The organism is Kitasatospora sp. NPDC004723 (genome assembly GCF_040609255.1).
Lineage (GTDB): Bacteria > Actinomycetota > Actinomycetes > Streptomycetales > Streptomycetaceae > Kitasatospora.
The window spans coordinates 1-57,263 of record NZ_JBEXJT010000032.1; the positions used below are offsets into that span (position 1 = coordinate 1).

The following is a 57,263-nucleotide window of genomic DNA, read 5'->3' on the forward strand; positions in this document are numbered from 1 at the left end:
GGGTACGGGCGGGCGCGTCCGGGGCGGGCGCCGTGCCGCCGCCGCGGTGGGGGGCGCGGCGGCGTGGCGTTCACGGTAGCGGGGCCGGGCCCTGCTGCCGAAGGGGTAATCGCTGCGGTTAGGGGCGTCTTAAGGAGCCCTTGAGGAGGGCATGCCGAGCGGCGCCGGCGTCCCGGGGCGTCCCGGCGGGCGGGACGTACTGCCGTCGGCCAGGTGTGCGGATTAGGCTGTGGCCCGGTTGGGGCAGCCAGCAGTACCCCCGGCGGTCCGGTGTCCCGAGGAGGGTCCGGCCGGTGGGAGGCGCAACGGTGACGGCGATGCGCCGCAATTTCGTACGACCATCGCCATCGCATGACATGGCAAGACTTCGGGAGACACGCACGTGGCAGACCGCAAGCCCATCGAGTCCTGGCTGACCGACATGGACGGTGTCCTCATCCACGAGGGCACCCCGATTCCGGGCGCGGAGGAGTTCCTGCGCCGGCTGCGGGAGTCGGGCAAGCCGTTCCTGGTCCTCACCAACAACTCCATCTACACCCCGCGCGACCTCAGCGCCCGTCTGGCCGGCATGGGTCTGGAGGTGCCGGAGGAGTGCATCTGGACCTCCGCCCTGGCCACCGCCAAGTTCCTGAAGGGCCAGCGCCCCGGCGGCACCGCGTACGTGATCGGCGAGGCGGGCCTGACCACCGCGCTCTACCAGGCCGGCTACGTGCTGACCGACAACAACCCGGACTACGTCGTCCTCGGCGAGACCCGGACCTACAGCTTCGAGGCGCTCACCAAGGCGATCCGCCTGATCAACCAGGGCGCCCGCTTCATCTGCACCAACCCGGACGAGACCGGCCCGTCCACCGAGGGCGTGCTGCCGGCCACCGGCTCGGTCGCGGCGCTGATCACCAAGGCGACCGGCGTCGAGCCGTACTTCGTCGGCAAGCCCAACCCGCTGATGATGCGCGAGGCGCTCAACACGGCCGGCGCCCACTCGGAGACCGCCGTCATGATCGGCGACCGGATGGACACCGACATCGTGGCCGGCATGGAGGCCGGCATGGAGACCATCCTGGTGCTCACCGGCCTCACCGCCGCCGCCGACGTGGAGCGCTTCCCGTACCGGCCGACCCGGGTGGTCAAGTCGATCGCGGACCTGGTCGAGCTGATCTAGCCCCGAGCCGCTGTCGCGGGCCCCGCTCCGGCCGATCGTGTTCCGACGGCCGGGAGCGGGGCCCGTTCGCTCGGCGCCTCGGGGCCGCCGGGGACGGGGCCGGTTCGGCGCTGGGGCGCCGGTTGTCGGTGGGCCTGTGTAGCGTTCGGGGTGAAAGAGGGCGTACGGCGCGAGGGGCGCGATATGCCCGCAGGTCGGGGCGGTGCGGCGGTGAGCGGCCGTCCGGTGGGAGGTAGAGGTCGTCGTGACGGACACGGTCGAGGCGGGGACGGTCGAGGCGAACGTGGGCGGGACGGAAGCGGGTGCCGGCCTGGAACTGCCGGGTTCCTGGCAGGCGGTGCTGGGCGCCGAGACGGAGAAGCCGTACTTCGCCGAGCTGGCGGCCTTCGTGGCGGCCCAGCGCGCGGAGCACCAGGTCTTCCCGCCGAGCGGGCAGGAGTTCTCCGCGCTGGAGGCCACGCCGTACGAGAAGGTCCGGGTGCTCGTCCTCGGGCAGGACCCGTACCACGACGACGGCCAGGCCCACGGCATGAGCTTCTCGGTGCTGCCGGGCACCAAGACGCCGCCGTCGCTGCGCAACATCTTCAAGGAGCTGGACGCCGACCTCGGCATCCCGGCGCCGGACAACGGCTACCTGATGCACTGGGCCGAGCAGGGCGTGCTGCTGCTCAACGCGGTGCTCACGGTGCGCGCGCACGAGGCCAACTCGCACAAGGCCAAGGGCTGGGAGAAGTTCACCGACGCGGTGATCAAGGCGGTGAGCGCGCGCGAGGAGCCGGTGGTCTTCGTGCTCTGGGGCAACTACGCGAAGAAGAAGCTGCCGCTGATCGACACCGACAAGCACGTCGTGGTCCAGGGCGCGCACCCGTCGCCGCTGTCCGCGAAGCTGTTCTTCGGCAGCCGGCCGTTCTCGCAGATCAACACCGCGCTGGAGGGCTTCGGGGTCGACGCGATCGACTGGCGGATCCCGGACCTCAAGCAGGCCTGAGCCGCCGCACCCCCCGGCCCGTCCTGACGGAGCGTCTCCCGGTCCGTGAGAGCCCGCCGTTCACCCGATAGTGGGCGGCGGGCGGGGCCCCGTGTGCGAAGCTTGGGGCCGGCCGGGGTGGCCCGGACCGGGTCGGGGGAGGGGCGGTACGTGCGCCGAGTTGGGCGAGGGGCGGGGTTCCGGCTGGCCGCGGGGGCGGCGCTGCTGGGGCTGCTGGCGGCTGCCACGGGATGCTCGGGGGGCGGCGGAAGCACCTCCGGCGTCAAGGGCGCTTCCGGCGACGGGAGTCCGACCGGGGCGACGGCCGCGCCGACCGTACCGGCCGCATCGCCCGCGTCACCCGGGGCGGGTGCGGCCGCGCTGCCGCAGCTGCCCGGCCAGACCTTCTACGTCTCCGACCGGACCGCCGTCGCCCGTCAGTCGGCCGCCCTGCGCGGCCGGGGCCGGACGGCGGAGGCCGACACCCTGCTGCGGATCGCCGGTCAGCCGTCCTCGCAGTGGCTCGGCGACCAGACGGCCCGGGACATCGCCGACCAGGTGAGCCGCCGCGCCGCCGAGGCCGACCGCACGCCGGTCTTCGTCGCCTACAACATCCCGCACCGGGACTGCGGCCTCTACTCGGCCGGCGGCGCGCCCGACGCCGCCGCCTACCGGGCCTGGATCACCGGCCTGGCGGAGGCCCTCGGCGACCGCCGGGCGTGGGTGGTGCTGGAGCCGGACGCCATCGCGCACACCCTGGACGGCTGCGGGGTCAAGGGCGATGCCGCCGCCGAGCGGTACGGCCTGCTGGCCTTCGCCGTCCAGGAGTTGAAGAAGCGCCCGCAGGTGCGGGTCTACCTGGACGCCGGAAACCCCGGGTGGACGTCGGACCAGCCCGCGCTGGCCGAGGCGCTGCGCAGGTCGGGCATCGCGGCGGCCGACGGCTTCGCGGTGAACGTCTCCAACTTCTTCACCACCGACCGCAACGCCGCGTTCGGCGCCCAGCTGTCCGCCCTGCTGGACGGCAAGCACTTCGTCGTCGACACCAGCCGCAACGGCAACGGCCCGCTGGACTCCGAGGCGTGGTGCAACCCGCCCGGCCGCGCGCTCGGCGCGCCGCCCACGAGCGAGACCGGGCGGCCCGGCGTCGACGCGTACCTCTGGATCAAGAACCCGGGGGAGTCGGACGGCGAGTGCGGTCGCGGCGAGCCCCCGGCGGGCGAGTTCTGGCTCCCGTACGCGCTGGGGCTGGCGTCGGCCGGCGGCGGCACCGGTACCGCGGGGTAGCGGCGGGCCGCGCCCGGCGGCTCAGGGCGTGACCTGGATCCAGCGGGCGGGCGAAGGGGTGCCGGCGGCGTCCGTGACGAAGAGCATGTACCAGCCGGGCGGCAGCAGGTTCGGGTTGGCGGGCAGACTGAGCGCGACGCCGTCCGCCGTGCGCGCGCCGATGTCCAGGGCCACCGAGCGCTGCTCGACGTCGGTGGCGTGGGTGACCGAACTCGGCCGGACCAGCTTGGCGGTGGCGATGCGGTCCGGCGCGGACGCGGTCACCCGGACGGTGCCGCCGAGCCGGGCGGCGGCCGGGGCACCGGTCAGCTCCGGCCGCTCGCCGTGGAACAGGTAGGCCGGACTGTAGATCTCGATCCGCTGCTCGAAGGTGCCCGGCTCGGTGCCCGCCTTGTCGTTGAAGAGCGGGTCGGAGCCGAGCACCGCCACCCGGCCGTCGGGCAGCAGCAGCGCCTCGGAGTGGTAGTTCCGGCCGACGGTGGGCTCGGCGGCGGTGGTGAAGGTGTTGGTGTCCGGGTGGTAGGTCTGCGCCTTGAGCAGGTCGCTGCGGTGCTTGCCCCGGTAGTCGCGCGAGCCGCCGGTGGTGAAGACGGTGTCGTCGGGCAGGATCACGCTGTTGAGGTAGCGGGTGCCGCCGGCCGGCAGGTCGGGGCCCGGGGTGAACGCGGGCTGTGCGGCGTCGAGGTCGGCGATGTCCGTGCGGGCGGTGGAGAGCGGGGACTCGCCGACGCCCCCGCCGCCGAGCACCATCACCTTCTGCGCCTGCGCGGGCGGCAGCAGCACGGAGGCGGAGGTCTCGGTGAGCTCCGGATCGCGCAGCCCGGGGACGGGGTGGAAGCTGTTGTCGGCGAGGTCCCAGAGCCCGGGCTCGCGGCCCTTGTCGGCGGGCCCGTAGCCGGCGTTCGAACCGGAGTAGAAGAGCCGGCCGGTCGCGGTGAGGAAGATCGACGGGTAGGTCGGGAAGTAGCGGTCGGGCGCCTTGGACCAGGTCTTGCGCGCCGGGTCGTAGATCTCGTTGTCGTTGCCGCTGAGGATCTGTCCGGTGTCGTCCAGCCCGGAGACGGTGACCACCCGGCCGTCGCCCAGCCCGGTCAGCGTCGGGTACCAGCGGGCGTAGGCCATGTCGGTGACCTGCTCGTACAGTTCGGTGTCCGGGTTGAACTCGAAGGCGGCGCGGATGCCCTGGTAGTCCTGCTTCTCCAGGGTCATCCGCTCGGCCGTGCCGTAGACGTTCCGGGCGTCGGCGCCGGCCAGGCCCTTGACCGTGAACTGGGCCGGGGCGTCCAGCACCGAGCCCCGGCCGGGGGCCACCGCCTCCGCGAACACCCGGGTCTCGGCGGCCTTGACGACGGTCGCGGTGCCCGCGCCGGTCTTGGTCGCGGCGGGCACGGTGACGTCGTCGGTGGAGACGTACTCGCGGCCGTCCGGCGCGCGGAAGACGGTGCCCCTGGGGAGGGTGTGGGAGGCGTCCGGATCCTCGTTGCGGACCCGCATGGTGCCGGCCGCCTTCTTCACCGCGCCGTCCAGCGCCTCGTAGCGGCGGGTGCCGCCGGCCACCAGCATCCGGCCGTCGGGCAGCGCGGTGTGGCCGCCGCAGAACATGTCGGCGGGGGTGGGGACGTTCTTGTAGGTGTTGGCGACCGGGTCCCAGAGCAGGCTCCTGAACGTGCCGGCGTCGAAGTTCTTCTGGTTGTTGCCGGAGCCGGCGATGATCAGGACCTTGCCGGTGCGCAGCAGCGCGGCGTGGATGGCGTTGATCCGGAACTCGGCGGGGAGCACCAGGGTCTGCCAGTGGCCGTACCCGGCCTTGTAGGCGGGGCGGTTGATCACGTAGTGGTGGTACTGGTCGTTGGCGAAGCCGAGGACGGCGGGCGCGTTCATCCCGGCCACGGTCAGGGCGACGGTGCTGCCGAGGGCGAAGCGCCGGGTGCGGCCGGTGTGGCGGATCTTCACGGTGGTTCGTCATCCCCTCGTGGCGGGTGCGGCTGCGGGTGCGGGTGTGGATTCGGACGCGGGGTCGGACCCGGGTTCGGGGGCCGGGCCGAGCGAGAGGGTGGAGACGGGCCGGGCCCGGCGGCGCTGCACGGCGTCCGCGGCGAGCAGCAGCATCGGCAGCAGGCTGAGGAGGAGGGCCAGGCAGGCCCAGGTCCGCATGGCGATGTGGTCGTGGCCGGTCAGGAAGGAGGCCGCGACGGCGCCGCCGAAGACCAGCGCCCAGAAGAGGTGGAGGCGGAAGGTGCGGATCCGGTCGGGGCTGGTCGACTCGCCCTTCGGCGTCACCACGAACCGGCTGCGGATCCGCAGGAGGGTCTGCAGCAGCGCCGCGGCGTAGATCGGCCCGCACAGCGCCGACATCACCATGCCCGCCACGCCCGACGATCCGGCCGGCTCGTGCGGGCTCACGTTGTGCTTGCGGTTCCAGGTGTAGAGCAGCATCTGCAGCGCGGCCGCGTCGCTGTAGAGGGCCATCCACAGCTCGGAGGACACATGGACGCCCGAGGCGCCGAAGCCCAGGTAGAGCACGCTGGACAGCCCGCCGAGCAGCCAGGTCAGCGCCGCCATCGGGTAGTAGGAGACCATCAGCGTGTAGTTCAGCAGCCGGCCCGGTGACAGCCCCCACGCCGCCCGCCAGTACTGGGTCAGCAGGGTCTCGTAGGTGCCCCGGCTCCAGCGCAGCTGCTGGGAGAAGAAGTCCGTCCAGGACGACGGCCCCTCGCCGACCGCCAGCACGTCCGGTGTGTAGACCGACTTCCAGCGCTCGCCGGTGGCCGGGTTGCGGTGCCGGTGGAACTCCAGGCCGGTGGCCATGTCCTCGGTGACCGAGTCGTACAGTCCGCCGATCGAGCGCAGCGCCCCGATCCGGACGGCGTTGTTGGTGCCGACGAACATCGGTGCGCCGTAGCGGTTCCCGGCCCGCTGGATCAGGGCGTGGAAGAGGTACTGCTGGCTCTCCGAGAACTTGGTGACCAGCGAACCCGAGCTGCGGTAGTTCCCGTACACCTGCGGGCCGACGACGAACGCGACGTCGGGGTCGCGGAAGTAGCCGAGCATGCGTTCGCAGAACTCGGGCAGCGGCACGTGGTCGGTGTCCACCGAGACCCAGAAGTCGTAGTCGGCGCCGTACGCCTGGAGCCAGCTGTTGTAGTTGCCGTGCTTGGTCCGGGCGCGGAACCGGCCCTTGGGCGTGTTCCACTGCGGGATGTCGTCCCGGCTGAAGTGGCGCACGCCCAGCCCGTCGCAGAGATCGCGCATGGCAGGATCGTTTCCCTCGTCCAGCAGCCAGACCTGGAAGGGGCCGTCGTGTCGGACGGCCAGCGCGGCGGTGAGCGTGGCACGCACCATCTCGGGCGGCTCCTTGCCCGGGACGAAGGTGGTGAGGAAGGCGACCCGGGTGCCGCGTTCGGGCGTCACCGGGACCGGGTCGCGGGCGGCGAGCGTCGCATGGGCGTTGGAGACGACGTTGACCAGCCGGAACACCTCGACCAGCGCGATGATCGCGATCATCACCTTGTCGCCGACGAGCAGCCAGGTGTCGGTCTCGCCGGGGCGGACCGGCCAGTGGCCCGGCTGGAGCAGCCAGACCAGCAGCACGCCCTCGACCAGGGGCGCGGCCAGCAGGAGCAGCGTGGCCCGGACGCGGTGCGGTTCGCGGCTCAGCAGGCTGCGGTACCGCACCCGGTACGGCTCCTCGGCGGCCGTGACCTCGTCCGCGTGGCCGGCGAGGCGGCTGAAGTAGGCGTAGTCGTAGGGGGCTTCGGGAACGGCGACCGGTTCGGGAGCGGGGGGCGGCTCCGCAGCGGGGGGCGGCACGGGTGCCGGAACGGGGGGTTCCGCGCCCTTCGCCCGACGCGAGAACGGCCCGGTCATGTGCGCTCCCCCCGTGGCCGGCCGCGCGGACCCGCCTCTTCGTGCGTGCTCCGACCAGGGGTGTGCGATCCGGTGCTTCGCACGGTCGCCCGGCGGTTCCGGTGATTCCGGACCGTCAATCGCTAAAACGTGTACGATCGATCGAGATGTGTGACGGTGCGACAGCGTCGAAAGCGGGATCCCCGCGGCACCCCCGGACTCCCTTCCGGGGAAACCGGATCCCCTGGCTTCCCCAACTGTCGCGGAGGGTGCGCCCGATTGCAACCGGTCCGGGGAATGACCGGCGCAGGGACCGGTGAATATGGCGATTCCCGGCCAATTGCCGGTATGTCGGTGTTATAGGGGCGAATCGTGGACCGCCCTTTTCCGGACTGTTCGATTCCGCGGATGGCTCGGCGAGCGGGTGGTATGGGGCCGGCCGCCATAGCAGGATGGGCTGATGCATCGTCCGGGCACATGTCGCAGCCCGCACGTCCGGCCTACCGTTCCGGCATCCGCCCTCGCGGCAGCCTCGGGTCGCCGACCGGATCGCCGTGCCGCCCGGCGCCGGCCCACAGGAGGTAGTCCAGCATGAGCCAGCCTGAGAGCACGACCGACCACTTCGCCGAGACCGGGGCCGGGACCGGGACCGGGGCCGCTCCGGAGCGGATCGGCGTCCCGGTCCCCGGCGGGCAGCTGTCCGTGCTCCGCTGGCCGGCCGCCGTGCCCGGCGCGCCGACCGTCGTGGCGGTGCACGGCATCACCGCCAACGGCCTCGCATGGTTCGAGGTGGCCCGCAGGATCGCCGGCCGGGCCACCCTGCTCGCGCCGGACCTGCGCGGGCGCGGCGCCAGCCGCGACCTCGGCGGGCCGTACGGACTGGCCCGCCACGCCGACGACGTGGCGGCCCTGATCGGCGGGCTCGACCTGGGGCCGACCGTGGTCGTCGGGCACTCCATGGGTGCCTGGGTGGCGGCCCTGGCGGCCGTCCGCCATCCGGAGCTGGTCGGCCGGGTGGTGCTGGTCGACGGCGCGGTCAGCTTCCCGCCGCCCGAGGGCGTGAGCGAGGGCGACGCCCTGGCCGCCGTGCTCGGACCGGCGCTGGCCCGGCTCTCGATGACCTTCCCCGACCGGCAGGCGTACCGCGAGTTCTGGCAGCGGCACCCGGCCTTCGCCGCCGGCTGGTCCGCCGGGATCGACGCCTACACCCAGGGCGACCTCGTCGGCGCGGAGCCCGAGCTGCGCTCCTCCTGCGTGCTGGCGGCGGTCGAGACCGACGGGGCGCAGGTCCTGCTGGACCGGGACGCGGCCGCCGCCGTGCACCGGCTGCCCTGCCCGGGCGAGCTCATCTGGGCGGAGCGCGGTCTGCTGGACCAGCCGCAGGGCCTCTACGACGAGAAGCGGCTCGCCGCCGTCGGGCTGGACCGCACCCACCCGGTCCCGGCGTCGGGGGTGCCGGACACCAACCACTACTCGATCCTCTGGGGCGGCGCCGGGGCCGAGGCGGTGGCCCGTGCCGTGCTCGGAACGCCCTCCGGCGCCGAGTCCTAGGGTCTAGCCGGCCGCGCCGAGGAAGGACTCCCAGCCGCCGGCCGGTGCCTGTCCGACGTTGAGGGTGCGCAGCTTGCGCAGGGTGGACTGGTCCTGGACCTCCAGCCACTCGACGAGCTGCTTGAAGGAGACCAGCCGGACCTCGGGCCTGCTCGCGACGGTCTTCAGCACCTCCTCGACGGCGTCCATGTAGATGCCGCCGTTCCACTGCTCGAAGTGGTTGCCGATGAAGAAGGGCGCGCGGTTGCCGTTGTAGGCGCGGTCGAACCCGGCCAGGTAGGCGTCCCGGGCCTGGGTGCGCCACTCGTCGTACTTGGCCGGGTCCCCCTTGGTGGTGCCGGACGACTGGTTGGCCAGGATGTTGTAGTCCATGGAGAGCACCTGGAAGGAGTGCCCCGGGAAGGGGATGCTCTGCAGCTGGAGGTCCCAGATCTTGCCGTCCTGCACCTTCTGCGGCCAGATCTGCTGGCCGCCCGAGGAGCTGGCGTCGTACTTCCACCCCAGGTTGGCGATGGTCGGCAGCAGGGCCTTCTGCCCCTCCAGGCAGGGGGTGCGGCCGCCGATCAGCTCCTTCTTGTAGTCGAAGGGGAGCGGGTCGACGTCGGTGAAACCGGTGTTGGTCCGCCACTGGGTCACGAAGCCGACGGCCTGGTCTATCTCGCTCTGCCAGTCCTCGGGGGTCCACTTGTTGACGCCGTTGCCGTCCGAGCGGGTCGAGCAGAAGTGGCCGTTGAAGTGGGTGCCTATCTCGTGGCCGGCCAGCCAGGCCTGGCTGATGAGCTTGAGGGTGGTCTTCACCGCGCCGTCCGACAGGTAGGGGATGTCGGAGGCGCCGACCGCGTGCTTCGGCGGGTGGTAGAGGTCGGCCTTGCCCTTGGGCAGGGCGTAGATGCCGGAGAGGAAGAAGGTCATCGAGGCCTTGTGCTCCTCGGCGAGCTTGAGGAACCGGGGGAACTGGCCGTCCTCGGTGCCGCCGGCGCCGTCCCAGGAGAAGACCACGAACTGCGGCGGGCGCTCGCCCGGCTTGAGCTTCTCGGGCTTGGGCTGGTTCGGCTGCGGTCCGGTGTCGGAGGTGGAGCCGTCACCGATCGGCGTGCCCTTGGCCGGGGTCCCGGTGGGGCTGCCGGTGGTGGTCGGCCCGGAGCTGCCGGTGCCGGTCGTGGGGGCCGGGGCGGAGCCCGGCGCCGATCCGGTGGGACCGGCCGACCCCGAGCCGCCCCCGGAACAGGCCGTCACCGCTCCGAGAGCCGCCGTCGCGGCGGTGGCTGTGAGCACGGTCCTGCGCGAGATGCTGCCCATCGTCTCCCCTGGATCGTCCGGACCGGGTGGTGATCACGGCCGGAGCCGCATCGGTCATATCAGACAATTGATTGATTATCCGTCGTTAGCATGTCACGCGGCCGCGGGGGTCACCAAAGCCCGGAGGGTCCGCCGGGACTGAACACGCGGGGCACACCCGTGCGGTATGCGAAGAGATGTCTTCTGTTGCCGTCCTGTGACGCTTCGCCCGTTCGTTGCAGGGCGTTCTCGCGGGCGCCGGGGGCGTCGGGGGGTGCCTGGGGGGCGTCGGGGCCGCCGGGGGGGGCGGGCGCGCGCGTCAGCCGAGGGCGAGCCGGCGGTTGCGGCGGACGACCCGCGCGATGGCCGTGCTCACCACGGTGGCGGCCGTGCAGGAGACCGCGAGGCTCAGCCAGGCCGTCTCGAACCAGTGGCTGTTGAGCCAGCCCAGCGTCACGATGTAGGCCGCCCAGATCATCGCGGCCAGCGCCGACCACCGCAGGAAGCGGTGGGGATGGCCGGGGGAGTGGCCGATGGCCAGGTCGAGCACGGTCCGACCGGCGGGCACGAAGCGGGCGACCACCACCATGGCGGCCGCCGCCCGGGTGGTGCGACCGTCCAGGGTCTGCTGGACCCGTGCCACGCTGGCCGCCAGCTTCGGACGGTGTTCGAGGCGCCGGCTGACCATCGGGGCACCGCGCCGCGCCAGCCGCAGCAGCAGCAGATCGCCGAGGAAGGAGGCGGTGGCCACCCCGAGCCCGAGCAGCACCGGGGCGCCGTCTATCTGGGCCGTATTGAGCACCGCGAGGATGACCAGGCTCCCGCTGGGGAGGAAGGGGAGGAAGGCGTCACCGAGGACGGCGCAGAGCGCCAGGGCGCAGATCCACGAGGATCCGACCAGCGCCGCGATGTCCATGTTCCCTACTCCCTCCAGGCTGCCCGGGGGAGCAGTGGTTGCAAGGGACAACGCTAGCGCCTCGACTTTTCATGCCATGAAGCACCCCGGGCGTTGTGGCGGGAGTCACGTCCGCAGCGGCCATGGCACGAGCCCCCGGGGCGGGGTGCCGCTCCGGGGGCTCGCGGGGATCGGTCGGCGCTGGTCCAGCCCGACGACCTTGCTGGTGAGTGCGGATCCGGTTGGGTGATCCGCCTGGGACCCAGCCTGCCGGAAGCCGGCCGCCGACCGCGAGCCCCCGGGCTGGCGACTTCCCGCGCTGGCGTGAAGTCGCCACGGGTGTTCGTCCGCTGGCTCTGAGTCAGCCCGCCCGCCGCCGGCCGGGCCCCCGGCCCGGGGAACAAGCGAGCCCCGCATCGGGGTTGACCACTGTCGGCACCCGCGGCGGCACCGACCGTCCCCGGGGCGACACCCGGTGGACCGCACCGGCGGACGGGACCGACCACGGCCAGGAGGACGGACGGCATGACGACCGAGGACAGCCAGGAGAGCCGGCGGGAGAACGGGGCCGGACCGCACCCCGCGGACGCGATCCGGGGCACCGTCCGGGGAACGGCGCCCGCTCCGCTGTCGATCCTGGACCTGGCCACCGTGGGGGCGGGCGACACCCCCGCGCAGGCGCTCGCCGCGACCACCACCCTCGCCCGCAGCGCCGAACAGTGGGGCTACCACCGCTTCTGGGTGGCCGAGCACCACGGCATGCCCGGCGTCGCCAGCTCCACGCCCGCCGTCCTGCTGGCCCACCTCGGGGCCCACACCAGCACGCTGCGCCTCGGCTCCGGCGGCGTGATGCTGCCCAACCACGCCCCGCTGGCGATCGCCGAGCAGTTCGGCCTGCTGGAGGCGCTCCACCCCGGCCGGATCGACCTCGGCCTCGGCCGGGCCCCCGGCACCGACCAGGCCACCGCCCGGGCCCTGCGCCGGGGCCTCGCCGAGGGCGCCGACGACTTCCCCCGCCAGCTCGCCGAGCTGACCCACTTCCTGGACGGCAGCTTCCCAGCCGGGCACCCGTACGAGCGGCTCACCGCCGTGCCGAAGGGGGAGGGGCGCCCGCCGGTCTGGCTGCTCGGCTCCTCCGGCTTCAGCGCCCAGCTGGCCGGCCGGCTCGGCCTGCCGTTCGCCTTCGCGCATCACTTCAGCAGCGTGAACACCCTCCCGGCGCTCGACCTCTACCGCTCGGAGTTCCGCCCCTCGGCCGTCCTGGACGAGCCGTACTCGGTGATCGGGGTGAGCGCGGTCGCGGCCGACGACGAGACCTCCGCCCGCCGCCTCGCCCGCTCCGCGGCGCTCGGCATGCTGCGTCTGCGCCGCGGCAACCCGGGCCCGATCCCCACCCCCGAGGAGGCCGAGGCCTACCCGTACAGCCCGGTGGAGTCGGACTTCATCGACGACTGGCTGGGCAATGTGGTCCTCGGCGCGCCGGGCGCGGTGGCCGACGGGCTGGAGGCGCTGCGCAAGCGGACCGGGGTGGACGAGCTGATGGTGACCTCGCACGTCCACGGCCGCGAGGCGCGGCTGCGCTCCTACGGTCTGATCGCCGAGGCGTACGGCCTGACCGGGGGTCGGACCGCGACCACCTGAGACGTGCTCTAACGCCCGCCCCGGTCCTCCCGGCCGTCGCGGAGTATCGCGGCGACCAGTTCGGCCTCGCCGGGGCGGGCGAAGTACCAGCCCTGGGCGGTGTCGCAGCCGGTGAGCCGCAGCCGTTCGGCCTGGGCGGCGCTCTCGATGCCCTCGGCGGTGACGGTCAGGCCGAGGGTGTGGGCGAGCTGCACCATCGCACCGACGATCTGCTCGTCCGCGTCGCTGCGCCGCGAGCGGAGCTCGGGGAGCTCCGGGCGGCCGCCGCTCGGGGCCGGGTCGCGGAACCCCTCGATGAAGGTGCCGTCCAGCTTCAGCACGTGCACCGGGAGCCGGGAGAGATAGGCCAGGTTGGAGTAGCCCGTCCCGAAGTCGTCGATCGCGATCCGCACGCCCATGTCGGCGAGCGCCTGGAGCGCCTGGAGCGGGCGTCCGCCGGGGCCGAGCAGCGCGCTCTCGGTGATCTCCAGCTGCAGCAGCCGGGCCGGCAGACCGGTGCGCTCGAGGGCCTGGGCGACGTCGGCGACCACGTCGGAGTCCCAGATCTGGCGGGCGGCCAGGTTGACGCTCACGAAGGTCTCGGTCTCGGGGAACTCGGTGAGCCAGCGCCGTGCCTGGCGGCAGGACTCCTCCAGCACCCACTTGCCGAGCGGCACGATCGCCCCGGACTCCTCGGCGAGCGGGATGAAGCGGTCCGGCGAGAGCGTCCCGTAGCGGGGGTGGCGCCACCGGACCAGGGCCTCGGCGCCGTGCACCGCGCCGTCGGCGAGGCCGACCAGCGGCTGGTACTCGACGGTGAACTCGCCGCGTTCCAGCGCGGGGCGCAGCGCGGTGGCGAGCAGCTGGCGGGTCAGCTGGTGGGCGCCCCGGTCGGGGTCGTAGAGGGTCCACCGGGCGCGGCCGTCGGCCTTGGACCAGTACAGGGTGGCGTCGGCGTCCTTGACCAGGTCGGTGGGCGTGGTCTCGTGCACGGAGCGTTCGACGACGCCGACGCTGGCGGTGACCACCAGCCGGTGGCCGGCCACGTCGAAGGGGCGCTCCAGGGCGGCGAGGATCCGGGCGGCCAGGTCGGTGAGCTGGTCGCTGCCGCGGCTGTCGGTCACCAGGACGGCGAACTCGTCGCCGCCCATCCGGGCGACCAGCCGGGCGCCGTGCGCGGAGAAGCCGCGCCGCAGCCGGGTCGCGACGGCGATCAGCAGTTGGTCGCCGATGTGGTGGCCGAGGGCCTCGTTGATCGCGGCGAACCCGTCCAGGTCCAGGTAGCAGACGCCGATCCGGGGCCCGTCGGTCCCCGTTCCCGCGCCCCCGCCGACTCCGAGCGGCTCGGTCGCCCGGTCGGGGGTCAGGCAGGCGGCGTCGAGCCGTTCGAAGAAGTAGGTCCGGTTGGGCAGCCGGGTCAGCGGGTCGTGCAGGGCCTGGTACTCCAGGCGGTCGCCGAGCCGGCGCTGCTCGGTGATGTCCTCGACCAGGGCGAGCGTGTAGAGCGGGCCGCCCTCGGCGTCCCGGATCAGCGAGACGGTCACCTTGCTCCAGACCGTCCGCCCCGCGCGGTGCTTGAGCTGCTTCTCGACCCGGAGCCGGTCGTGCTCGCCGTGGACGAGCGCGCGGAACAGCCGGCGCGGCATGCCCTCGGGGTCGACGATCTCGTGGATGTGGGTCCGCACCAGTTCGTCGACGGTGCGGCCGGTCAGCGCGGCGAAGGCCGGGTTGACCTCGATGATCCGGTCCTCGGGGTCGATGAGGGCCATGCCGATGCCGGCGTCGCTGAAGGCGGCCCGCAGCCGGGACTCGCTGGCCCGCAGGGTGGCCAGCTCCCGCTCGTCGGCCTCGGGGACGGGCCGGCCGTTCACGCCGGGGCCGTCCGCCACGTGGTGGGTGGCGCCGGGGGAGAGCGGGGCCGAGCAGGCGGGGCAGCGGGTGGCACCGTCGTCGGCCAGGGCGGCCCGGGCCGTGCCGTTGACCGTGCCCCCGGCCGGGGCGGTGTGCGCGTCGGCCCCCTCGTTCTGGCCCGGCACGGCATGCTCCCGTCCGCTGCTGACGCTTGACGCTGGTCCGGCCGGTCACCCGACTTCGGCGGCCGGCTCCGCACTCTGCCGCGCTCGCGGACGTCGGACTCCGGTGCGGACGCTCGGGACGGAGCGGCCGGGCGGGAGCCCCCCTGAGGAACCGTGAGGAACAGGGCGCTGCGGCCGATCATAGGACGCGATGGCAACGCGCGGTGACCGCCGCCAGGGTGATTCGTCTGGTTTGGGCGTGAGTGTGGTGATACACGCGGACGCCCCTGGTGCACATCACATGATGTGCACCAGGGGCGTGTGCTCCGGGAACGCGCCCTGCGGACCCCGGCGGAGCACCGGACGCGCGCCGGGCCGGGGTCGTCGGGCGGGACGCCCGGGGGAGGTCAGCCGGCCAGCGAGGCCGTGAGGGTGATGGTGGTTCCGGTCAGGGCCTGGCTCACCGGGCAGTTCGCCTTGGCGTCCTCGGCGGCCTTCACGAAGCCGGCCTCGTCCAGCCCGGGCACCTCGCCGGTGACCGTGAGGTGGATGCCGGTGATGCCGGTGCCCGGCTGGAAGGTGACGTCGGCCTGGGTGTCGAGCTTGGTGGGCGGGGTGCCCGCGCCGGTCAGGCCGTGCGAGAGGGCCATCGAGAAGCAGGCCGAGTGCGCGGCCGCGATGAGCTCCTCCGGGCTGGTCTTGCCGTTCGGGGCCTCGGCGCGGGCCGGCCAGGAGACCGGGTACTCGCCGATGCCGGACGACGCGAACGTCACCTGGCCCTTGCCGTCGACCAGGTTGCCTTCCCAGGCGGTGCGGGCGGTGCGGGTGGTTGCCACGATCGGTACCTCCGTTACTGAGGAACTGCTGATTCGTCACGTCCGGTCATGCCGCGGACCAGCCTACGGGCAGGCCGGGGGCGTGCCACAAGTAGCGCACCGGTCCGTCGCGTCCGAAAATGCCCCGGCCGTCCCGGCGGCCCGGGTCGTCCGTGGACGGACCCCGGCAGCTCGGGGCGCCGTCCGACGGTCGGTCGGTGTGCCGTCCGGATCGTGGACGATTGGGCCGAATGGTGCGGGCCCGCGCCGGGCGCCCTGTTAGATTGGCCCGGGCCCGGGCCCGGCCGCCGCACGGTCGGGCGCAAGACCGAGAGAGCCGCGGAGCCGCCCCGATGACGGACCACCCCACGACCCCCGACGCCGGACTGCCCGAGGGGGTCGACGATGCCGTGCGGGCCGAGCTGACCAGCCTGCGCGAGAGCATCGACAACATCGACGCCGCAGTGGTCCACATGCTGGCCGAGCGCTTCAAGGCGACCCAGCGCGTCGGTCGGCTCAAGGCCGAGCACAAGCTCCCGCCGGCCGACCCGGCCCGCGAGCGCACCCAGATCAAGCGCCTGCGCGAGCTGGCCGCCGGTGCGCACCTGGACCCGGTGTTCGCGGAGAAGTTCCTGAACTTCATCATCGCCGAGGTGATCCGCCACCACGAGGCCATCGCGAGCGACACCGTGACCGGTGGGAACGTCCCGGCCTGAGCGCGTGACCGGCCGGGCCGGGAGCACCCGGGGGCGCCCCGCCCGGGCCGGTGGCATGTCTGACGAGGGTAAAAGTCCGATTTCGCCTGGATCCCCGGTTGGCGTAGCGTGCAGGTTCCCCCGCAGCCTGAGAGTGGAGCAGCGACGATGGCGGTGAACCTGCCCGATACCCACGGCGGCGAAGCAGAGGCAGGACCCGCCGCCCCGAGCGGGGGCCGGGCCGAGGCCCGGCGGGCGCGCCGTGCCGCCGAGGGGCGCCGGGTCAGGCCGCCGAAGGCCCGCCGCCCGGCCCGCCGGGCGCGCCCGTGGTGGATCGAGATCCCGGCCATGGCGGCGGTCGGCCTGGTGGTCGCGCTGCTGATCAAGACCTGTCTGTTCCAGGTGTTCACCATCCCCTCCGGGTCGATGGAGAACACCCTGCGGGTCGGCGACCGGGTCGGCGTGAACAAGTTCGCCCCGCTGACCGGCTGGGAGCCGGAGCGGGGCCAGCCGGTGGTCTTCAAGGACCCGGGCGACTGGCTGCCGCCGCAGCCGACCGGCGGGAACCCGGTCACCAACGCGCTGGGCTCGGCGCTCTCCTTTGTCGGCCTGGTGCCGCCGAAGGACGACAACTACCTGGTCAAGCGGGTCATCGCGACGGGCGGGCAGACCGTGCAGTGCTCCGGCACCACGCTGACCGTCGACGGCGCCGCGGTCGACGAGCCCTATCTGCACCCCGGGGACGACTCCTGCGCCGGGCTGGACTTCGGTCCGGTGACGGTGCCGCAGGGCCACGTCTGGGTGGAGGGCGACCACCGCAGCGACTCCGCGGACTCGCGCTACCACCAGCGCGGCCCCGGTGGCGGGGCCGTGCCGGTGGACAACGTGGTCGGCCCGGTGTCGGCCGTCGTCTGGCCGCTCGGCCACCTCGACTGGTTCGGCTGGGTCGGCCGCTGATCCCGGAGCGGGCGGCGGCGCACCCTGCCGGACACCCTTCCGGGCACCCGTCCGGCTAGCGCCGGTCCTGCTCCCGGCCGAGCTGGGCCCCGGTGTCGGCCTCGGCGGCCCGGGCGAGCCGCTCGCCGAGGGCCGTCGCCCCGGCCGGTGTCGCGTCCGGCGCGGCAGCCTCCGAAGGCGGCGGCCCGGACCGCTCCGGCCCGGCCGGGCCGGCGGACTTTCCGCTCTGGGCGGCGAACGCCCCGGCCAGTACCAGCAGGCCGCCGGCCATCTGCGGCAGGCCGAGGTGCTCGCCGAGCAGGACCCAGGCCAGCACGGTGGCCACGACGGCCTCCAGGTTGGCCACCACCCCGGCGACCGGCGGTGACAGGTGCTGGACGGCGACGACGCCGGTCAGATAGGCGAGCACGGTCGCGACCAGGACCATCCAGGCCGCCGGGATCAGGGCGGGCAGGGTGTGCCCGTTCATCACCACGTCCCCGCCGAGCTTGTCCCAGTCGGCCTCCCAGGGGCGGGTCACGGCGGTGAGCACGACCGAGCCGATCAGCAGGCCGTAGGCGCTGACGGCGATCGGGTCGACCGGGCGCTCGCCCCGGCTGCCCGCGTCGGCGAGCACGAAGTAGCCGACCTGGCAGCAGGCCGCGCCCAGGGCGAACAGGACGCCGAGGGCGTCGAAGCTCAGGCCGTTCCAGACCTCGACCACGCAGGCGAGCCCGGCGACCGCGACGCCCGCGCCGATCGCCGAGCCGCGGCTGATCGGCCGGCGCTGGACGAACCGTACGTAGCCGAGGAGCAGCGGCGGGCCCAGGTACTCGATCAGCAGGGCGACGCCGACCGGTATCCGGGAGATCGCCGCGAAGTAGCAGGCCTGGACGCCGGCCACGGCGAGCAGGCCGAAGCCGATCAGCAGGCCGGGCCGGCGCCGGACGGCGTCGCGGTGGCGGTAGGCCAGCGGCAGCAGCACGACGGCGGCCCCGGTGACCCGGAGCCAGACCACGTGGAGGGGGGAGAGCCCGGCCTCGATCAGTGGTTTGGCCGCGGTGCCGGAGCCGCCGAAGGCGAACGCGGAGACGAGGGCGAGGGTGAGACCGAGGGTCCGGCCGGGGGAGCGGCCGAGCAGGGGGTTGGAGCTGTGCACCGACGAATTCTGACAGTCGTACCGTCATTCGGTAAGGGGCCATTCCATCATTCGGTCCTGCCCGGCACGGAGCGCGAGCGTCCGCCGCCCAGCGGACCACCCGCGCCCCGACCCCGTCGGCTACCCCCCGGTCCCGGCCCCGGCGCCGACACCCGCGTCCGTCCCGGTGCCGCCGCCGGACCCCGAGCCGGAGCCGGAGCCGGAGCCGGAGCCCGAGCCGCCGGTGCCCCCGGTCGGCTGCGGCGGGGTGGTCGGCCCGGTGGTGGGGCCGGTGCTCGGCACCGGCGGCTTGGTCGGCTTGGTGCTCGGCTGCGGCGTCGTCGGCTGGGTCGGCGTGGTGCCCGTCCCACCGGACCCGGACCCGGACCCGCCCGAGCCCGAACCGGAGCCGGAGCCGGAGCCGGAGCCGGAGCCGGAGCCGGAGCCGGAGCCGGAGCCGCCGGTGCCCCCGGTCGGCTGCGGCGGGGTGGTCGGCCCGGTCGACGGCGCGGTGGCCGGTGCCGAGCCCTGGTCGCCGGAGGAGCCGGAGCCGCCCTGCCCGGTCGGGGACGACGGCCCGCCGGACGGCGTCGCCGACCCGTCGGGGGTGCTCGACGGAGCGCTCGAAGGACCGGACGAGGAGCCGGAGCCGGAGCCCGAGGAGCCCGAGCCGCTGCGCGCGGAGTCGTCCGCACCCGAGGGCGCCGGGAAGTCGGCGACCGGCTGCCCCTTCAGGGCGGTCTTCATGTAGCTGGTCCAGATCTGCGCGGGGTACTGGCCGCCCGCCGCGCCGTCGATCCCGCCGGTGCCGCTCAGGCTGACCTGCGCGCCGGTGTCCGGGTCCTGGCCGAACAGCGCGACCGAGGTGACCAGCTCGGGGGTGTACCCGACGAACCAGACCGACTTCTGGTCGTCGGTCGTACCGGTCTTGCCCGCCGCCGGCCGGCCCAGCGCCTTCGCGCGCCAGCCGGTGCCGCCCTGGTCGCTCACCACGCCCTGGAGCATCGAGGTGACCTGGCGCGCGGTCTGCTCGCTGACCGCCTGGGTGGCCTTGTGCGCGGGCAGCCCGACCGGCTCGCCCTCGCGGTCCACCGACTGGACCAGCCACGGGGTGATCTGCTTGCCGCCGTTGTCCAGCGTGGCGTACACGCCCGCCAGGTCGAGCACGCTCGGGGTGGCGGTGCCCAGCGGGATCGAGGGCACCGGGTCCAGCCCGGGGGTGTTGCTGGGCAGGCCGAGCGCGATCGAGGTGTCCCGCACCTTGCTCAGCCCGGTGTCCTGGGCGAGCTGGGCGAACGCCGAGTTCACCGACCAGTCGGTGGCCTGCTGCAGGGTGATCTGGCCGTAGCTCTTGTCGCCCTCGTTCGGCGGCGCGTACGGGGTGCCCTTGCCGCCGCGGACCTTGCGGCCGCTGGTGCCGTCGTAGACGGTGCGCGGGGTGATGGTCTGGCCGGACTGGGTCTTGGCGTTGTTCTCCAGTGCCGCCGCCAGCGCGATCGCCTTGAACGTCGAACCCGCCTGGTAGTCCCGCCGGGTGGCGTTGTCGACGTAGTGCTTGGTGTAGTCGACGCCGCCGTACAGGGCGACCACGGCACCGGTCTTCGGGTCCACGGAGACGGCGCCGGGCTGGGCCGCGGCGTCCTTCTTCCGCTTCTCCGGGTTCAGGGTGTCGTGCAGCTGGCCCTGGACGGCGTCCTCCAGGGCCCGCTGGCGGCCCGGGTCGACGGTCAGCTTGATCGTGTAGCCGCCCTTGGCCAGCTCCGACTCGCTGATGATCTGGTTGGTGGTGAGGTACTCGGTCGCGGCGTTGACCAGGTAGCCGGCCTGACCGGACAGCCCGAGCTGCGCCTGCGGGTCCTTGACCTCGGGGAAGGCGGTGGCGGCCCGCTCCTCGGCGGAGAGCCAGCCCTCCTTCACCATGCCGTCGAGCACGTAGTTCCAGCGGTTGACGGCGTTCTGCTTGCCCGCCGGGGTGGCGGTGGCCACGTCGTAGGCGCTCGGGGCGTTCAGCAGCGTGGCCAGGTAGGCGCCCTGGGCGGCGTTGAGCTCGGAGGCGTCGATGCCGAAGTACTGCTGCGCGGCGGCCTGGATGCCGTAGGCGCCGCGCCCGTAGTACGAGGTGTTGAGGTAGCTGGAGAGGATCTCGTCCTTGCTCTCGGTGGCATCCACCTTGATCGCGATGAAGAGTTCCTTCACCTTGCGCGATATCGACTGCTTCTGGCTCAGGTACGTGTTCTTCACGTACTGCTGGGTGATCGTCGAGCCGCCCTGGGTGCCCTCGCCCTTGGCGGTGTTGACGGCGGCGCGGACCAGGCCGGGCACGTTGACCGCGCCCTCGTGGTAGAAGTTGCGGTCCTCGGCGGCCAGCGTGGCGTGCTGCGCGGCGGGGGAGACCTTGTCCAGTCCGACGTTCTGCCGGTTGGTCTGGCCGGTCCTGGCGATCACCGAGCCGTCCGCGTAGAGCCAGTTGTTGCTCTGCAGGGTCGCGGCGGCGTGCGCGTCCGGCACCTTCACCAGCGTGATGCCCAGGGCGAACAGGCCGATCCCGAGCAGCAGCGCGGACACGAAGCCGATCAGGGTCATCCGCCAGGTCGGGATCAGCCTGCGCCAGCCGGTGCGCCGCTTGCGGGGCCGACGGGCCTTGGGTTTGCGGACGCGCGGCGCGCCGCGCAGGGCGATTCGGGACAAAGCGGCGGCCTTTCCAGCGGGCGGGCGGCTGAGCGGGCGGCAGGCGCACGGGTGCCGTGCCGGCTCGCGCAGACGGGATCGTCGGCGGTCGGGGGACCTTTGTCCCTTATCCGATATACAGCCCAGAACGCGCCGAAGGTACCGGTTGGCTCCACCGCGACGGGAAGCGAGACCGACATCACACACAAATCGGACGTCGAAGGGCAGCGAAAAGCCGGAGAGCCCCTCGTGTGAACGAGAGGCTCCCCGGTGTCGGTGCGCCGCCAGGGACTCGAACCCCGGACCCGCTGATTAAGAGTCAGCTGCTCTAACCAACTGAGCTAGCGGCGCCTGCTGACGGGGAAAACAATACACGCTTCCGAGGGGCGCCTCGAACCGTCTGCGGCGCCGCCGGGGCCGGCCCGCCCGTTTCCTCCCGGTTGGGGAGGGGTTTACCGCCGGTTAGGGTGGAATCGTGCCCAGCTCCCACCCCGGTCGCCGGAAGGCTCGGCTCACTTCCGCCCCCACCCCGGCCCCCGCCCCCGCCCTCGTCCGCGCCGTCGCCGCCCTGCTGCTGCTCAGCGCGCTCGCGTACACCGCGTGGGTCCTGGAGGTGGTGCTCAGCACCGGGCTCGACCCGGTCCAGGCGTACCTCAGCGAGCTGGCCGCCGAGGACCAGCCGCTGGGCGGTCTCTTCCGGGCCACCGACCTGGTCGCCGGACTCGCGGTGCTGGCCGCCGCCGTCCTCGCCCTCGCCGCCTTCCACGCTCCGGCCCGGGCTCGTGCGGCGGCCAGGGGCTGGGCGGTGGCCGGATGGGCCGGGCTCGCCCTGTTCGGCGCGGCCACCGCCGCCGACTCCCGGCTGCCGCTGAGCTGCGCGCCCACCAGCGACGAGATGTGCGCCGCCCGGGAGACCGCCGGGCTCGTCCCCGCCACCCACACCGCGCACGCCGTGACCAGCAGCCTGGCCGTGCTCGGCGCGCTCGGCGGGCTGACCGCGCTCACCGTCGCCGCCCGCCGCCACGGCTGGTGGCCGCCGGTGCGGCGGTACGGGCCGTGGCTGCTGGGCGCCGAACTGGTCGCCACCGGGTGGAGCCTCGGCGCGATCGCCGCCTTCGAGGCCGGCCACGGCACCTGGGCGCTGGGCGCCGGCCAGCGCCTCCAAGTGCTGCTCGTCGCCCTCTGGCTGGCCCTGCTCGCGGCGGCCCTGCACTCCGGGGCGGCCCCCGCCGCCGTCGCCCGCGCCCGGCGGTCCGAAGAACGGGATCCGGTATGACCGGTGCACACCCCTCCGGCCCGTACGGCACCGCCGCGACCTTCCTGCGGATCGACGGCACGCCCCTGCACGTCCGCGCCGAGGGGCGGGGCCCGGTCTGTCTGCTCGCCGGAGGCCTCGGCAGCAGCTGGTTCGACTGGGACCTCGTCGTCCCCTTCCTCACCCCGTACCGCACCGTGGTCCGCTTCGACCGGCCCGGCTACGGCCTGAGCGCGCCCGAGCCGGCCGACCGGCCGCTGTCCACCGCCGCCGGGGAGGCGGACCGGATCCGGGCCGTGCTGGACGCGCTGGCCCTGACCGGGCCGTGCACGGTGGCCGGGCACTCGCTCGCCGCGTTCCACGTCGAGGCCTTCGCCCGGCTGTACCCGGAGCGGACGGCCGGGCTGGTCCTGCTGGACGGCAGCGTCGAACCCGATCCGCACCCGCTCCCGGCCCCCGGACTGCGCGATCTCGCGGCCCGCACCGCCGCGGGCGCGGCCACCGCCGTCGCCGTGCCGTACCTGTTCGGGCCCGCCGTGCGCCGGCTGACCGCCCGGGCCACCACCGTGCGGCGCGAGGACCTCGCCCCCGCGTCGCTGGTCCGGCGCTGCTACCGCACCGGGCGCTCGCTGCGGGCACTGCTCCGGGAGAACGCCCGCTACCTGGACATGGCCGCCGAACTGGCCGGACTGCGCCGCACCGCCCCGCTGCCGGCGGACCTGCCGGTCACCGTGCTCGCCGCGGACGACGGTCTGCGCGGTCGCCGGACCGAGGAGTGGCTGGCCGCCCAGCGGGAGCTGGCCGCGCAACTCGGCGCCGAGTTCCGCAGCACCGTCCCGGCCGGGCACCTGCTGATGTTCGACCGTCCGGACGCGGTCGCCTCGGCGATCCTGGACACGGCTCGCTGAGCGCACGGCCGGCCGGGTGTCGGGGCGGTCTCAGCCCCCGCCGCTCGCCTCGGTGCGGTCCGCCGTGACCACTCGACGGACGGCCTGGGCGACCGGCAGGTCCCGGGCCGTGCGGCGCACGGTGTCCCGGAGAGCGGCGTGCTGCCGTCCGGGGTAGATCCGGCGGTCCATCCGCCCGGCCCAGAGCAGCCCCGCCAGCAGCCGGTCCCGTTCGTCGGCTCCCGCCCCCGTCGTTCCCGCGCCCTCCTCCGCCGCGGTGCGGGCCAGGGTCGCGGCGACCCGGTCGGCGATCTCCTGTCCGGCCTCGGACCGGACCGGCAGCAGCACCCGGTAGGGCACCAGGAGCTTCCGGCGACGTTCGACGGTCATCGCTCCCTGGGCGACCAGCCGGTCCCGGTAGTGGCGGACCGCATCCCGGGGCACCCGCCGCACGGCGGCCTCCAGCCCCGGCCGGCGCCCCTTGCGGGTCCGCTCCAGCCGGGCGAGCACGGCCGCGCCGATCTCGTCGTGCGCACCGAGCGGTTGGAACCCGGTGATCCGGCGGCCCTCGACGGTGATCCCGCCGGTCAGCAGCAGTTCCGCGAGCACGGCGCCGGCGATCACCCGCCGGAAGGCGGACGAGGAGACCCGCAGCAGCCCGCGGCCCGGGTCGGTGCAGAGCAGGACCAGTTCCTCCGGGAGCGGGCGCGCACCAGCCGGATCGGGCGGGCCGGGGGAGGCGGGTGGATCGAGCGGAGCCAAGGCGACTGCACCTCCGGCGCGATACGGGAACGGGAGCCCACGCTATCCATTTCCGCTGCCGGGAAACGCCGAAGGGCCCCCTCGCTGCTGCGAGGGGACCCTTCGACCGTCGGTGCGCCGCCAGGGACTCGAACCCCGGACCCGCTGATTAAGAGTCAGCTGCTCTAACCAACTGAGCTAGCGGCGCCTGCTGACCTGGAAGACATTACACGCCGTCCGGCCGATCCGCCGAATCGGCACGGTCCGGTGACTCGGGGTGACCGTCGGGCGGGTCCGGTCACCCCTCCGGGAAGTGGCAGGCGGCCTGGTGGTCGGCGTCCCCGGGCCCGGCGGCGGCCGTGAGCGCCGGCGCCTCGCTCGCGCAGCGGGCGCGCGCCGCCTCGTCGAGCGCCGGGTGGACGGGACAGCGGGCCCGGAACGGGCAGCCGGTGTGCCGGACGGTGGGGGAGGGCGGGTCGCCGGCCAGCAGGACACGGGTGCGGGCGCGTTCGGCGGCCGGGTCCGGCAGCGGGACGGCGGAGAGCAGGGCGCGGGTGTAGGGGTGCCGGGGCCGGTCGAAGACGGCGGACACCTCGCCCTGCTCGACCGTCCGCCCCAGGTACATCACGCTGACCCGGTCGGCGAGGTGCCGGATCACCGAGAGGTCGTGCGAGACGAAGAGGTAGGAGAGGCCGAGTTCCGCCTTGAGCGACTGGAGCAGGTTGAGCACCCCGGCCTGGATCGAGACGTCCAGCGCCGAGACCGGCTCGTCGAGCACCAGCAGCCGGGGCCGGACGGCCAGCGCCCGGGCGATCGAGATCCGCTGCCGCTGCCCGCCGGAGAACTGGTGCGGGTAGCGGACGGCGTGCGCCGGGTCGAGGCCCACCTGGCGCAGCAGCCCGGGCACCCGGCGGGCGATCTCCTCCTTGGCGGCCCGCTGGGCGCGCAGCGGCTCGGCGACGATGTCGCCGACCGGCATCCGCGGGTCGAGGCTCGCCATCGGGTCCTGGAAGACGATCTGCAGCCGGGCCCGCATCCGGTGGGCCTCGGCGCGGGAGAGCCCGGCGGTGTCCCGGCCGAGCAGTTCGATCCGGCCGGACTCGGGGGCGGCCAGGCGCAGCAGTTCGAACAGGGTGGTGGACTTGCCGGAGCCGGACTCGCCGACCAGGCCGAGCGTCTCGCCCTCCCGGATCGACAGCTCGACGCCGTCCACCGCGTACACCGAGCCGACCCGCCGCTTGAAGACGGTGCCCTTGAGCAGCGGGAAGGTCCTGGTGAGCCCGCCGACCTCCAGGACCGGCGGGCGCTGCGCGCGGGGGAGCGGCGGGCCGGGCGCCGCCGGGAGCTCCGGCACGGGGTACACCTCGCCGGGCGCGGGCCGTCGTTCGGCGAGTTCGCCGGACCGGACGCAGGCGGTCAGGTGGCCGTCGCCGGTGAGCGGCGGCTCGGCCGTGCGGCAGCGGTCCTCGGCCAGCGGGCAGCGGGCGGCGAACGGGCAGCCGTCCGGCAGTTCGGCCATCGGCGCGGGCGTGCCGGGGATCGGGACCAGCGGTCCGCGCCGCCCGTCCAGCCGGGGGACGGCGCCGATCAGGCCGAGGGTGTAGGGGTGGCGCGGCGCGGCGAACAGCTCGTCCACGCCCGCCGTCTCGACGACCCGCCCGGCGTACATCACGGCGACCCGGTCGGCCATCCCGGCGATCACCCCGAGGTCGTGGCTGACCAGGACGAGCGCGGCGCCGGTCTCCCGGCGGGCGGTGCGCAGCACGTCGAGCACCTGCGCCTGGATGGTGACGTCGAGGGCGGTGGTGGGTTCGTCGGCGAGCAGCACGTCGGGGTCGTTGGCGACGGCCATGGCGATCATGGCGCGCTGGCGCATGCCGCCGGAGAACTCGTGCGGGAAGCCGTCCAGGGCGCGGTCGGGGGCCGGGATGCCGACCAGGTCGAGCAGTTCGGCGGCCCGCTTGCGGGCGGCGGTCCGGTCCAGGCCGGGCCGGTGGACGCGCAGCGCCTCGATCAGCTGGTCGCCGATCCGGTAGACGGGGGTGAAGGCGGAGAGCGGGTCCTGGAAGACCATGGCGATCCGCCGGCCGCGGACGGCGGCCAGCTCGCGGCCGGGCAGGCCGAGCAGTTCGCGGTCGTCCAGCCGCACCGAGCCGCGGACCCGGGCGGTGCCGGGCAGCAGTCCGAGGACGGCCAGCGCGGTGACCGACTTGCCGGAGCCGGACTCGCCGACGATGCCGAGGGTCTCGCCGCGGTGCAGGGTGAGGTCGACGCCGCGCACCGCGGGGACGGGGGCGGCGCCGCGCGGGCCGGTGAAGTCGACCCGCAGGTCCCGCACCCGCAGCAGCGGGGTGCCGGTGGCGGTGGTCGCGGTGGTGTTCGCGGCGGTGCCGGTCACGCGCGGGTCCCCTTCCTCGGAGCACGGTCACGCTCGCGCGTGCGGCGGGGCCTGCGGGCGGCCTCGGCGGTGGGGTCGAGGGCGTCGCGCAGCCCGTCGCCGATCAGGTTGACGGCCAGGACGAAGAGCACCAGCAGCCCGGCGGCGAAGTAGAACAGCCAGGGGAAGACCGGTGCCTCACTGGTGCCGGCGGCGAGCAGGGTGCCGAGCGAGACGTCGGGCGCCCTGACGCCGAAGCCGAAGTAGGAGAGCGCGGTCTCGCTCATCACGGCGCCGCCGACCGCGATGGTGGCGTCGATGATGAGGAAGGAGGCGACGTTCGGCAGCACGTGCCGGGTGATGATCCGCAGCGGGTGGACGCCCATGAACTGCGCGGCGCGGACGAACTCCCGCTCGCGCAGCGAGATCGTCATCGAGCGGACCACCCGGGCGGTGATCATCCAGTTGAACAGGGCGAGCAGCAGGACGAAGGCGAGCCAGCCGGCGCCCTTCAGCCGGGGCGAGACGATGGTGACGACCAGGAAGGCGGGGAAGACCAGCATGAGGTCGACCAGGAACATCAGCGACCGGTCGGTCCAGCCGCCGAAGTAGCCGGCGCAGGCGCCCACCAGGGAGGCCAGCACGGTCGAGAACAGCGCCACCAGCAGGCCGATGACCAGGGACTTCTGCAGGCCGCGGAGGGTCTGCGCGAAGACGTCCTGGCCGATCCCGTTGGTGCCGAACCAGTGGGTGGCGGAGGGCGGCCGGCGCAGCGCGCCGTAGTCGGGCGCGGCGTAGTCCCAGGGGGTGAGGTACGGGCCGCCGAAGGCCAGCAGGAACAGCAGCAGGACGACGACGGCACCGGCCACCGCGCCGCGGGCGGCGAGCAGCCGGGCGAGGACGATCCGGCCCCGGCCGGCCGTCGCGGGTACCGGGGCGGGTTCGGGTCCGGGTGCGGTCCCGGGCGCCCCGGCGGGCTCGGCGGGTCCGGCGGGTCCGGTGATCGCGGCGGTCACGGCGCTCCTCCTCGGGTCAGGCCCGCACGCGCGGATCGAGCGCGGCGTGCAGGGTGTCGGCGAGGAAACCGGAGGCGAGCACCACGACCGCCGCGAACAGGTTGACCGCGACGACCGCGTTGACGTCCTGCTCGTTGACGGACTGGATGAACCACTCGCCCATGCCGTGCCAGCCGAAGATGGTCTCGGTGAAGGCGGCACCGGTGAAGATGCCGAGGAAGCTGTAGGCGAACATCGTCGACATCGGGATGACCGCCGTCCGCAGTCCGTGCCTGACCAGCGCCCGGCCCCGGGTGAGGCCCTTGGCCTCGGCGGTGCGCAGGTAGTCGGAGCCGAGCACGTCGAGCATGGTGCCGCGCTGGTAGCGGCTGTAGGTGGCGAGGCCGCCGAGCGCCAGCGAGAGGGTGGGCAGCAGCAGGTGCAGCGCCCAGTCGGCGAGGTGCGCGCCGAGGCCGCCGCTCAGGCCGGGCGTCTCGTACCCGGTGAAGGGGACGACCTCGTGCCCGACGGCGTCCTTGGCGGCGATGGCGCCGTTCTTGAGGAAGAGCGCGACCAGGAAGACCGGGGTGGAGAGCAGGACGAAGGACAGCACGGTCAGCAGCCGGTCGGAGAGCCGGTACTGGCGCACCGCGCTCCACGCCCCGGCGGCGACGCCGAGCACCATGCCGAGCAGGCTGCCGACCAGCAGCAGCCGCAGCGAGACCCAGACCCGGCGGCGGAAGTCGTCCATCACGGGGGTGTCGTGGATGGTGCGGCCGAGGTCGCCGTGCAGCAGCAGCCCGCCGGCCCAGCGGCCGAACCGCTCGACCACGGGGGTGCGGTCGTTCAGGTTGAGGTCGGTGAGCTGGCGCTCGACCGAGGCGGCGGCCGGGCGCGGGACCTTGGCCTCGAAGTAGGCGCGCGGCTGCAGGGCGGCGCCGGCCAGCGCGTACGCCAGGAAGACGGCGGCGACCAGCAGGACGGCGTAGTAGGCGAGCCGCTTGGTCAGGTAGCGGAGCATCAGCGGCCGCCCGGGGTGGGGGCGGGGCCGACGCGTCTGGTGGGCATCGGAGGGTGGCCTTCGGGTCGGGGGCGGACGCGCGGGAGGGACGGCCGGTCGCCGTTCTTGACCGTGGTCAGGAAAGCGCAGCTCAGAGTGTGGCACCGGTGCGCGGCCGCGGTGTTGCGGCCGTGTTGCGCCCCGTTTCGGTCGGATCAGGTGTCAACTCGGCCCCCTGGTACTCGTTCTGATCGGCTGTTACGTTCGGTCCCCGGCACCGACTTGGCTGCCCACGCTCAAGCCTCGCCACACCTCGCGACGCTCAACTCTCACCACTCGCCGGACATCACGGGGGGACCCTCATGGACGCTTCCGCCACGCCCGCGCGCCGACTCGGCCGCGCCGCCGCCCTCGCCCTCGCCGTCGCGCTGGCGACCGCCGCGTGCACCTCCGGCGGCGGCGGTTCGGCGGACACGGCGGTCAGGAGCGAAGCGCCCGGGCAGGGGGCCATCGACATCAACGCCAAGCCGCTGGAGCAGATCCGCGACGGCGGCGAGGTCCGCTTCCCGCTCTACCAGTGGATCACCCAGTGGAACCCGTTCCAGGTGGACGGCCGCTACGGCGACGCGGTCGAGATCATGCGCACGCTGGAGCCGAGCCTGTTCAGCACCGACGAGAGCGGCACCTTCAAGCCGGTCGCCGACTACCTGGTGGACGCCAAGGTCACCTCCGCCTCGCCGCAGGTGATCACCTACACGCTCAACCCCAAGGCCAAGTGGTCGGACGGCAAGCCGCTGAGCTACCTCGACTTCAAGGCCGACTGGGAGGCCACCAACGGCAAGAAGGACGGCTACAACATCGCCGACTCGGCCGGCTACGAGCTGATCTCCGCGGTCGAGCAGGGCGCCGGCCCGGCCGAGGTCAAGGTGACCTTCTCCGAGCCGTACGCCGACTGGCAGAACCTGTTCCGTCCGCTGATCCCGGCGGCCGGGATCGCCACCGCCGACGACTTCAACAAGGGCTGGGTGGAGAAGATCCCGATCACCGCCGGTCCGCTGAAGATCGGCACCGCCGACAAGACCGCGCAGACCCTCACCCTCGTCCCGGACCCCGACTGGTGGGGCGTCAAGCCGAAGGCGGAGCGGATCACCTTCCGGGTGATGTCCCAGTCGGCGACCACCCAGGCCTTCCTCAACAACGAGATCGACTACGCCACGGCCGGCACCGCCACCGCGTACGGGCAGCTCAAGGACGCCAAGGACACGGTGATCCGGTCCGCCAGCCCGTGGGACGAGGTGCACATCTCCTTCGGCGGCGGCGGTCCGCTGGCGGACGTCAAGGTCCGTCAGGCGCTCGGCAGGGCGCTGGACCGGGGGGCGCTCATCAAGATCGCGAACAACGGCGTGCCGGTGGAGTTCAAGCCGCTCGGCAACCACATCTTCATGCCCAACCAGACCGGCTACCGGGACAACTCCGGCGAGTGGGCGACGTTCGACCCGGCCGCCGCGAAGAAGCTGCTGGACGAGGCCGGCTGGAAGGAGGCCGGCAGCGGCCAGCCCCGTACCAAGGACGGCCGGACGCTGACCCTGCACTGGGTGCTCAACGAGTCCACCCCGCAGGCCCAGGTCGACCTCGCCACCGCCGCCCAGGCGATGTGGCTGGCGGCCGGCGTCAAGGTGGAGATCGACAAGGTCGCGGCCAACGACTTCTTCACCAAGTACGTCAACCCCGGCAAGTGGGACATCGCCAGCTGGCGCAACACCGACTCGTTCCCGCTCTCCAGCAGCCTGACCAACTTCCGCCTGCCGCAGGGCGACAACGTCTTCGGCAACTACTCCAAGCTGGGCAGCGAGGAGATCGACGCGCTGCTGAAGAAGGCGGCCGGCACGATCGACCCGGTGGAGGCCGCGAAGCTCTACAACCAGGCGGACGCCCGGATCTGGGAGCTCGGCCACACCTACGAGCTGTACCAGCGGCCGACCGTGGTGGCGGCCCGCAAGGGACTCGCCAACTACGGGGCGTTCGGCCTGGCGAGCACCGACTACGCCAAGGTCGGCTGGGAGAAGTAGCCGGGACCGGGGACGGGGCGGCGGTGCGGTCCCCGGCCCGGGCGGGCGCACGACGGGCACTGGCGAGCAGCGCGGTGATCACGAGGCCGGTGGTGCGGACACGGGAAGGCCGGTGATGCCGCCCCCGCTGTCCTGCCACCCGCCTTGACCTTCCGCGATGCCCGCAGGCCGCCCGTGCCGCGGGGCTCGTCCCCGGGCCCCGTTCGCTTCGAACCGGGGACGAATCTAGCGGGGCGTCCGGGCGGTCGCACCGTACGGCGCGGCGCGTCCGCAAACCCGCCGTGCTGTCACCCGGTTCGCGCACCGGGGCGTCAACTCTCGCTGACGCCAGGGCATATCGGTCCATAACGGGACAATCTCCCGATCCGGCGGCGCTCGCCGCGATCCGTGCGCTCCCGGGCAAGGTCCGGTGCGCCCTGGTGCCCTCGGATACGTGCGCGGCGCCCGGCGCGCTGTCAGGATGCGGCGGGTACAGCCCACCCGTCCGGATCCCGGAGACCCGTCCATGAGCAGCGATTCCACCGCGGTCCCGCGCCCGCACCCCGTCGATCCCCGCCCGGTGCGCCGGATGGTCCCGCGCAGCCGGGACGAGCCGCACCGGGTCGCCACCCCGCTGGAACTCTTCTTCGACCTCTGCTTCGTGGTCGCCGTCGGCCAGGCCGGCCGGGAGCTGGCCCACGACCTCGCGGGCGGCCACTGGGGCGACGGCCTGACCGGCTACCTCTTCGCGTTCTTCGTGATCTGGTGGGCGTGGATGAACTTCACCTGGTTCGCCTCCGCCTACGACTGCGACGACGTCCCGTACCGGCTCACCACCCTGGTCCAGATCGCCGGTGTGCTGATCCTCGCGGCCGGGGTGCCGCGGCTCTTCGCCGACCAGGACCTCGTACTGGTGGTGATCGGCTACGTGGTGATGCGGCTGGCGATGGTCACCCAGTGGCTGCGCGCGGCGGCGGCCGAGGAGGGCCTGGCCCGCGCGGTCGCGCTGCGCTACGCCGCCGGGATCACGCTCTGCCAGATCGGCTGGGGCGCGGTGCTGCTGCTGCCGCACGACGTCCGCTCGGTGCTGATCCCGATCGGGATCCTGGCCGAGCTGGCCGTGCCGGTGGTCGCCGAACTGCGGCTGCAGACCCCGTGGCACCCGCACCACATCGCCGAGCGGTACGGCCTGTTCACGCTGATCGTGCTCGGCGAGACGGTGGCGGCGGCGACCGTCGCGGTGCAGTCGGCGGTGGACGAGCAGGAGGGACTGGCCCGCTTGCTGCCGGTCGCGGTCGGCGGTCTGCTGATCTGCTTCTCGGCCTGGTGGATCTACTACGCCCGGCCGGTCCACGAGCACCTGCGGTCCAGCCGTCAGGCCTTCCTCTGGGGCTACGGCCACTACCTGGTGTTCGGCTCGGCGGCGGCGATCGGCGCCGGACTGGAGGTGGCGGTCGCATCGGCCGTGCACAAGGCGCACGTCTCCGAGACGGCCGCCACCGCGACGGTGACCGTGCCGACCGCGCTCTACCTGTTCACCGTCTGGGCGCTGCACGCCCGGCACGCCAAGACCGGCGCGCTTCAGCTGTCGCTGCTGCCGGTGGCCTCGGTCGCGGTGCTCGCCTGTACGGCGGCGGGCGGCTCCGGCGTCCTCGCGGCGGGCCTGGTGACGGCGGTCGCGGTGGCGGCCGGGGTGGCGCTGCACGCGAGGGAGCGCTGAACGAGGGCGGGCGGGCGGCGCTGCGGCGAGCCCTCCCGCGGCTGCCCGTCGCGGGGGCGCTCCTCGGCCCGGCCGTTCGTCCCGTTCGGTGGGGCCGACCCGTTCGGCGGGCCCGTTCCGTCGGGCCCGCCGGCGTCGTTCGGTGCTGAGCCGTGCAGCGCTGAGCCGTTCAGTGCCGCACCCTTGAGCGCCGCACCGCCGAGCGCCGTTCCGTTCGCGCGGAGCGGGTCCAGCGGGGGCGGCCCCAGCAGGGCGCGCTGCACCTCGTCGTGCCCGGCGAGCCAGGCCCGGTACGCGGGGCTGGCCTCGGCGAGGTCCAGGTAGGCCGCCCGCAGCTCCTCGTACAGCGCCTCGCGGGCCGGCGGGCCGAGCGCGCGCGGCCGCCAGACCAGCAGCAGCCGCACGGCCAGCGGGTCGCCGTGCAGCCGCCGCACGACGGTGCCCGGCCCGGGCAGCGAGGTCGGCTGACAGGGGCGGACCGCCTCCCCGGAGGCGACCAGTTCGGCGGCGGTCGCGTTGTCCCGCACCTGCACCACCCGGGGATTGAGCCCGGCGGCGCGGAACACCCGGCGCATCGCGGCGTACTCGTGGTCGGCGGTCGGGTCCACCATCCAGGTGTCCTCGGCGAGCTCGGCCAGCCGGACCACCGGCCGGGCCGCCGCCCGATGGCCGGCCGTGAGCGCGACGAACTGCGGCTCGCGGGTGAGCAGCACCCGGTGCTCGGCGTCCGGGGGCAGCCGCAGCGGGAAGCCCTCGCTCTCGTGCACGAAGGCCACGTCCAACTGGTCGGCGGCGACCATCCGGAGCAGGGCGTTGGCCGAGATGTCGATCTGGATCGTGGTGTCGGTCTCCGGCAGCCGCTCGTGCAGCCGGCGCAGCCAGGCGGCCACCGCCCGGCTGCCGACGCTGCCGATCCGCAGCCGCCGGGCGCGCTCGCCACCGGCCGCCTCCCTGGCCTCCTGGCGGGCGGCGGCCACCAGCGCCGCCATCTCGGCGATCACCGGCCTGGCCCGGGACAGCACGGAGTGGCCGAGCGCGGTGGGCCGGCTGCCGGTCTGCTCCCGGGTGAACAACGTGCCGCCGACGGCCCGTTCGATGCGGTGCAGCTGGGTGGTCAGCGACGGCTGGGTCATGCCGAGCTGCAGCGCTGCCTTGCGGAGGCTTCCGGTGTCGGCGATCGCGCACAGCACCCGTAGGTGTCTCACGTCGAGCTCCACATCCGGGAGCGTAACGGTGGAAACGGGATGACGCCAGGGACATGACAGGCTGTTGGCCCGAGCATCGGACCGGCCGTCCGGGCGGCGCGGTGATTGGTCCGGGCTATCGCCGGTTGACATCATCCGCCGGGCCGCCGGCCTGGCCGAAGCTCTGGGGGCAGCAAGCATTCATCCGATGCCCGCGGCCCGGCCCCCCACCGTCCGCGGCGCACTCGCGAATCGGAGCCCCCACATGAACCGTGTCCCGCGCATGCTCTCCGTCGCACTCGGACTGGCCCTGGCCGTGGGAACGGCCGCCCTGCCAGCCACCGCCACCGCCGCCCCGGCGAGCGCTCCCGCCGCCGGGCACTACACCCCGGGCACCGCCGCGAAGGGTGCGGGCAAGGCGGACGACCGGGCGTTCTTCGAGGCCGTCATGAAGTCCGCGCGGGCCAAGCAGGCCGCCAACCCGTACCTGCTGGCCGTCACGGTGACCTACGACGCCAGCAACGCGCCGTCCTTCGCCGGGGTCATATCGCAGAGCGCGCAGATCTGGAACAGCTCGGTCACCAACGTCCGGCTCCAGCAGGGCTCCAACGCCGACTTCGTCTACTACGAGGGCGACGACCCGTCCAACGGCTCCTACGCCAGCACCGACGGGCACGGCAACGGCTACATCTTCCTCGACTACACCCAGAACCAGCAGTACGCCTCGCTGCGGGTGACCGCGCACGAGACCGGTCACGTGCTGGGCCTGCCCGACCACTACTCGGGCCCGTGCAGCGAGCTGATGTCCGGCGGCGGCCCCGGCCCGTCCTGCACCAACCCGTACCCGAACAGCACCGAGCGCAGCCGCGTCAACTCGCTGTGGCGGTACGGCCTGGCCGGCTGATCCGGCCCCTCGACGGCCCGCCCCCGCGGCGGCCACCCCGGCGCGCGCCGGCCGGACGACCCCCTCCGGCCGGTCGGGCGCATGCCCACCCGCACCACCGCACCACCCGCGGTACCTCCCGTACCGCCGCACCGGCGTACCCCACCCCTCGACCCGTGAACGGGAGCCCCCCCTATGAACCGTGTCTCGCGCACCTTCTCCGCCGCGCTCGGCCTGGCGCTCGCCGCCGGCCTGGCCGCCCTGCCGACCAGCGCCGTCGCCGCGCCGGCCCAGGGCTACACGCCGTCCGCCACCGCCACCGCCTACGCCGGCTCGGCCGCCGAGGAGGCCGACAACCAGGCGTTCTTCGAGGCCGTCATGAAGTCCGCGCGGGCCAAGCAGGCCGCCAACCCGTACCTGCTGGCCGTCACTGTCACCTATGACGCCAGCAGCGCGCCGTCCTTCGCCGGGGTCATAGCCCAGAGCGCGCAGATCTGGAACAGCTCGGTCACCAACGTGCAGCTCCGGTCCGGTTCGGCCGCCGACTTCCGCTACTACGAGGGCAACGACTCGCGCGGCTCCTACGCCAGCACCGACGGCCACGGCCGCGGCTACATCTTCCTCGACTACGCGCAGAACCGGCAGTACAACTCGACGCGGGTGACCGCGCACGAGACCGGTCACGTGCTGGGCCTGCCCGACCACTACTCGGGCCCGTGCAGCGAGCTGATGTCCGGCGGCGGCCCCGGCACCTCCTGCACCAACCCGTACCCGAACAGCACCGAGCGCAGCCGCGTCAACTCCCTCTGGCGGTAGTCCCTCCCAGGGACTGCCCCGCGCACCGCAGTGACGGCCCGGTCGCCGCAACCCCGGCGACCGGGCCGCCCCGTGTGCGTTTCCGTCCTGAGCGGCGCATCCGAGCAGGGCCGGCGGTGCGCGCCCCACCGTGTCACCGCCGCGCCCGCTCGCGCCGGACTTGTCGGTGCCCCGTGCGAGCATGCGGACCAGGACCCGTCCGCCGCCGACCGCGAGGTGCCCCCGCATGCCCCAGCACGTCCCCGACCACCTGGAAGACCTGCCCTACGCCGCCCACCTGACCCCGCACACCGGCCCGCTGCGCAGCGACGACCGCTACGACACCGTCCACTTCGACGGCGGCGAGTACACCGATCAGTCGGCGGGCGGCGCGACCTTCCTGGAGTGCGCCCTCACCGGCGTGGCCCTGAGCGGCGTCAGGCTCCGCCAGGCCCGGTTCAACGAGGTCTGGGTGCAGGCCGGCCGCTGGGTGGCCTGCGACCTCGCCGACAGCGACTGGCAGGACACCGCCGTCTCCGGCGGGGTGCTGGCCGGCATCGCCGCGCACGGCTCGGCGCTGCGCCGGGTGGTGTTCCGCGGCTGCAAACTGGAGGCCGTCAACCTGCGCGCCGCCGTGCTGCGCGACGTCGTCTTCGAGGACTGCCTGCTGCGCGACGTCGACTTCGGCGACGCGAAGCTCACCGGCGTCACCTTCCCCGGCTCCACCCTGGAGGAGGTCCGGCTGCGCGGCGCCACCCTGAGCAAGGTGGACCTGCGCGGCGCCGTCGGCCTCGGCCTGCCCGACGGTCACCAGGGTCTGCGCGGCGCCCTCATCAGCTCCACCCAGCTCCTCGAACTGGCTCCCCAGTTCGCCCACGCCCTGGGGATCACGGTGAAGGACTGACGGTGGCCCACGGGTCGTCCACCTCGGCCGGCGCCGGTACGGGCATGGCCGGGGCGGTGCCCGGCTCGCTGTACTCGGCCGTGGCCCGCGCCCGCTCCTGACCGGCGCTCAGGGCGAGGGTGAGCTTGACCAGCTCGTACCGGTCGTTGACCCAGTAGTCGGCGGTGCAGACCGAGTCGGCCGGCGGTGTGTAGTCGGGGCCGTCGACGAGGCGCTGCTCGGCCTTGCCGCTCCTCGCCGGGACGGGTGACACGCTGCGGTAGTGCGTGACGGGGACCCCGCCCAGATCCTCCCGCCCCTCGGCGGTGACCGTGCCGTGCCCGGCGGCCCGCCGAAGTTCGGCGGCGGGCGAGGACGCCAGCTCCATGCTCATCGTGGCGAGGTCGATCGGTACGGGCGGCTCGTCGGGCCGCGAGGTGAGGTGGTCGAGCCGCTGCCAGCGGTCGAGCCCGAGGCCGCGGACGTACATGGCCCCCTGGACGAGGCGCATCGTGGAGTCGCCCTCGGTGCTCTCGAAGGACGGCCGGCCCTGCCAGCGCACGTACCCGTTGAGGGTGGTCGGCGCCTTGTCGCCCTCGGCCGCGGTGAACCGGAGCCGGCCGTTGCCGATGCGGTCCATGGCGTCGGCGGCCTTGACGAGCTCACCGGGCGGGCCGCCGACGGCCGGGGCGGGCGACCCGCCGCCGCAGGCGCTCAGGGCGCCGGCCGCCAGGACGACGGCGGCGGTGGACAGGACGAAGCGTGACATCTGCATGGAAATCCCCCCACGTGACGGTGTCCGGCCTCAGTGTGGCAAAAATTTTGAACCCGTTCAAATGGGGAGGTCCGAAGGTTTCGGCCCGGCCGTCCGTTCAGCCGCAGGTCGTTCGGCGACCCAGGGGGGAACAGTCCGCCAACCCTGCCGCCCGCCCCTGGTGGGACCGTCCGGAGCGGGTGGAGGATGCTGCGCGATCGTGTGGGCGCCGACTTGTGTGCACAACATCGCCGATGAAGGGACGGGCTGGGCTGATGGCCGAGCTGAGTCGTAGGAAGTTCGTGACCCTGTCCGGTGCCGCCGCCGCGGGCCTCGCCGTGGCCGGTGCCGGGACCACCGGCGCGGGGGCGGCCCCCGCCGCCGACGCCCCGGCCGGTACGCCGGCCGCCGACCCGGCCGCTCCGGACGCCGCGGTGGCCACCGCGCCGTCGGCGGCCCTGTCGCAGAGCGGCAGCCTGGCCGACGCGCGGCACATCGTGATCCTCATGCAGGAGAACCGCAGCTTCGACCACTACTTCGGCATGCTGCGCGGCGTGCGCGGCTTCGCCGACCGCTCCGCCATCCAGATCGCCGGCGGCTACTCCGTCTTCAACCAGCCCAACGGCCTGCTGGCCCGCCAGTACCCGTGGCAGTTCAGCCTCACCAAGCCGGCCGGCGGCGCCGACGCGGAGCGCCTCGCCCAGTGCAACGGCGACCTCAGCCACGGGTGGAGCGACCAGCACAAGGCCTGGAACGGCGGCAAGCTGGACTCCTGGGTGGCGGCCAAGGGCAATGTCCGCACCCTGGGCTTCCTCACCCGCCAGGACATCCCGTTCCACTACGCGCTCGCCGAGAACTGGACCATCTGCGACGCCTACTTCTGCTCGGTGCTGAGCGCCACCGGCCCCAACCGCACCTACCACTGGTCGGGCCAGATCGACCCGTCCGGCGCCGCCGGCGGCCCGGCCTACGACGGCGGCGACGAGAAGGGCCTGCGCTGGCAGACCTACGCCGAGGCGCTGGAGAACGCGGGCGTCAGCTGGAAGGTCTACCAGAACGCCGCCGACAACTACGGCGACAACGCCCTGGGCTACTTCACCCAGTTCACGGGCGCGCCCGCCGGCAGCCCGCTCGCGGTCAAGGGCATGGGATCCGTCCCCAAGGTCACCGGGCGGACCCCGGACGACATCGTCGCCGCGATCAAGGCCGACGTGCTGGCCGGCACCCTCCCGCAGGTCTCCTGGATCGTCCCCAACCAGGAGGTCTCCGAGCACCCGTACGCCACCCCGGCCGACGGCGCGCACTTCGTCCACAACGTGATCGACGCGCTCAACGCCGACCCGGACGTCTTCAACTCCTCCGTCCTGTTCCTCAACTACGACGAGAACGACGGCTTCTTCGACCACGTCCCGCCGCCCGCCGCCCCGGCCGGCACCCCGGGCGAGTTCTACAACGGCACCAACATCGGCCTCGGCTTCCGCGTCCCGCTGATCGCCGTCTCCCCGTGGACCCGCGGCGGCTGGGTCTCCTCCGAGGTCTTCGACCACACCTCGGTGCTGCGCTTCCTGGAGAAGTGGACCGCCGCCATCGGCAAGCCCGCCGCCTGCGTCAACATCAGCGACTGGCGGCGGCGGGTCTGCGGCGACCTCACCGGCCTGTTCGACTTCGCCAACCCGGTGTACGGCCTGCCCACGCTGCCCGCCACGGCCGGCGCGGTGGTCGGCATGTCCAACTGCGGCCCGCTGCCCAACCCGGCCCCGGTCGACAACAAGCTGCCCGCCCAGGAGATCGGCACCCGTCCGGCCCGCGCCCTGCCCCACCAGCCGAACGCCAACCTGGACCACCTGGAGTTCGGCTCGGCCGGCGCGATCAAGGTCTGGCTGACGATGGCCAACGAGGGCGCGGTGGCGACCAGGACCGCCCACTTCGCCGCGTACGCCAACGCCTACCGCGGCGGCGGCCCCTGGCAGTACACCGTCGACCCGGGCGGCAGCCAGAGCGACTTCTTCAACTGCGGCACCGGCTACGGCAGCGGCCAGTACGACCTGAGCGTGGTCGGCCCCAACCGCTTCCTGCGCCGCTTCAAGGGCGACGCCACCAAGGCCGGCAAGAACGCGGCCGTCACCTGCTCGTACGCCGTCGAGCCGGGCACCGGCAAGCCGGCGGTCTGGTTCAAGCTCGCCAACACCGGCACCACCGCGCTGACCTTCACCATCACCTCGACCAACTACCGCACCGACGGCCCCTGGACGTACCAGGTGCCGGCCGGCGGCAGCGTGAGCGACTTCTTCAACGCCGTCGCCTACACCGACGGCTGGTACGACTTCACCGTCACGGTGAACGCCGACGCCACCTGGTCGCAGCGGTTCACCGGCCACCTGGAGACCGGCGCGGCCAGCATCAGCGGCTGAGCCGGGCGAGCACGCCGGGCCCGGGCGAGGGCGTCAGGCCCGGGTGAGCGCGTCGCGGGCTCACCGGCCCCGGGGGAACCACGGGTCGTGGACCTCCCGGGGCCCGTCCGGCGTGAGCAGGGTCAGCGTCAGCGGCGAGGCCGCGTACTCGGCCAGCAGCACCGCGCCGTGCCGGGTCTCCAGCTCGGCCTGGACCGGCACCCGCAGCCGGCTGAGCGCCCGCCGCAGGTGCAGCGCGTCGCGCCGGCTCACCGGCTGCGGGGCGCGCAGCACCAGCCGCAGCGGGCTCAGCGGGCCGGCCACCGGTTCGCCGGTGGCCAGCTCGTAGCCGATCGCGCCGATCGGCCCCCAGGCCAGCCGGTGGTCGGCGATCAGCTGCCCGGCGAGCGGCAGCACCGTCAGCGCGGGGATCGCCGCCACCCGCTCGGGCGACAGCAGGGAGAGCCGTCCCGGCAACTGCTCGGGGCGCAGCATCCGGGCCACCGCCGACCGGGGTGCCAGCGCGTCCAGCCGCTGCCCGCGCTGGGGTCCGCGCACCGTCACCGGCAGCCAGGTCTCCGGCGCGGCCGACACGTCCCGGGTGCAGCGCACGGGGTGCGGGGTGTCCGCGGGGGTGCCCGCCACGGCCGGCGCCCGTCCGACGGTCACCCAGGGGTGCGCGCGCAGCACCTGGCGCGCCCAGTCCGGCAGCGGGCCGCCGCCGAGCGGGCGCAGCGAGCTGGGGCACTGCATCAGCAGCAGGTCGTGGACGCCGGCCTGCCGTCCGTCGAGCGCGGCCAGCGATCCGACCAGTCGGCGCGGTCCGCCGTGCAGTTCCTCGCTCGGACGGGGGACGCGGGGGCGGGCGGCGACGGTCACGGCGGGCTCCAGGGGTGGGATCGGGACCGGCTGACGGTCTCCACCCTCCTCCTGCCCCGACCGAACCGGCTACGGCCTTTCGGCGCCCGCGACCAGGGACCAACGGCTCAATCGACGCCCGCACCCGGCGCCGCGGCCCGCGCCCCGGGCCGGGCAGCGGGTGCGGGTGGGCGGCGGCGGTGTGAGAGTGGGGGCAGTCCGGAATTCGCCCGCAGGAGGAGTCATGGGCATCTTCGACAGGTTCCGCCACAGGACCCAGCACACCGCCGAGGAGAGCAGGTCCTCGCTCGGCGGCAGCGCCGAACAGGACACCACCGCGCGGACCGACGCCGCCCAGCGGGCCGCCCTGGCCCACGACGAGGCCGCCGACGCCTTCAGCGCCGAGGCGGAGAAGACCCGCGAGGCCCAGGAGGCCTCCGCGGTCGGCGAGCGGGAGGCCGAGGAGCGCGCCCGCCAGGACATGACCTCCGAGGGCGACCCCTGGGGCTGACCTCCCAGTGGGGCCGACCTCCGAAGGCGCCCCCGTTGCCCCCGCTGCCCCCGCGCTCACCGCTCCCGCGGCGGCAGCGGGGGCCGCCGCAGGTCCGGCCGCGGCGTGTCCGGCGGTGGCGGGACGGCGGCCGGAAGGTCGTCCAGCAGCTCCAGCGCCAGCCGCACCGCCGTGACCAGCTCCGGGTGCCGCCCCGCGGCCCAGTCCCGGGGCGTGCGGAGCACGTGCACGTCCGGTTCGACACCCCGGTTCTCCACCGTCCAGCCGAGTCCGCCGGTGAACCACGAGGCGTTCTTCGGCACCGAGATCTGCGTCCCGTCACCGAGCTGGTGGCGTCCGGTCATGCCGACCACCCCGCCCCAGGTCCGGGCGCCGACCACCGGGCCGAGGCCGAGCAGCCGGATGGCGGCGATGACGACGTCGCCGTCCGAGCTGGTGGCCTCGTCGGCGAGCGCCACCACCGGCCCGCGCGGCGCGTCGCGCGGCCACCGCACGGGTTCCCGGCCGCGGCTGAAGTCCCAGGCCAGGACCCGCCGGGTGAGCTTCTCCAGGACCAGTTCGGAGACGTTGCCGCCGGCGTTGCCGCGCACGTCCAGGACCAGCGCGGGCTTGTCCAGCTCCCGCCGCACGTCCCGGTTGAACTGCGCCCAGCCGGAGCCGCCGAGGTCCGGGATGTGCAGGTAGCCGCACCGGCTGTCGCTGAACTCCCGGACCAGGGCGCGTCGTTTGGCCACCCAGTCCTGGTAGCGGATGGCCCGTTCGTCGGTGAGCGGGGTGACGGTGATCCGGCGCAGGGGCCCGTCCGGGCCGCCCCGGCGCAGGGTGAGTTCGACGCTGGTCCCGCCGGTGCCGGCGAGCAGCGGCAGCGGTCCGCGCACCGGGTCGACGGGCCGCCCGGCGACGGCGAGCAGTTCGTCGCCGCCGCGCACGCCGTGGGTGGCGAGCGGGGCGCGGGCGCGCGGGTCGGAGGACTCGCCGGGCAGGATCCGGTCGAACAGCCAGCGCCCGTCGGGGGAGCGGTGGGCGTCGGCGCCGAGCAGGCCGAGCGGCTGCTGGGCGAGCGCGGGCCCCTCGCCGCGCCGGGACGGGGTGACGTAGGCGTGCGAGGTGCCGAGTTCGCCGAGCAGTTCGCGCAGCAGGTCGGCGAAGTCGTCGGGGCCGGCGATCCGCTCCAGCAGCGGTTCGTACTGGGCGACCAGGGCGGGCCAGTCCAGTCCGGACATGCCCGCGTCCCAGAACTGGTCGCGCACGATCCGGGCGGCCTCCGCGTAGGCCTGGTGCCACTCGGCGGCCGGGTGCACGGTGTGGGTGATCCGCCGCAGGTCGACGGTGGTGCCGGCGGACGGCGCGCCGACCGGGACGATCCGCAGGGTGCCGGCCGAGTAGACGGCCACCGAGCCGCCGTCCCCGGAGACCGCGTAGCCGTCGAGCCGGTCGGCGAGCGTGGAGCGGGAGCCGCGGACCAGGTCGAAGTGCTCCAGCGCGGGGCGCCCGGAGGTGTCGTCGGGATTGGTGAAGGTCTGCCCGAGGACGCCGGAGATCGGCCAGCGCAGCCAGAGCAGCCCGCCGCGCACGGCATCGGTGGCCGAGTACTTGCCGGCGAGCACCGGGAACGGGATCAGCCGCTCGCCGATGCCCTCGGCCTCCACCTCGACGGTGCCGTCGCCGCCGCCGTCGCCGTGCGGGGCGGCGTCCTCGGCGGGGGCGGCGAACGGGGAGGGCGTGGCGGCGGTGAGCGGGACGAGGTAGGGGCGGCAGCCGAGCGGGAAGGAGAGGTCGCCGGTGTGCACGTCGTGCACGGGGTCGAAGCCGCGCCAGGAGAGGAAGACGAGGTAGCGGCCGTCCCGGGTGAAGACGGGCTGCTCGTCCTCGAAGCGGCCGTCGGTGACGTCCACGACCGGCACGGAGGCGTCGACCCGGGTGAGCCGGATGCGGCGCAGGGAGCGGCCGGCGGCCGGCTGCGACCAGGCGACCCAGTGCGAGTCGGGGGAGAAGCGGGCGCTGGTGACCGGCCCGTGGCCGGAGGCGGCGAGTTCGCGCACGGCGCCCTCGACGGTGGTGACCAGCAGCAGCCGGCCGTCGGAGGTGGTGGCCGCGAGGTGGGCGCCGTCGGGGGCGGCGGTGAGTTCCAGGACGCGGCCGATCCGGCCGGCGGCGACCGTCCGGCGGCCGTGCTGGGAGGGGGCGCGCTCGTGGCCGGGCAGCGGCACGATCTCGATCGCGTCCTCGCCCTCGGCGTCGGTGATCCAGGCGGCCTCGCCGGTGCGGCCGAGCACGACGGGCAGCCGGGTGCGCACGCCGGGGGTGTCGGCGAGCGCCCGGGCGGGGCCGTCGCGGTGGGTGAGCCAGTACTGGCTGCCGCGCACGGTGACCACCCCGGCCCGGCCGGTGGCGTCGCAGGCGAGGTCCTTGACGTGCGAGGCGGCGCTCACCTGGTAGGGGCGCCGCCCGGCCCGGGCGCCGCCGAGCGGGACGTGCAGCCGGCGCGGGGCGGGCGCGTCCAGGCCGTCGAGCAGCCAGAGGTCGCCGGCGTGCTGGTAGACGATCCGCACGCCGTCGCCGGCGGCCTCGCGGGCGTAGTAGGAGGCGTGGTCGGTGTGCCGGCGCAGACCGGTGCCGTCGGGGCGGCAGGAGTAGAGGTTGCCGACGCCCTCGTGGTCGCTGAGGAAGGCGATCCGCTCGCCGTCGGCGCAGGTGACCGGCATGGGGGAGGCGAGGTGCCCGGGCAGGCCGTCGAGGATCTGCTCGCCGTCCACCCAGAGCCGGCCGGTGGCGCCGCCCCGGTAGCGCTTCCAGGCGGCGGGCTCGTGCGGGGCGGCGCCGGTGAGCAGCACGGTGTGGGCCGGGCCGACCTGGGCGTCGCCGACCGGCCCCCAGGGCATCCGGCGGGTGGGGCGGCCGTCGGGGGGCAGGGCGTGCGCCCAGGTGTAGTGGCCGAAGGGCTCGTGGTAGGAGGTCACGGCGAGCAGCTCGCCGTCCGGCAGCCAGCCGCGCAGCCGGGTGTCCTGGCTGCCCCAGTGGCTGAGCCGCACGGCCTCGCCGCCGTCGACGGGGGCGGTCCAGATCTCGGGGGCCAGGCTCTGCCAGGCGGTCCAGGCGAGGGTGCCGCCGTCGGGGGAGAGCCGGGGGTGGCTGACCCGGGTGCGGTCGCAGCTGACCCGCCAGGCCCGGCCGGTGGCGGCGGCCGCGGCGTCCAGCGGGGCGATCCAGACGTCGTCCTCGGCGGTGAACGTCAGCAGGCCCCCGCGCAGGTGGGGGTAGCGGAGGTAGCCGGACGACGTCACCCCTCCATGCTTCGACGGGGCGTCACGCGCGGCAACCGGAAGCGCCCCCCACTCGCCGCTCCCGGGGCCGGAACCGGTCTGGACCATTGACACCGTACGGCCGAATCCACTTCAGTGGTCTAGTCCAACTCAGCTGCCCGGCCGCGCCGTTCCCCCACCACCGGTGCGCGCCCAGGCATGCCCGGACACCCCCACGACCGCGCCCTCCGCAAGGAGTCCCCCACATGCGCAGAACCCCTGTCCCCCCGGCCCCCGCGGCCCCCCGCCGCCGCTCGCGCACCGCGCTGGCCGCCGGCACCGCCTCGGCCGTCGCCGCGGCCACCATGGTCGGCCTCACCCTGGGCCTGGCACCCAGCGCCTCGGCCGGCGAGTTCCTGGTCAACGGCGGCTTCGAGAGCGGCTCCCTCGGCCCGTGGAGCTGCTCCGCCGGCACCGGCAGCGTCGTCACCGGCCAGGCCCACGGCGGCAGCTACGCGCTGGCCGCGGCCGCCTCGGCGAGCGACACCGCCCGCTGCGCGCAGACCGTCACGGTCGCGCCCAACACCACCTACACGCTCAGCGCCTACCTCAAGGGCTCGTACGTCTACCTCGGCGTGGACGGCGGCACCTCGACCTGGTCGCCCGGCACCGGCGGCGCCTACCAGAAGCTGAGCGTCAGCTTCACCACCGGCGCCACCCAGACCAGCGCCACCGTCTACACCCACGGCTGGTACGGCCAGGGCACCTACTACGCGGACGACGTCTCGCTGGACGGCCCCGGCGCGCCCAGCCCGACCGCCACGCCCACGGTGACCCCGACCGTCACCCCCACGGTGACCCCGACCGGGACGCCCACGGTCACGCCCACCGTGACCCCGACCGAGACGCCCACCGGCACCCCCACCACGCCGCCGGCCGGCTCCAAGGCCCTGGTCGGCTACCTGCACGCCAGCTTCGCCAACGGCGCCGGCTACACCAGGATGGCCGACGTCCCCGACTCCTGGGACTTCATCAACCTCTCCTTCGGCGAGCCGACCTCGGTGACCTCCGGCGACATCCGGTTCAACCGCTGCCCGGCCACCGAGTGCCCGACCGTCGAGTCCGACGCCGACTTCAAGGCGGCCATCGCCGCCAAGCGCGCCAAGGGCAAGAAGGTGCTGATCTCGATCGGCGGCCAGAACGGCCAGGTCCAGCTCACCACCACCGCCGCCCGGGACGCCTTCGTCAGCTCCGTCTCGGCGATCATCGACAAGTGGGGCCTGGACGGCCTGGACATCGACTTCGAGGGCCACTCGCTGTCGCTCCAGACCGGCGACACCGACTTCAAGAACCCGACCAGCCCGGTCATCGTCAACCTGATCTCCGCGATCAAGACGCTCAAGGCCAAGTACGGCCCGAACTTCGTGCTGACCATGGCCCCGGAGACCTTCTTCGTCCAGCTCGGCTACCAGTACTACGGCTCCGGCCCCTGGGGCGGCCAGGACCCGCGGGCCGGCGCCTACCTGCCGGTCATCCACGCGCTGCGCGACGACCTGACCCTGCTGCACGTCCAGGACTACAACTCCGGCTCCATCATGGGCCTGGACAACCAGTACCACTCGATGGGCGGCGCCGACTTCCACGTCGCGATGACCGACATGCTGCTCAAGGGCTTCCCGGTGGCGGGCAACACCAACAACGTCTTCCCGGCGCTGCCCGCGTCCAAGGTCGCCATCGGCATGCCGGCCACCACCAACGCCGGCAACGGCTACGTCGCCCCGGCCGAGGTCAACAAGGCCCTGGACTGCCTCACCAAGCTGGCCAACTGCGGCAGCTACGTCCCGAAGGCGGGCGCCCAGCCCAACCTGCGCGGTCTGATGACCTGGTCGATCAACTGGGACCAGTTCGGCGGCCGGGAGTTCTCGAAGAACTTCGACTCCTACTTCCGCCGCTGACGGTCCGGCGGGTCCGACGGCCCCGACGGGTCCGACGACCGGCCGGAACCGACGCGCCGACCGCTGGGCGACGGGCCCGAACCCGTCGCTCAGCGGTCCACCCGCACCTCCGCCAGGTACTGCGCGATGGCGTCCCGGTTGCGGGTCAGACAGGCGATCCGCGCGCTCATCCCCGCCAGCTCCTGCTCCAGGGTGGCGATCATCTCCGGTGTGGCGTCCTCGAAGTGGATCGTCCGGGGCTTGCTGAGACAGGGCAGGATCTGTTTGATGATCCGGGTCGGCAGCCCCGCGTCGAGCAGCCCGCGGATCTGCAGCACCCGGTCCACCGTCGAGTCGTCGTACGCGCGGTAGCCGTTCGCGCAGCGCCCGGCCGCGATCAGCCCCTGCTCCTCGTAGTAGCGCAGCAGCCGGCGGGACGCCCCGGTCCGCTCGGACAGCTCCCCGATCCGCATGTGGCCCACCTCACAACCGGTCGCGTTGACCCTCACATCAATGTGAGCGTTTGAGCATAACGGCCATGCGGACCTCCACACGGACCACCGACCGGCCACTGCCGCCCGCCACCCCCGAGCGGCCGGCCGCCCTGCCCCTGCCCGCCCTCCTCGCCCTCGCCACCGCCGTCTTCGTCACCGCCCTCACCGAGACCCTGCCGGCCGGCGTCCTGCCCGCCATGAGCGCCGACCTCGGCGTCGGCGAGTCCGCCATGGGCCAGGCCGTCACCGTCTACGCCCTCGGCACCGCCGTCACCGCCGTGCCGCTCACCGCGGCCACCGCCGGCTGGGGCCGGCGGCGCCTGCTGCTCACCGCGATGCTCGGCTTCGCCGCCGCCAACACCGTCACCGCGCTGTCCACCGACTACCCGCTGACCATGGCCGCCCGCTTCGTCGCCGGGGTCGCCGCCGGCCTCGCCTGGGCGCTGCTCGCCGGATACGCCCGCCGGCTCGCGCCGCCCGAGCTGCAGGGCCGGGCCATCGCCGTCGCGATGGCCGGCGCGCCGCTCGCGCTGTCGCTGGGCGTGCCCGCCGGGACCTTCCTCGGCAAGGTGCTGGGCTGGTGGGTGGCCTTCCTGCTGATGACCGTGGCCGCCCTCGGGGTGACCGGCTGGATCGCCGCGGCCGTCCCCGAGGTGCCCGGCCGGGCCCGCGGCCAACGGACCCCGGTGCTGCGCGCCCTCGCCGTCCCCGGGGTCACCCCCGTGCTCGCCGTCACCTTCGTCTTCGTCCTCGCCCACACCGTCCTCTACACCTACATCGCGCCCTTCCTCGACCGGCGCGGCATGGGCGGCGTCACCGGCGTCGTGCTGCTCGCCTTCGGCGCGGCCTCGCTGGTGGGCATCTGGTTCACCGGCGCGCACATCCACCGCCGGCTGCGCGCGCTCACCCTCGCCTCGACCCTGCTGGTCGCCGCCGCAGCGGCGGTGCTCGGGCTGGCGTCCGGCAGCCCCGCCGCCGTGTACGCCGCCGCCGTGCTCTGGGGGCTCGGCTGGGGCGGCGTCCCGACCCTGCTGCAGACCGCCGCCGGCGACGCGGGCGGCGAACAGGCGGACGCGGCGCAGGCGATGCTGGTCACGCTGTGGAACGCGGCGATGGCCGGCGGGGGAGTGGCCGGCGGCCTGCTGCTCGACCGGCTCGGCACCGGCTCCTTCCCGTGGGCCGTGCTGCTCCTGCTGCTGCCCGTCCTCGCCCTCGTCCTCGCCGCCCGCACCCACGGCTTCCCGGCCCGCCGGCCGGGCCCCGACCGATGAGCCGATGACCCGGTGACCCGATGAGCCGATGAGCCGATGGGCGGTGTCCGCGGTGACCGGCGTCCTCAGAACCCGGCCTGCGGATCCCGGGGCGGCATCAGCCCGCCCCGGTAGGAGATGGCCACCGCCTGCGCCCGGTCGCGGGCGTCGGTCTTCGCCAGGATCCGCTTCATGTGGGTCTTCACCGTCGACTCGGCGAGCACCAGCAGCGCGGCGATCTCCCGGTTGGACCGCCCCTCGGCCGCCAGCCGCAGCACCTCCCGCTCGCGCGCCGTCAGCTGCGCGAGCCGGATGTCCTCCGGCTCCGGCGGGGGCCGCCCGCCGCCCCGGCCGACCACCTGGGCGACCAGGTCCCGGGTGACCGCCGGGTCCAGCACGGACTCGCCGGCGGCCAGGGTGTGCACCGCGTCGATGAGCCGCTCGGCCGAGGCCCGCTTCAGCAGGAAGCCGGCCGCCCCGGCACGCAGCGCGCCCCAGACGTAGTCGTCGTGGTGGAAGGTGGTCAGCACCAGCACCCGGGTGGGCAGCCCGGCGGCGGTGATCCGCCGGGTCGCCTCCACCCCGTCGATGCCGGGCATCCGGACGTCCATCAGCACCACGTCCGGCAGCAGCTCCCGGCACCGGGCGACGGCCGCCGTCCCGTCCGCCGCCTCGCCGACCACCTCGATCCGGTCGTCGGTCCCCAGTACCAGGCAGACTCCGGCGCGCAGCAGCGCGTCGTCGTCGGCCACCACGACGCGCACCCGTCCGCCGGCCGGGTCCGGTGCCGCCGGCCCCGGTGCCGCCGGGCCCGTCGCCGCCGCCCCCGTCGCCGCCGTCACGGGACGGGAAGCTCGGCGCGCAGCCGGAACCCGCCCGGCTCGCCCGGCCCGTGCTCGACCCGGCCGCCGAGGACCGAGACCCGCTCGGCCACGCCCAGCAGCCCGCGGCCGGGCGCGTACCCGGCGGGCACGCCCCGCCCGTCGTCGCACACCTCGACGGTCAGCCGCCCGGCGGCGCACCGCACGGTGACCCCGACGGTCCGGGCGCCCGCGTGCTTGACCGTGTTGGTGAGCGCCTCCTGGACGATCCGGTACGCCGAGACGTCCAGGCTGCGCGGCACCCGCCGGGCCGCCGGGTCGATCCGCGTCCGCACCCGCAGCCCGGCCCGGCCGAGCCGTTCGGCCAGCCGCTCCAGGTCGGCGATCCCGGGCTGCGGCGCCGCGCCCTGCGCGTCCTGCTCGCCGGCGCCGCGCCGCAGCAGGCCGAGCACCCGGTCGAGGTCGTCGAGCGCCTCCCGCCCGGTGTTCTCCATCCCGTGCAGCAGCTCCCGGGTGCGCTCCGGTTCCCGGTCGAGCAGCCGGCGGGCGGCCCCGGCCTGGACCAGCACCACGTTCAGGGTGTGGCCCACCGAGTCGTGCAGCTCCCGGGCCAGCCGGGCCCGCTCCTCGGCGACCACCTCCCGGTGCAGCAGCAGCCGGTCGCTCTCGCGCTGCTCGGCCCGCCGGGCCGCCCCGTAGCCGACCGCCCAGGCGAGCAGCCAGAGGAACAGCACCCCGGCGGGGATGGCGGGGTAGGCGTGGCCGAGGCCGGCGAAGTACGCGGCCATCCCGAGCAGGGCGGCGAACGGCCCGAGCCAGGCGTGCCGCCGGGGCGCGTACAGCCCGAGCGAGTAGAGGCCGACCAGGTCGGCGTACGGCGAGACCGGGCTCGGCAGGACGAACAGCGACTCCGCCGAGAGCGCCGCCGCGCCCACCAGGTAGCCGGCCAGCGGCCTGGTGCGGCGCACCGCCAGCGGTACGGCCACCGCCGCGCCCAGGGCGAGCGCGAGCGGCAGGCCGCCGTGCAGCCGGTCCGCCGCGCCGATCCGTTCGACGGCCGTCACCAGCAGGAACACCCCGGCCAGGGCCGCGTCCCAGCGGTCGGCCGGCACCGCCCGCAGCGCGGGGAGCGGCCACCGGGGCGGCGGGGCCGCCGGGATCGCCCGGGCGTACGGCGGGGAACTCATGGCGGCTCCGGTCTCGGGGCGGTGGCCGCCGCGCGGTGCTGCGGGCGCCCGGGCCGTACGGTAGCGACGGCCGTCCGGTCCGCGCATCGCCCTGGTGGGGTATTCCGGACCCCCGTGCGGGGCAGTCCGGGCGACCCCGCCGGGCGGACGCGGGCGGGCCCCGCCGGTCCGTAGCGTCCGGGCCATGAACGCACCCGGCCCCCGGGCCCCGGCAGCCGCTCCCGCCCCGTCCGCCGACCGCGCCGCACCGCGTCCCGCCCGGGCCCGCCGGGCGGGCTGGTGGACGGTCACCGTGCTGGCCCTCGCCACCGCCCTGCTCACCGCCCGCTACCTGACCCTCGACCCGGAGGTCTTCCTCGACCGGCAGCGCTCCGTCTACCTGGCCCACCGCGTCCCGCTCGCCCTGCACGTCGGCGGCGGGGTGCTGGCGATCCTGCTCGGCCCCTGGCAGTTCCTGCCCCGGCTGCGCGCCCGCCGCCCGGCCCTGCACCGGCTGACCGGCCGGCTCTACCTGCTCGCCGTCCTGGCCGCCGGCACCGGCGGTCTGCTGCTGGCGCCGTCGGGAATGGTCGGCCCCGTCGCGCCGATCGGCTTCACCGCGCTCGCCGTCCTGCTGCTGCTCTCCTCGGCGCTGGCCTGGCGGGCCGCCCTGCGCCGCGACGCCGTGCGCCACCGGGCCTGGGCCACCCGCTCGTTCGCGCTGATCCTGGCCGCCGCCACGCTGCGGATCTGGCTGCCGGTGATGGACCTCGCCGGGGTCCCGTTCGAGCAGGCGTACGCGAGCGCCGCCTGGACCTGCTGGCTGATCAACCTGGTGGTGGCCGAGCGGGTGATCGCCCGGATCCCCGCGGCCCCCGCCGCGCCGCCGGCCGGGTGATCCGGCGCCGCTCCCCACGATGTGACGGCCTATCATCCAGCAATGACCACCGCAGAGTTGATCCGGATCGTGTCCCGCTCCTCGCCGATGGCGCTCGCCCAGGTCGAACGGGTCAGGGCCGAACTCGCCGCCCTGCACCCGCGGGTGCGCACCGAGGTGGTGCCGGTGACCACCTCCGGCGACCGCTGGATGGGGGACCTCGCCCGGCTCGGCGGCAAGGGCGCCTTCACCAAGGAGGTGGACGCCGCGCTGCTCGCCGGTGAGGCGGACCTCGCCGTCCACTGCCTCAAGGACGTGCCCGCGGACCGCCCGCTGCCGGCCGGCACCGTGTTCGCCGCCTACCTGCGCCGCGACGACATCCGCGACGCGCTCGTCCACCCCGGCGGCCGGACCCTGGACGAACTGGCGCCCGGCACCCGGATCGGCACCTCCTCGGTGCGCCGCCGGGCCCAGCTCGCCGCCTCCCACCCGCACCTGGAGTGCGTGCCGGTGCGCGGCAACGCCAACAGCCGGCTGGCCAAGCTCGCGGCGGGGGAGGCCGACGCGCTGCTGCTCGCGCTGTCCGGTCTGGAGCGGATCGGGGAGGCCGCGCGGATCAGCGAGGTGCTGCCGATCGAGGTGATGTGCCCGCCGATCGGTGCCGGGATCCTCGCCCTCCAGTGCCGCGCCGAGGACACCGCCACCATCGACGCGGTCGCCGGCCTCGGCGACCACCCGACCTGGCGCGAGGCGAGTGCCGAGCGGATGTTCCTGCACGTGCTGCAGGGCCACTGCAACTCGCCGATCGCCGGCTACGCCCGGGCCGAGGCGGACGGGCGGCTGTCACTGCGCGGCCGGGTCTTCACCCCGGACGGCAAGCGGGTCCTGGACGCCCACGAGTGGGCCGGTGCGCTGAGCCCGGAGGACCTCGGCACCGCGACCGCCCTCGCCCTCAAGCGGCAGGGCGCCTCCGAGCTGATCGGCGGGATCCCGCACTGAGGCGCCGACGGCGGCGTTTCCGGGTGCCCCCGGAAACGCCGGAAGGCCCCTCGCTCTCACGAGGGGCCTTCCGGCTGTCTGTGCGCCGCCAGGGACTCGAACCCCGGACCCGCTGATTAAGAGTCAGCTGCTCTAACCAACTGAGCTAGCGGCGCTTGCTGACGGGGAAGACCTTACCTGGTCAGCGGCCGAAACACACAATCGGCCCGGAGCCCGCCCCCGGGAGCGGTTCAGGGGGTGAGCACGACCTTGCCCCGTACGTGCCCGGTGCCGACCAGGCGGTGGGCGTCGGCCGTCCGCCCCAGCGGGAAGGTGTCGGCGATCTCCAGTTGCAGCCCGCCCGCTTCCCAGAGGTCGACCAGCGCGGCCAGCCGGGCCGCCGTCCGCGGCCCCCGGATCCCCAGCACGCCCAGGCGCCGGGCCACCGGGTAGTCGACCACGGTGCCGATCCGCGCCCGGTCGGCGACCAGCTCGACGGAGGCCTCCAGCGCCCCGCGCCCGGCCGCGTCGAAGGCCGCGTCCACGCCCTGCGGGGCCACCGCCCGGACCCGCTCGACCAGCCCCTCCCCGTACGCGACCGGGATCGCGCCCAGCTCCCGCAGATAGCCGTGGTTGCGCGCGCTCGCGGTGCCGATCACCGTGGCGCCCCAGGCCCGGGCCAGCTGGACGGCGACCGTGCCGACCCCGCCGGCGGCGCCGTGCACGAGCACGGTGTCGCCCGCGCCGACGTTCAGCTCGGTGAGCGCGAGGTGCGCGGTCTGCCCGGAGGCGGACAGCGCGCCCGCGTGCTCCCAGGGCATGCCGGACGGCTTGCGCACCAGCTGGGCGGCGTCGGCCGCGACCAGCTCGGCCGCGCAGCCGAGCAGCCGGAAGCCCAGCACCTCGTCCCCGACGGCCCAGCCGTCGACCTCCGACCCGAGCCGGTCGACCACCCCGGCGAACTCGTTGCCGGGGATCAGCCCCGGGGTGAGTTCGATGCCGGCCGGGGACCGCCCCTCCCGGATCGCGAGGTCCACCGGCTGCACCCCGGCGGCGTAGACCCGCACCCGCACCTGGCAGGGGCCGGGCTCGGGGTCGGGCACCGCGGCCACCCGCAGTACCTCGGGGCCGCCGAACCGGGGGACGGTCACTGCCTTCATCGCGGGCACTCCTGTCGGGTCCTGTCGAGCCTCGGGTTCCCCCGATCCTGCGGGGTGAAGCCCACTTGAGGTCAACCCCTCACCGGCGTGTCGTCCCAGTTGAGATCATTGTCAGATTTATCCTTGACGGCGGCCCGGGCCATGTCCGGGCCGCACACCCGTGCACCCCGCCCGAGCACGCGCCCGTGCACGCGCCCGTGCACTCCCGCCCGCCACCGAGAGGACCTTTCCCGTGGGCCAGCTGCCCCTGCTCTTCCTGGTGCTGCTCGCCTCCGTGGTGACCATGCCGCTGGCCCGCCGGACCGGCGTGCCCCAGCCGGTGCTGATGACCCTGCTGGGCATCGCCATGGCGCTGATCCCGCAGATCCCCGACATCGCCATCGACCCCGAGCTGATCCTGCCGCTGGTCCTGCCGCCGCTGATCTTCGCCGTCGCCCGGCGCTCCTCGGTCCGCTACTTCAAGGCCAACTTCCGCTCCATCCTGCTGCTCGCCGTCGCCCTGGTGGTGGTCACCACCGCCGCCGTGGCCGGCGCGGTGCACTGGCTGCTGCCCGGACTGCCGATCGCCGCCGCCATCGCGCTCGGCGCCCTGGTCTCCCCGCCCGACCCGGTCGCCGCGGTCGCCGTGGCCGGCAGCGTCGGACTGCCCCGCCGGCTGGTCGCCATCCTGGAGAGCGAGGGCCTGTTCAACGACGTCACCGCGATCGTCGTCTACTCGCTGGCCATCGACGCGGTGGTCGGCGGCGACTTCTCCACCGGCCACGCGGTGCTGCGCTTCGTCCTCTCGGCGGTCCTCGCCGTCGTCATCGGCGTCGCCCTCGGCTGGGCCAACACCAAGCTCGCCGCCCTCCTGGAGGACCCCACCCAGCAGGTCGCGCTCAACCTGCTGGTGCCCTTCGCCGCCTACAGCCTGGCCGAGGAGATCCACGGCTCCGGCGTGCTCGCCGTCGTGGTCTGCGGGCTCTACCTCGCCGAACGGGCCGCCGACGCGGACGCCGTCTCCTACCGGCTGGTCGGCAACGCCTTCTGGGAGATCGTCGAGATCCTCATCACCGGCGTCGCCTTCGGCCTCATCGGCCTGGAACTGGCCACCGTCCTCAAGGAGGCCGGCTCCGGCTGGACCGGCATGCTCGGCGACGCCGCCGTGGTGATCGCGGTGGTCGTGGTGGTCCGGCTGCTCTGGCTGCTGCCGGCCGGCTGGCTCTCCCAGAAGCTGCGCTCCGGCTCCGAGGAGGACACCCCGATCAGCTGGCAGGAGAGCGTGCTGCTCTGGTGGTCCGGGATGCGCGGGGTCGCCACCGTCGCCCTGGCCCTGGCCATCCCGCTCACCCTCGACTCCGGCAAGGCCTTCCCGGAGCGCGGCCGGCTGGTCTTCATCGCGTTCAGCGTGGTGCTCTTCACCCTGCTGGTCCAGGGCCTCACCCTGCCCTGGCTGGCCAAGCGCTTCGAGCTCGACCTCGGCCACGACCGGCACGAGCAGGAGGTCCGCCAGCTCTGGTGGCGGGCCGCCAAGGCCGGGCTGCGCAGGCTCGGCGAACTGGAGGAGACCGACCGGCTGCCCGCCGAGGTCGCCGACCGCCTGCGGGACCGTCAGCACGACCGGCTGGCCCGGCTCTGCCCCGAGAACTACGCCGAGGAGGAGGCCTCCGAGGCCAAGCTGCGGCTCGCCCAGTGGCGCGCCGCGCAGAGCGTGGAACAGGAGATGATCGCCGCCTCCCGGCGCGAGATGGTGGCCGCCCGTGCCGAACCCGGCGCCGACCCGGAACTCGTCGACCAGGTGCTGCGCGGCCTCGACCTGCGCTCCGAGCGGCGGTGACGCCCGGCCCGGCCTGACGGGGCGTCCGAACGGGCACGGGTCGCCGGGGGCGGAATGTGCGCCCGGGGTCGCGGTGTTGCATAGGCTGACCTCGGGCAAGGCCGTCAACGGAGTCGGCGCACCCCGGTACCCGCACGACCTCGCGAAACCCTCCCGCCTGGCCCTGCCGGTATCCGCACCCAGACGAATCGAGGAGCCACCGATGTCGGAGACCCGTGCCGACGCCCGTACCCCGCTGGACCGCACCCCGCAGTGGGCCGCCCTCGCCAAGCACCGGGAGGAGTTCGGCGACACGCACCTGCGCGAGCTGTTCGCCGCCGACCCGGAGCGCGGCCGCCGCTACACCCTCCAGGTCGGCGACCTGCACGTGGACTACGCCAAGCAGCTCGTCACCGACGAGACCCTGGCGCTGCTGCGCGAGCTGGCCGCGGCCACCGGCGTCGCCGAGCTGCGGGACGCCATGTTCCGCGGCGAGAAGATCAACACCACCGAGCGGCGGGCCGTCCTGCACACCGCGCTGCGTGCCCCGCGCGGCGCCGTCGTGGAGGTCGACGGCGAGAACGTCGTGCCGGCCGTGCACGCCGTGCTCGACAGGATGGCCGGCTTCGCCGAGCAGGTCCGCGGCGGCGAGTGGCGCGGCCACACCGGCAAGCGGATCCGCACCGTCGTCAACATCGGCATCGGCGGCTCCGACCTCGGCCCCGCGATGGCCTACGAGGCGCTGCGCTCCTTCACCCAGCGCGACCTCGACGTCCGCTTCGTCTCCAACGTGGACGGCGCCGACCTGCACGAGGCGGTCCGCGACCTGGACGCCGCCGAGACGCTCTTCATCGTCGCGTCCAAGACCTTCACCACCATCGAGACCATCACCAACGCGGTCTCCGCCCGGAACTGGCTGCTCACCGAGCTGAGCGCGGACACCGACGCGGTCGCCAAGCACTTCGTCGCGCTCTCCACCAACGCCGAGGGCGTCGCCGACTTCGGCATCGACACCGCCAACATGTTCGAGTTCTGGGACTGGGTCGGCGGTCGCTACTCCTACGACTCGGCGATCGGCCTCTCGCTGATGATCGCCATCGGCCCGGACGCCTTCCGCGAGATGCTGGACGGCTTCCACCTGGTCGACGAGCACTTCCGCACCGCCCCGCCGGAGGAGAACGTCCCGCTGCTGCTGGGCCTGCTCGGGGTCTGGTACGGCGCCTTCTTCGACGCCCAGGCGCACGCCGTGCTGCCGTACTCGCACTACCTGTCGAAGTTCACCGCCTACCTCCAGCAGCTGGACATGGAGTCCAACGGCAAGTCGGTGGACCGCGACGGCCGCCCGGTGGGCTGGCAGACCGGCCCGGTGGTCTGGGGCACCCCCGGCACCAACGGCCAGCACGCCTACTACCAGCTGCTGCACCAGGGCACCAAGGTCATCCCGGCGGACTTCATCGGCTTCGCCCGGCCGGTCGCCGACCTGCTGCCCGGCCTGGTCGCCCAGCACGACCTGCTGCTCGCCAACTTCTTCGCCCAGACCCAGGCGCTGGCCTTCGGCAGGACGCCGGAGGAGGTCGCCGCCGAGGGCGTGCCGGCCGAGCTGGTCCCGCACAAGACCTTCCGGGGCAACCACCCGACCACCACGGTGCTGGCTGGCGAGCTGACCCCCTCGGTGCTCGGCCAGCTGGTCGCGCTCTACGAGCACAAGGTGTTCGTCCAGGGCGCGATCTGGAACATCGACTCCTTCGACCAGTGGGGCGTCGAGCTGGGCAAGGTGCTCGCCAAGCGGATCGAGCCGGTGCTGCTGACCGGCGAGGGCACGGAGGCACTGGACAGCTCCACCGCCGCGCTGGTCGTCCGCTACCGCGAGCTGCGCGGGCGCTGACCTCCCCGGTCCGGCGCGCGGGCCGTCCGCTTCGGCGGGCGGCCCCGTGCCGGCCGGCCCCGGGGATGTGCCCGGAAACGCCGGAAGGCCCTTCGCTCTCGCGAAGGGCCTTCCGGCTGTCTGTGCGCCGCCAGGGACTCGAACCCCGGACCCGCTGATTAAGAGTCAGCTGCTCTAACCAACTGAGCTAGCGGCGCCTGCTGACAGAGAAGACTCTAGCAGCGGGGCGGGGTCCGGCCAAAATCGAATACCCGCACCTCCCGGGCCCGCCGCCGGCCCGGGAGGCTCAGAGCGCGTCGACCGGCTCGCGGGCCGCCCGCACACAGGCCCAGAGGACGACGGAGGCCCCCGGCAGCCACGGCTCCCGGCTCTCGGGGGCGACGATCCACCGCCCCGGGCCGTGTCCCGGCGCGTCCGGGCCGCCGACCGTCCGCTGCACAGGCGGCACCGTCACGGTGTCGCCCTTGCCGTGGCAGAGCAGCGGCGGCACGTCCCGGGCCCACTCCTCCCAGGCCAGCAGCCGGCGCAGCCTGGGCGCCGCCCCCGGCTGCACGAACAGCAGCGTCCGCCCCCGGACGGCCGCCACCGGCCCGCAGCCGGGCCCGGAGGCCCAGAGCTCGTCCAGGACCCGGCGGCCGAACAGCGCCGGCATGCTGATCACGTCGAAGGCCCGCCCGCAGGGCAGCACCGAGGGCGCCCACGGCCGGGACTCCCAGAGGGCGCGCATGCTGCGCGGGTACTCGCTGGCGGAGGCGAGCCAGGCCTCTCCGGCCACGGTCACGTGCTCCACCGACTGATAGGTCCAGATGTCCACGGACAGCAGAGTGGGGTGTCCGGGGCGGGTCCGGGAGGGAAAGAGCGGTTCGCCGGACAGCGGGCCGGGTGGGGGCGTACCCTTCCGCTTCCTCCGGCATATGCCAGCGGCGACGGAACCGGGCCGTGAACCCCTCCGGGCCGATCAGTCCTCCTGCCGCCGCGGCTGGAGCAGGGTGCGGCCGTACTCGACCATCTTGGCCGCGTAGTCCGGCGTCCAGTCCGCCCGGTCCGCGATCTCGGCGTCGGACAGCGCGTCGAAGCGGCGCGGGTCCGCCAGCTGCGCGGCCGCGACCGCCTGGAAGTCGGTGGCCCGCTCGGCGGCCGTCCGGAAGGCCAGCGCGAGCTCGGTGGAGCGGCGCAGCAGCTCCGCCGGGTCGTCGATCGACTCCAGGTCGAAGAAACGCTCCGGCTCCGGTTCGGCGGCCTGCGGCTCGAACAGCAGCTGCGCCGGGCGCTGCCGCCGGCCGGGCGCCGCACCGGCGCCCGTGCCGGGGCCGGCCGGTGCGGAGAGGCCGCTCGGGTCGGACGCCTGCGCATGGGAGTCGGGCATGGACGGACACCTCCGGGTGCTCGATGGGTGCGGGCGACGGCTGCTCGGGTCGGGCGCCGCCCGGTCGTGGCCGTCGTCCATTGTCTCGCGGCGGCGGCCGGTAACGGAACGGTGCGCGTCCGGGCGCTATTCCCGCCCGGCG

The 57,263-nt window shown here is 74.3% G+C and carries 43 protein-coding genes, 4 tRNA genes and 1 pseudogene; 22 read left to right on the top strand and 26 right to left on the bottom strand.

All coding sequences use genetic code 11. The features are described 5' to 3' along the window. The first annotated feature begins 382 nt into the window (after positions 1-382). The 3 genes from ABZW10_RS26080 (at position 383) to ABZW10_RS26090 (ending at position 3,416) form a co-directional block, all read left to right on the top strand. A complete protein-coding gene (locus tag ABZW10_RS26080; RefSeq protein ID WP_355370040.1) occupies positions 383-1,162 on the top strand; it encodes an HAD-IIA family hydrolase in 780 nt (259 codons plus the stop codon). Positions 1,163-1,472: 310 nt separating this feature from the next. Beyond that, positions 1,473-2,150: a uracil-DNA glycosylase gene (locus ABZW10_RS26085; RefSeq protein ID WP_355370160.1), complete on the top strand. Its 678-nt coding sequence runs from the start codon at positions 1,473-1,475 to the stop codon at positions 2,148-2,150. Between the two features lie 150 nt (positions 2,151-2,300). After that, positions 2,301-3,416 (top strand): glycoside hydrolase family 6 protein, encoded by a 1,116-nt coding sequence (locus ABZW10_RS26090; RefSeq protein WP_355370042.1) that lies wholly within the window; start codon positions 2,301-2,303, stop codon positions 3,414-3,416. A gap of 21 nt (positions 3,417-3,437) precedes the next feature. On the opposite strand, the gene ABZW10_RS26095 is transcribed toward ABZW10_RS26090, so the two are convergent. Together ABZW10_RS26095 and ABZW10_RS26100 are read right to left on the bottom strand one after the other, a co-directional pair. After that, positions 3,438-5,369, bottom strand: a complete 1,932-nt coding sequence (locus tag ABZW10_RS26095) for a kelch motif-containing protein (RefSeq protein WP_355370044.1) — start codon at positions 5,367-5,369, stop codon at positions 3,438-3,440. A 9-nt stretch (positions 5,370-5,378) separates the two neighbouring features. Further along, on the bottom strand, positions 5,379-7,283 hold the full coding sequence (locus tag ABZW10_RS26100) for a glycosyltransferase family 2 protein (RefSeq protein ID WP_355370046.1): 1,905 nt from the start codon (positions 7,281-7,283) through the stop codon (positions 5,379-5,381). 570 nt (positions 7,284-7,853) lie between these two features. Between ABZW10_RS26100 and ABZW10_RS26105 the strand changes: the two genes are divergently transcribed. Then, a complete protein-coding gene (locus tag ABZW10_RS26105) occupies positions 7,854-8,813 on the top strand; it encodes an alpha/beta hydrolase (RefSeq protein ID WP_355370048.1) in 960 nt (319 codons plus the stop codon). Between the two features lie 3 nt (positions 8,814-8,816). Here ABZW10_RS26105 and ABZW10_RS26110 read toward each other — a convergent pair whose 3' ends face one another. Together ABZW10_RS26110 and ABZW10_RS26115 are read right to left on the bottom strand one after the other, a co-directional pair. Then, positions 8,817-10,112 (bottom strand): hypothetical protein, encoded by a 1,296-nt coding sequence (locus ABZW10_RS26110; protein WP_355370050.1) that lies wholly within the window; start codon positions 10,110-10,112, stop codon positions 8,817-8,819. Between the two features lie 298 nt (positions 10,113-10,410). Beyond that, positions 10,411-11,007 (bottom strand): hypothetical protein, encoded by a 597-nt coding sequence (locus ABZW10_RS26115; protein ID WP_355370052.1) that lies wholly within the window; start codon positions 11,005-11,007, stop codon positions 10,411-10,413. Positions 11,008-11,511: 504 nt separating this feature from the next. On the opposite strand from ABZW10_RS26115, the gene ABZW10_RS26120 reads away from it, so the two are divergent. Further along, complete coding sequence (locus tag ABZW10_RS26120) at positions 11,512-12,627, top strand: LLM class flavin-dependent oxidoreductase (RefSeq protein WP_355370054.1); 1,116 nt, start codon at positions 11,512-11,514, stop codon at positions 12,625-12,627. A gap of 8 nt (positions 12,628-12,635) precedes the next feature. On the opposite strand, the gene ABZW10_RS26125 is transcribed toward ABZW10_RS26120, so the two are convergent. Further along, entirely contained in the window at positions 12,636-14,642 is a 2,007-nt protein-coding gene (locus ABZW10_RS26125) for an EAL domain-containing protein (protein ID WP_355370056.1), read from the bottom strand. 386 nt (positions 14,643-15,028) lie between these two features. Next, positions 15,029-15,457 carry an OsmC family protein gene (locus ABZW10_RS26130; protein ID WP_355370058.1) on the bottom strand — a complete coding sequence of 143 codons (429 nt, stop codon included), beginning with the start codon at positions 15,455-15,457 and terminating at the stop codon, positions 15,029-15,031. Between the two features lie 332 nt (positions 15,458-15,789). Here ABZW10_RS26130 and ABZW10_RS26135 point away from each other — a divergent pair, with 332 nt between their 5' ends. Next, on the top strand, positions 15,790-16,152 hold the full coding sequence (locus ABZW10_RS26135) for a chorismate mutase (protein ID WP_355370060.1): 363 nt from the start codon (positions 15,790-15,792) through the stop codon (positions 16,150-16,152). Between the two features lie 147 nt (positions 16,153-16,299). After that, a complete protein-coding gene (gene lepB, locus ABZW10_RS26140) occupies positions 16,300-17,088 on the top strand; it encodes a signal peptidase I (protein ID WP_355370062.1) in 789 nt (262 codons plus the stop codon). A 55-nt stretch (positions 17,089-17,143) separates the two neighbouring features. Here lepB and ABZW10_RS26145 read toward each other — a convergent pair whose 3' ends face one another. The 3 genes from ABZW10_RS26145 to ABZW10_RS26155 all read right to left on the bottom strand — a co-directional run bounded on the left by ABZW10_RS26145 (position 17,144) and on the right by ABZW10_RS26155 (position 21,223). After that, positions 17,144-18,226 (bottom strand): DMT family transporter, encoded by a 1,083-nt coding sequence (locus ABZW10_RS26145; protein ID WP_355370064.1) that lies wholly within the window; start codon positions 18,224-18,226, stop codon positions 17,144-17,146. Between the two features lie 120 nt (positions 18,227-18,346). Beyond that, positions 18,347-20,893 carry a transglycosylase domain-containing protein gene (locus ABZW10_RS26150; RefSeq protein WP_355370066.1) on the bottom strand — a complete coding sequence of 849 codons (2,547 nt, stop codon included), beginning with the start codon at positions 20,891-20,893 and terminating at the stop codon, positions 18,347-18,349. 256 nt (positions 20,894-21,149) lie between these two features. Beyond that, positions 21,150-21,223, bottom strand: a tRNA-Lys gene (locus tag ABZW10_RS26155). A gap of 217 nt (positions 21,224-21,440) precedes the next feature. On the opposite strand from ABZW10_RS26155, the gene ABZW10_RS26160 reads away from it, so the two are divergent. After that, complete coding sequence (locus tag ABZW10_RS26160; protein WP_355370163.1) at positions 21,441-22,148, top strand: DUF998 domain-containing protein; 708 nt, start codon at positions 21,441-21,443, stop codon at positions 22,146-22,148. Then, a complete protein-coding gene (locus tag ABZW10_RS26165; RefSeq protein ID WP_355370068.1) occupies positions 22,145-23,035 on the top strand; it encodes an alpha/beta hydrolase in 891 nt (296 codons plus the stop codon). Before ABZW10_RS26160 ends, ABZW10_RS26165 begins: the two co-directional genes overlap by 4 nt. A 30-nt stretch (positions 23,036-23,065) precedes the next feature. Here ABZW10_RS26165 and ABZW10_RS26170 read toward each other — a convergent pair whose 3' ends face one another. The 5 genes from ABZW10_RS26170 to ABZW10_RS26190 form a co-directional block, all read right to left on the bottom strand. Further along, complete coding sequence (locus ABZW10_RS26170; protein ID WP_355370070.1) at positions 23,066-23,776, bottom strand: GPP34 family phosphoprotein; 711 nt, start codon at positions 23,774-23,776, stop codon at positions 23,066-23,068. A 113-nt stretch (positions 23,777-23,889) separates the two neighbouring features. Continuing rightward, positions 23,890-23,963 (bottom strand) — tRNA-Lys (locus tag ABZW10_RS26175). A 90-nt stretch (positions 23,964-24,053) separates the two neighbouring features. After that, entirely contained in the window at positions 24,054-26,153 is a 2,100-nt protein-coding gene (locus tag ABZW10_RS26180; protein WP_355370072.1) for an ABC transporter ATP-binding protein, read from the bottom strand. After that, positions 26,150-27,037 (bottom strand): ABC transporter permease, encoded by an 888-nt coding sequence (locus tag ABZW10_RS26185; RefSeq protein ID WP_355370165.1) that lies wholly within the window; start codon positions 27,035-27,037, stop codon positions 26,150-26,152. Before ABZW10_RS26185 ends, ABZW10_RS26180 begins: the two co-directional genes overlap by 4 nt. A 127-nt stretch (positions 27,038-27,164) precedes the next feature. Further along, a complete protein-coding gene (locus ABZW10_RS26190) occupies positions 27,165-28,148 on the bottom strand; it encodes an ABC transporter permease (RefSeq protein WP_355370074.1) in 984 nt (327 codons plus the stop codon). A 341-nt stretch (positions 28,149-28,489) separates the two neighbouring features. Between ABZW10_RS26190 and ABZW10_RS26195 the strand changes: the two genes are divergently transcribed. Continuing rightward, positions 28,490-30,196, top strand: a complete 1,707-nt coding sequence (locus tag ABZW10_RS26195; protein WP_355370076.1) for an ABC transporter family substrate-binding protein — start codon at positions 28,490-28,492, stop codon at positions 30,194-30,196. A gap of 505 nt (positions 30,197-30,701) precedes the next feature. Then, positions 30,702-31,895: a low temperature requirement protein A gene (locus tag ABZW10_RS26200; RefSeq protein ID WP_355370078.1), complete on the top strand. Its 1,194-nt coding sequence runs from the start codon at positions 30,702-30,704 to the stop codon at positions 31,893-31,895. A gap of 383 nt (positions 31,896-32,278) precedes the next feature. On the opposite strand, the pseudogene ABZW10_RS26205 reads toward ABZW10_RS26200, so the two are convergent. Next, positions 32,279-33,280: pseudogene (locus ABZW10_RS26205) on the bottom strand (LysR family transcriptional regulator); the annotation flags it as partial. A 64-nt stretch (positions 33,281-33,344) separates the two neighbouring features. Here ABZW10_RS26205 and snpA (ABZW10_RS26210) point away from each other — a divergent pair. From snpA (ABZW10_RS26210) to ABZW10_RS26220, 3 genes are all read left to right on the top strand, one after another. Next, positions 33,345-33,983: a snapalysin gene (gene snpA, locus ABZW10_RS26210; RefSeq protein WP_355370080.1), complete on the top strand. Its 639-nt coding sequence runs from the start codon at positions 33,345-33,347 to the stop codon at positions 33,981-33,983. Between the two features lie 174 nt (positions 33,984-34,157). Continuing rightward, positions 34,158-34,778, top strand: coding sequence for a snapalysin (gene snpA, locus ABZW10_RS26215; protein ID WP_355370082.1), 621 nt, complete (start codon positions 34,158-34,160; stop codon positions 34,776-34,778). 226 nt (positions 34,779-35,004) lie between these two features. Next, complete coding sequence (locus ABZW10_RS26220) at positions 35,005-35,661, top strand: pentapeptide repeat-containing protein (protein ID WP_355370084.1); 657 nt, start codon at positions 35,005-35,007, stop codon at positions 35,659-35,661. Here the strand turns inward: ABZW10_RS26220 and ABZW10_RS26225 are convergent. Beyond that, entirely contained in the window at positions 35,645-36,415 is a 771-nt protein-coding gene (locus tag ABZW10_RS26225) for a hypothetical protein (RefSeq protein WP_355370086.1), read from the bottom strand. The genes ABZW10_RS26220 and ABZW10_RS26225 overlap by 17 nt on opposite strands. 254 nt (positions 36,416-36,669) lie before the next feature. On the opposite strand from ABZW10_RS26225, the gene ABZW10_RS26230 reads away from it, so the two are divergent. Continuing rightward, positions 36,670-38,805, top strand: a complete 2,136-nt coding sequence (locus tag ABZW10_RS26230) for a phosphocholine-specific phospholipase C (protein WP_355370167.1) — start codon at positions 36,670-36,672, stop codon at positions 38,803-38,805. A gap of 60 nt (positions 38,806-38,865) precedes the next feature. On the opposite strand, the gene ABZW10_RS26235 is transcribed toward ABZW10_RS26230, so the two are convergent. Then, positions 38,866-39,663, bottom strand: coding sequence for a phosphoribosyl-dephospho-CoA transferase MdcG domain-containing protein (locus tag ABZW10_RS26235; RefSeq protein ID WP_355370088.1), 798 nt, complete (start codon positions 39,661-39,663; stop codon positions 38,866-38,868). Between the two features lie 223 nt (positions 39,664-39,886). Between ABZW10_RS26235 and ABZW10_RS26240 the strand changes: the two genes are divergently transcribed. After that, entirely contained in the window at positions 39,887-40,153 is a 267-nt protein-coding gene (locus ABZW10_RS26240) for a hypothetical protein (RefSeq protein WP_355370090.1), read from the top strand. Between the two features lie 56 nt (positions 40,154-40,209). Here the strand turns inward: ABZW10_RS26240 and ABZW10_RS26245 are convergent, their stop codons facing one another. Beyond that, positions 40,210-43,437: a S41 family peptidase gene (locus ABZW10_RS26245; RefSeq protein WP_355370092.1), complete on the bottom strand. Its 3,228-nt coding sequence runs from the start codon at positions 43,435-43,437 to the stop codon at positions 40,210-40,212. A 323-nt stretch (positions 43,438-43,760) separates the two neighbouring features. Between ABZW10_RS26245 and ABZW10_RS26250 the strand changes: the two genes are divergently transcribed. Continuing rightward, the gene (locus ABZW10_RS26250) at positions 43,761-45,350 is read left to right on the top strand and encodes a glycosyl hydrolase family 18 protein (protein WP_355370169.1); all 1,590 of its coding nucleotides are present in this window, start codon (positions 43,761-43,763) and stop codon (positions 45,348-45,350) included. An 89-nt stretch (positions 45,351-45,439) separates the two neighbouring features. Here the strand turns inward: ABZW10_RS26250 and ABZW10_RS26255 are convergent, their stop codons facing one another. Next, positions 45,440-45,802 carry a MerR family transcriptional regulator gene (locus tag ABZW10_RS26255; RefSeq protein ID WP_355370094.1) on the bottom strand — a complete coding sequence of 121 codons (363 nt, stop codon included), beginning with the start codon at positions 45,800-45,802 and terminating at the stop codon, positions 45,440-45,442. A 65-nt stretch (positions 45,803-45,867) separates the two neighbouring features. On the opposite strand from ABZW10_RS26255, the gene ABZW10_RS26260 reads away from it, so the two are divergent. Then, the gene (locus tag ABZW10_RS26260) at positions 45,868-47,094 is read left to right on the top strand and encodes an MFS transporter (RefSeq protein WP_355370096.1); all 1,227 of its coding nucleotides are present in this window, start codon (positions 45,868-45,870) and stop codon (positions 47,092-47,094) included. Positions 47,095-47,159: 65 nt separating this feature from the next. Here the strand turns inward: ABZW10_RS26260 and ABZW10_RS26265 are convergent, their stop codons facing one another. Continuing rightward, entirely contained in the window at positions 47,160-47,837 is a 678-nt protein-coding gene (locus ABZW10_RS26265) for a response regulator transcription factor (protein ID WP_355370172.1), read from the bottom strand. 74 nt (positions 47,838-47,911) lie between these two features. Beyond that, positions 47,912-49,081, bottom strand: coding sequence for a sensor histidine kinase (locus ABZW10_RS26270; RefSeq protein ID WP_355370098.1), 1,170 nt, complete (start codon positions 49,079-49,081; stop codon positions 47,912-47,914). Between the two features lie 184 nt (positions 49,082-49,265). On the opposite strand from ABZW10_RS26270, the gene ABZW10_RS26275 reads away from it, so the two are divergent. Continuing rightward, positions 49,266-49,958 carry a DUF2306 domain-containing protein gene (locus ABZW10_RS26275; RefSeq protein WP_355370100.1) on the top strand — a complete coding sequence of 231 codons (693 nt, stop codon included), beginning with the start codon at positions 49,266-49,268 and terminating at the stop codon, positions 49,956-49,958. A gap of 42 nt (positions 49,959-50,000) precedes the next feature. Then, positions 50,001-50,936, top strand: a complete 936-nt coding sequence (gene hemC, locus ABZW10_RS26280) for a hydroxymethylbilane synthase (RefSeq protein ID WP_355370102.1) — start codon at positions 50,001-50,003, stop codon at positions 50,934-50,936. A gap of 81 nt (positions 50,937-51,017) precedes the next feature. Here hemC and ABZW10_RS26285 read toward each other — a convergent pair. Both ABZW10_RS26285 and ABZW10_RS26290 read right to left on the bottom strand, forming a co-directional pair. Then, positions 51,018-51,091 (bottom strand) — tRNA-Lys (locus tag ABZW10_RS26285). 75 nt (positions 51,092-51,166) lie between these two features. Continuing rightward, positions 51,167-52,075 (bottom strand): NADP-dependent oxidoreductase, encoded by a 909-nt coding sequence (locus tag ABZW10_RS26290; protein WP_355370104.1) that lies wholly within the window; start codon positions 52,073-52,075, stop codon positions 51,167-51,169. Between the two features lie 232 nt (positions 52,076-52,307). Here ABZW10_RS26290 and ABZW10_RS26295 point away from each other — a divergent pair, with 232 nt between their 5' ends. Both ABZW10_RS26295 and pgi read left to right on the top strand, forming a co-directional pair. After that, positions 52,308-53,891, top strand: coding sequence for a Na+/H+ antiporter (locus ABZW10_RS26295; RefSeq protein WP_355370106.1), 1,584 nt, complete (start codon positions 52,308-52,310; stop codon positions 53,889-53,891). A 202-nt stretch (positions 53,892-54,093) separates the two neighbouring features. After that, complete coding sequence (pgi, locus tag ABZW10_RS26300) at positions 54,094-55,755, top strand: glucose-6-phosphate isomerase (protein WP_355370108.1); 1,662 nt, start codon at positions 54,094-54,096, stop codon at positions 55,753-55,755. Positions 55,756-55,878: 123 nt separating this feature from the next. On the opposite strand, the gene ABZW10_RS26305 is transcribed toward pgi, so the two are convergent. The 3 genes from ABZW10_RS26305 to ABZW10_RS26315 all read right to left on the bottom strand — a co-directional run bounded on the left by ABZW10_RS26305 (position 55,879) and on the right by ABZW10_RS26315 (position 57,121). Then, a tRNA-Lys gene (locus ABZW10_RS26305) sits at positions 55,879-55,952 on the bottom strand. 89 nt (positions 55,953-56,041) lie between these two features. Continuing rightward, a complete protein-coding gene (locus ABZW10_RS26310) occupies positions 56,042-56,629 on the bottom strand; it encodes a bifunctional DNA primase/polymerase (protein ID WP_355370175.1) in 588 nt (195 codons plus the stop codon). 84 nt (positions 56,630-56,713) lie between these two features. Continuing rightward, positions 56,714-57,121 carry a hypothetical protein gene (locus ABZW10_RS26315; RefSeq protein WP_355370110.1) on the bottom strand — a complete coding sequence of 136 codons (408 nt, stop codon included), beginning with the start codon at positions 57,119-57,121 and terminating at the stop codon, positions 56,714-56,716. Between the last annotated feature and the right edge of the window lie 142 nt (positions 57,122-57,263).

Coding starts and splice junctions, on each gene's coding strand:
- ABZW10_RS26100 (WP_355370046.1), bottom strand. CDS start 7,283: ATGACCGGGCCGTTCTCGCGTCGGGCGAAGGGCGCGGAACCCCCCGTT.
- ABZW10_RS26105 (WP_355370048.1), top strand. CDS start 7,854: ATGAGCCAGCCTGAGAGCACGACCGACCACTTCGCCGAGACCGGGGCC.
- ABZW10_RS26110 (WP_355370050.1), bottom strand. CDS start 10,112: ATGGGCAGCATCTCGCGCAGGACCGTGCTCACAGCCACCGCCGCGACG.
- ABZW10_RS26115 (WP_355370052.1), bottom strand. CDS start 11,007: ATGGACATCGCGGCGCTGGTCGGATCCTCGTGGATCTGCGCCCTGGCG.
- ABZW10_RS26120 (WP_355370054.1), top strand. CDS start 11,512: ATGACGACCGAGGACAGCCAGGAGAGCCGGCGGGAGAACGGGGCCGGA.
- ABZW10_RS26135 (WP_355370060.1), top strand. CDS start 15,790: ATGACGGACCACCCCACGACCCCCGACGCCGGACTGCCCGAGGGGGTC.
- lepB (WP_355370062.1), top strand. CDS start 16,300: ATGGCGGTGAACCTGCCCGATACCCACGGCGGCGAAGCAGAGGCAGGA.
- ABZW10_RS26165 (WP_355370068.1), top strand. CDS start 22,145: ATGACCGGTGCACACCCCTCCGGCCCGTACGGCACCGCCGCGACCTTC.
- ABZW10_RS26190 (WP_355370074.1), bottom strand. CDS start 28,148: ATGCTCCGCTACCTGACCAAGCGGCTCGCCTACTACGCCGTCCTGCTG.
- ABZW10_RS26195 (WP_355370076.1), top strand. CDS start 28,490: ATGGACGCTTCCGCCACGCCCGCGCGCCGACTCGGCCGCGCCGCCGCC.
- ABZW10_RS26200 (WP_355370078.1), top strand. CDS start 30,702: ATGAGCAGCGATTCCACCGCGGTCCCGCGCCCGCACCCCGTCGATCCC.
- snpA (WP_355370080.1), top strand. CDS start 33,345: ATGAACCGTGTCCCGCGCATGCTCTCCGTCGCACTCGGACTGGCCCTG.
- snpA (WP_355370082.1), top strand. CDS start 34,158: ATGAACCGTGTCTCGCGCACCTTCTCCGCCGCGCTCGGCCTGGCGCTC.
- ABZW10_RS26220 (WP_355370084.1), top strand. CDS start 35,005: ATGCCCCAGCACGTCCCCGACCACCTGGAAGACCTGCCCTACGCCGCC.
- ABZW10_RS26225 (WP_355370086.1), bottom strand. CDS start 36,415: ATGCAGATGTCACGCTTCGTCCTGTCCACCGCCGCCGTCGTCCTGGCG.
- ABZW10_RS26230 (WP_355370167.1), top strand. CDS start 36,670: ATGGCCGAGCTGAGTCGTAGGAAGTTCGTGACCCTGTCCGGTGCCGCC.
- ABZW10_RS26240 (WP_355370090.1), top strand. CDS start 39,887: ATGGGCATCTTCGACAGGTTCCGCCACAGGACCCAGCACACCGCCGAG.
- ABZW10_RS26250 (WP_355370169.1), top strand. CDS start 43,761: ATGGTCGGCCTCACCCTGGGCCTGGCACCCAGCGCCTCGGCCGGCGAG.
- ABZW10_RS26255 (WP_355370094.1), bottom strand. CDS start 45,802: ATGCGGATCGGGGAGCTGTCCGAGCGGACCGGGGCGTCCCGCCGGCTG.
- ABZW10_RS26260 (WP_355370096.1), top strand. CDS start 45,868: ATGCGGACCTCCACACGGACCACCGACCGGCCACTGCCGCCCGCCACC.
- ABZW10_RS26270 (WP_355370098.1), bottom strand. CDS start 49,081: ATGAGTTCCCCGCCGTACGCCCGGGCGATCCCGGCGGCCCCGCCGCCC.
- ABZW10_RS26275 (WP_355370100.1), top strand. CDS start 49,266: ATGAACGCACCCGGCCCCCGGGCCCCGGCAGCCGCTCCCGCCCCGTCC.
- hemC (WP_355370102.1), top strand. CDS start 50,001: ATGACCACCGCAGAGTTGATCCGGATCGTGTCCCGCTCCTCGCCGATG.
- ABZW10_RS26290 (WP_355370104.1), bottom strand. CDS start 52,075: ATGAAGGCAGTGACCGTCCCCCGGTTCGGCGGCCCCGAGGTACTGCGG.
- pgi (WP_355370108.1), top strand. CDS start 54,094: ATGTCGGAGACCCGTGCCGACGCCCGTACCCCGCTGGACCGCACCCCG.
- ABZW10_RS26315 (WP_355370110.1), bottom strand. CDS start 57,121: ATGCCCGACTCCCATGCGCAGGCGTCCGACCCGAGCGGCCTCTCCGCA.